The sequence below is a fragment of the Pandoraea soli genome, from assembly GCF_902459595.1.
Taxonomy (GTDB): Bacteria; Pseudomonadota; Gammaproteobacteria; order Burkholderiales; family Burkholderiaceae; genus Pandoraea; species Pandoraea cepalis.
Window position 1 is genome coordinate 1 of the sequence record NZ_CABPSG010000013.1, and the last position, 56,870, is coordinate 56,870.

Below are 56,870 nucleotides of genomic sequence, written 5' to 3' on the forward strand. Positions count from 1 at the left end.
CCCGCCGGCCCCGCCGCCGACTGCGCCGCCCAGCACCGCACCGGTGCTGCCGCCGAGCGCGCCACCCACGGCCGCGCCCGCCACGCCGCCCAGCGCACCGCCAACGGCATTGTTCATATCACTGGCCGACGCGGCCAGCGAGGTCGTTGCAACCACGGCGGCGATCGCCACCATTGGGAAAATTCGTTTAATCATAGGTCGTGAATAAGATGCGGATGAATGCGGACCCAGTATAAAGACACGCGACCGTGCCGCCGTCACCCCAATGTTTCATGTCTCGTAAGGCCAGTAACAAAATGTTTCAGTGCGTGCGTTGAAAGCGGTTAGCTTTTATGCGGCATCGCCGCCTGTGCGACGCCGCGACGGCACTTTCATCTCCGCCACGTAACGATACAACTGTGCCGCCGCCGGCGAGAGCGGCCGCGCCTTGCTGCGTATCATCCCCATGCGGCGCGTCACTACCGGATCGACCAGCGGCACGCTCGTGAGCAACGGATGCTCGCTTCCCGGCATTGCCATCGTGGGCACGGCCGCCACGCCGAGTCCTGCTTCTACCAGACCGAGCAAGGTGGTGACGTGCTGCGTCTCGCAGATGCTGGGTGGGCGCTGGGGCAGCGAGGTGAGCGCTTGATCGAGCAGCAGCCGGTTGCCCGAGACGCGGCCGACACTGATGTAGTCGTATTCGTAAAGCTCACGCCACGTCACCCGCTTTCTGCCCGCGAGTGCATGGTCGCGCCGGCAGGCCGCCACATAGCGCTCCTGCAACAGGAGCTTGAACTCGATGTTCGGCTCCTGGCTGCCGATGAAATTCAACCCGAAATCGGCGTCGCCATTCGCCACCGACGCGAGCACCTCGTTGGCACTGGCGTCGAGCACCGAGATGCGGATGCGCGGAAACGCCTGGTGGTAGCGTGAGATCACCTGCGGCATGAAGTAATACGCGGCTGACGGCACACAGGCAATGGTCACGTGTCCGAGGCTCGACGATGCCACATCGCGGATACCCAGCAGGGCGTTGTCCAGATCGTCCAGAATCCGCTCCGCGTCGCGGGCGAAAGCGCGTCCGACGGTTGTCAACGCCACGCGCCGCGTGCTGCGCTCGAAGAGCTTGACGCCGAGCGCATCCTCGAGCTTGTCGATACGGCGCGAGAGCGCGGGTTGCGAGAGATGGATCGACTCGGCCGCGCGGCGAAAGCTCGCCAGTTGCGCCACCGCGCGAAATGCCTGCAAATCGTTCAGATCGAAGTTGATCGCCATGACGTTAGGAGCAGAAAGTGGGTAGACGCCTCGAGGCACCCCGACACCCGGAGCACGCCGAGGCTTCGGAGCGGTCGCAGTGTAGCCCGTTACCGCTCGGACGGCGCATCAACATCCTACGATTGATTGCATATGTGCATCAATCCTTCCAAAACTTGCAATTCACAAGCCGGGAACTTCCGGCGCACCATTGGCAACTTCCAAAAAGCGCTCATGACGATTCAAACGTCCCTGGCAGAGGCGCATTCCGACGATACATTGGCGGCCCGATCTCCCGGGCTGCCGGCAACACGGAGACAGCGCATGTCACAGCGCCCCAACGACGCGGTTTCGCGTCGCCCCTCGAAAGCCGGCGCGATCCTGCGCGTAACGGCTGGCAATTTCCTCGAGCAGTTCGATTTCTTTCTGTTCGGCTTCTACGCCACTCAGATCTCGCACGTCTTCTTTCCGGCGGGCAGCGAGTTCGCTTCGCTCATGATGACCTTCGCCGTCTTTGGCGCGGGCTTCCTGATGCGACCGCTCGGCGCGATCGTGCTGGGCGCCTACATCGATAACGTCGGCCGCCGCAAAGGGCTGGTCACGACACTGGCGATCATGGCGAGCGGCACCGTGCTCATCGCGTTCGTGCCGGGGTACGCCACCATTGGTCTCGCGGCGCCGGTGCTCGTGCTGATCGGACGCTTGCTGCAAGGCTTCTCGGCCGGAGCCGAGTTGGGCGGCGTGTCCGTGTACCTCGCGGAAATTGCGACACCGGGCCGCAAGGGCTTCTACACGAGTTGGCAGTCGGCGAGCCAGCAGGTCGCCATCGTCGTCTCGGCGGCGCTCGGCTTCACGCTCTCGCTGACGCTCACGGCGCAACAGATCGCGGTGTGGGGCTGGCGTGTGCCGTTCCTGGTGGGCTGCATGATCGTGCCGATGATCTTCGCGTTGCGCCGCTCGCTCCAGGAGAGCGACGAATTCAAGCAGCGCAAGCGTCATCCGTCCTTGCGCGAAGTGTTCCGCTCGATGGTCGCCAACGCCGGCGTGGTGATCGGCGGCACGCTGCTCGTGGCGCTCACCACGACGGCGTTCTACCTGATTACCGTCTACGCGCCGACCTTCGGCAAGAGCGTGCTGCACCTCACGAGCGCCGATGCGTTGCTCGTCACGCTGTGCGTGGGCGTGTCGAACTTCATCTGGCTACCGATCGGCGGCACGCTGTCCGACCGCATTGGCCGCCGCCCCGTATTGCTGCTCTTCGCGGGACTGACGCTCGTGTCTGCCTATCCGGTGCTCACATTCCTTGTGCAGGCACCGAGCTTCACGCGCATGTTGATCTCGCTGCTGTGGCTGTCGTTCCTGTACGGCATGTACAACGGCGCGATGATTCCGGCGCTGACCGAAGTCATGCCGCCGGACGTGCGCGTGGCCGGCTTCTCGCTTGCATATAGCCTCGCGACGGCGCTTTTCGGCGGCTTCACGCCTGCGTTGTCGACGTATCTGATCCATGCCACGGGCGACAAGGCCGCGCCGGGCTACTGGATGAGTATCGCCGCGTTGTGCGCGATCTGCGCGACGCTGGCGCTCTACCGCCGCCGCCCTGGCGGGCAGGGGAGTCCCCGTACTGAACTCGCCGCAGGCTAAGCCACGCGGCAGGCGCGCCCCGTTCGCGGGCGCGCCCTGCAACGCTTCCCCAAAACGGGTGCCGACGCGCATCCATCCAAAAGCAAAATTCAGAGAGACACTGCCATGAAAACCATCGCCCTCCCGGCGCGCATGCGCGCGCCCCGACACCTGCTTGCCGCGCTCGGCGCGGGCATCGCCCTGACCACGCTGCTCGGCGCCACGTCGGCCAGCGCGGAAGACCTGCACGTGATGAACTCCGGCGGCTTCACGGCCGCGTACAAATTGCTGCTGCCCAAGTTCGAGGCATCGAGCGGCGATCATGTGGACACCGCGTGGGGGCCGTCGATGGGCAAGGCGCCCGAGGCGATCCCCAACCGTCTGGCGCGTGGCGAGTCAGCCGATGCCGTCATCATGGTCGGCTACGCCCTCGACGGCCTTATCAAGGCCGGCAAGGTGCGCGCGGATTCCCGCGTCGACCTGGCCGACTCGCGCATTGGCGTCGTCGTGAAAGCGGGCGACGTGGTGCCCGACGTCAGTACGCCCGAAAAGCTCAAGGCCGCGCTGCTTGCCGCGAAATCGGTCGCGTACTCCGACAGCGCCAGCGGTGTGTACGTCGAGCGCGAACTGTTCAAGAAGCTGGGCATCGTCGACCAGATGCGGGGCAAGAGCGTGATGGTGCAGAAGACGCCCGTGGCCGAGAAGGTCGCTGCCGGCGAGTATGCGCTGGGGCTGCAACAGGTCAGTGAGCTGCTGCCGGTCAAGGGGGCTGCGTTCGCGGGCAAGATTCCCGAGTCGCTGCAATCGGTCACGCGTTTCGCCGGTGGCGTGCCGGTGAATGCGCCGCATCCGGACGAGGCGAAGAAACTGCTGTCGTATCTGGCCGCGCCCGCGGTAGCGAAGGACGTCGAGTCCACCGGTCTCGATCCGCTGGCACATTGATGTGCCGGTCTTCATTGAAGAGATGAACTAACGTGTTGCCTGCGTCGGGGGAGATAAATTTCCCTCGGCATCCTTGGCGGGTTTGACCGACAATGACGCGTCAGACAACGGCGTTGCACAGGACGACGCCACCGCCAAGGAGACAGACATGGCCTCAGCGCCAGCTCAACCCTCTCAGCCGATGCAGGCTGCCGATTCGCGTGCCGGCCCCTCGGCCCCCCATGCCTCGCCCTTGAACGAGATCGTCGCGCTCGACGCGCTGGCGCTGTCCGACGCCATTCACACGCGCCGCGTGTCGTGTCGCGAGGTCATGCAGGCCTATCTCACGCACATTGCGCAGTACAACCCGGCGGTCAACGCCATCGTGTGCTTGCGCGATGCCGACGCCTTGCTTGCGCAGGCCGACGAGCGCGACCAGCAGTTGGCCAATGGCCAGTCTCTGGGGTGGATGCACGGCATGCCGCATGCCGTGAAGGATTTCGCTGCGTGCGCGGGATTTCCCACGCGCAAAGGCTCGCCATTGACGTCGGCGGCGCCCGAGACGCAGGACAGCATCGGCGTTGCGCGCATGCGCGCGGCCGGCGCGATCTTCATCGGCAAGACCAACGTCTCCGAGTTCGGACTGGGCTCGCATAGCTACAACCCCGTCTTTGGCACCACAGGCAATGCTTACGACACGACGCGCAGCGCAGGTGGCAGCAGCGGCGGGGCGGGCAGCGCGCTTGCGCTACGCATGCTGCCGGTCGCGGATGGCAGCGACATGATGGGGTCGCTGCGCAATCCGGCTGCGTTCGGCAACGTGTATGGCTTTCGGCCGTCGCAGGGCCGGGTGCCCTATGGTCCGGCGCCTGAGTTGTTCGTCCAGCAACTGAGCACCGAGGGGCCGATGGGGCGTTCTGTCGCCGACGTCGCCCAACTGCTCGCCACGCAAGCGGGCTACGACGCGCGCAGTCCGCTTTCCCTGGCGCAGGCGCATGGCGCGGTGCCGTTCGCGCGCGCGTTGCAACGCGACGTCAAGGGATTGAAGCTGGGCTGGCTGGGCGATTACGGTGGCCATCTGCCCATGGAAGACGGTGTGATGGCCCTTTGCGAGGCATCGCTGCGCGACTTCAAGGCGATGGGGTGCGAAGTGGAGGCTTGCGCGCCCGACTTTGCGCCGGAGCGGTTGTGGCAGACGTGGCTCACGTTGCGTCACTGGCTCGTGAGCGGCTCGCTGGGCGAGCTGTACGCCGACCCTGTGCGTCGGGAAAAGCTCAAGCCGGAGGCGCGATGGGAAGTCGAGGGGGGAAACGCGTTACGCGCGGCCGATGTGTATCGCGCGTCCGTTGATCGCAGCGAGTGGTATCGCTCGCTCGCGCGACTGTTCGAGCGTTACGACTTCCTGCTGCTGCCTTCGGCGCAGGTCTTCCCTTTCGACGCGCAAATGCACTGGCCGTCGTCCGTGGCGGGCAAGCCGATGGACACCTATCATCGGTGGATGGAAGTCGTGATCGGGCCGACGCTGGCCGGACTGCCGGCGATCAGTGTGCCGGTCGGGTTCGACGCGCGCGGGTTGCCGATGGGACTGCAAATCATCGGACCGGCGCAGGCCGATCTCGCGGTGTTGCAACTGGCGCATGCGCACGAGCAGCAAACGCGGTGGGTGCGTCGCCGGCTGCCGCCGATGCTTGCCGGTACCGCGAGGGGGGTGATCGGCGGGCAAGGGACGGACCCGTTCGGCTTACCTTGGGCGGGCGGCCCGTGCCTGCGCCCGTAGCGGGCGCAGCAATTCACCCAGCGCGTTGTGATCGATCTCGTGCATGAGGGCGAGCAGGCGACCGATGTCGCCCGGCGGAAAACCCTCGCGGGCGAACCAGCTCAGGTAATTGCCGGGCAGGTCGGCAATGAGCGTGCCCTTGTGTTTGCCGAACGGCATGGGCGTGGTGACGAGGCGCATCAGCGCGTCGGCATCGAAATCGAGCATAAGCGACAGGCGCGGATGGCGCGCGGGCACGAAGAGAGGCAAAGCGTTACGCTACCACATGCGTCCCACCGGGTCGGCCGGGGAGCGCGCCCAACTTTGGGAGTTCGTATGCATCAACGATTGGATGGCATCGCGGCATCGGGCGAGTTGCCCGACCCGGAAGGCGAAGCGCTCGATCCGTTGCGCACGTTCGTCGCGGGGCTTTCGCGACTGCTGGCGCGTCATCCGGACGAGACAACGCTGCTCGACGCCGGCGCGGGTCTACTGACGCCACTCGTCGCGCGTGACGACTGGTTGCCCGCCGCGTTCGCGGTGCCGCATCCCGAGCACTATCAGCAATATCTGTTGCATTGCGATCCGGCGCAGCGCTTTTCCATCGTGAGTTTCGTTTGGGGGCCGGGGCAGGTCACGCCAATTCACGATCACACCGTGTGGGGCCTGATCGGCATGTTGCGCGGGGCGGAGGATTCGCAGCCCTATCGGCTCGACGCGCAGGGCGTACCGGTCATGACGGGGCCGCCGGTGCGTCTGTCGCCGGGCGATGTGGAGGTGCTCTCGCCGCGGTTGGGGGACATTCACCGTGTGAGCAATGCTGACGCCGACCGGGTCTCGGTGAGCATTCACGTGTACGGCGCGAACATTGGCACGGTGCGTCGCAGCGTGTTCACCGACGCGGGCGAGCGCAAAAGCTTCATCTCTGGTTACGCCAATGCGCAATGGCCGAATCCGTAAAGAAAGGCGCCGCAACGCACCGACGGCCCACGCCACGCGTTCGGGCGCCTTCTGCCACAATAGCTGCCTGGTTGCGCAAATGCGCGAGCCCACCGCGCCGACACGCAAACCGAATCGACGTTTGACGAATTCAAGGAACCGCCGTGTCCTCTTTCTCGACCGATGCGTCGTCGCAGACGGCTGCGCCGACTGCCGTTGCTGAAGACCTCCCCTTCCCCGAACTGACCTATGCCGACGTGCGTGCCGCGCTGCTCGCCCGAGAGGAAATTGCGTTGCTCGACGTTCGCGAAGAAGATCCATTCGCGCAGGCGCACCCATTGTGGGCGGCGAACCTTCCGCTCTCGCGCGTGGAAATCGACGTCTGGGCGCGGATTCCGCGACGCGACACGCGCATCGTCGTCTATGGCGAACATGGCGGCGAGGATCTGGCGCCGCGCGCTGCAGGCGTGCTGCGCAAGCTCGGCTACACCGACGTCAATTGTCTCGCGGGCGGCCTCGACGGTTGGATCGCGGCTGGCGGAGAAGTCTTTCGCGACGTCAACGTGCCGAGCAAAGCCTTTGGCGAGTGGGTCGAAGGGTTGCGGCATACCCCGTCGCTGTCCGCCCAGGAAGTTCAGGCACTGCTCGATGCGCGCGCCGATGTGGTCGTCGTCGACGCGCGCCGTTTCGACGAATACCAGACCATGAACATTCCCGGCTCGACCAGCGTGCCTGGCGCCGAACTCGTGCTGCGCGTGCGCGAACTCGCCCCGAACCCGGCCACGCGTGTGATCGTCAATTGCGCCGGACGCACGCGCAGCATCATCGGCACGCAATCGCTCGTCAACGCTGGCCTGCCGAATCCGGTGGCGGCGCTGCGCAACGGCACCATCGGCTGGACGCTCGCCGGTCAGACACTCGAGCGCGGGGCCGATCGCCGGCCCCCGGCCGCGGTGAGCGACGCTACCCTGAACGCCGCGCGCGCTGGGGCCCGTGCCATCGCCGATCGTGCGGGCGTGCGCCGAATCGCGGTGGGCGACGTGCCCGCACTGAATGCGCCTGGGCGCACCGTCTATCGCTTCGACGTGCGTACGCCGGAAGACTACGCAGCCGGGCACTTGCCCGACTTTGCCAGTGCGCCGGGGGGGCAACTGGTGCAGGAGACCGATCATCATGCACCGGTGCGTGGCGCGTGGATCGTGCTCGCGGACGACAATGGCGTGCGTGCCGACATGACCGGTTCGTGGCTCGCCCAGATGGGCTGGACCGTCTACGTCGTCGAGCCGCATGGCGACGAGGCGCGCAGCGCCCAGGGCGGATGGCCGTTGCATACGCCGAGCGCGGCCGATGTCGAGACCGTCTCGCCGGCGGTGCTCGCGCGCTGGCTTGACGAGTCAGCGCCTGGCCAGATCGTGGTGCTCGACGTCACCTCGGGCGTCAACTACGTCAAACGTCACATTCCGGGGGCGTGGTTCGTCATTCGCGCGCGCCTGGCCGAGGCCTTGCGGGAGATTGGGCCTGCGCAGCGGTACGTGCTCACGTGCGGCTCCAGCTTGCTTGCGCGCTTTGCGGCGGCCGACTTGCGCCGACTGACCGATGCCGAGATCGTGGTGCTCGACGGTGGCACGCAGGCGTGGATCCAGGCTGGGCTGCCGCTCGAATCGGGCCCGACGCGACTGGCGAGCCCGCGCGACGATCGCTATCGTCGCCCGTACGAGGGCACGGACAACGCTGCCGAGGCGATGCAGGCGTACCTCGATTGGGAGTATGGGCTCGTCGACCAGTTGCATCGCGATGGAACGCACCATTTCCAGGTGGTGTGAGCGAGTCAGCGGGACGCCTGGTGGTGCAGGGCGGGGGGAGTGTTGCGTTGCCGTCAAGCGGGGGGCAGACGTGGCATACTCCCCACCTTCTGACGCCGCCGCCTGACGTCACGATGTGAACCTGGTTCACGTGCGTGCGGATGGGGGCCGAGGCCGACTCGCTTTCGAACCCATCATGCCATTGCAGCGCTTCATTGCCCGCCGACTGGGCGCTCTCACCGAACCGAGCACCCGCATTCCTTATGCCTGGGTGTACCACGAGCCTGACGTTTTCCTGCAGCGCACGTCATCGCTGAGCGTTGCCAAAAAATACCTGCATCGCCGCTTGCGTCTTGCGTTGAGCGGGCAGTCGAGCCGAGAGGTTCGTCGGGTGTCGCCGAGCGCGCGCGTGTTGTGGATCTATGGTGGCAAGGCATCGGTGGGTGATGCTGTGATGGATATGTCGGGCCGTGCGTTGTTGCGTGGGCGCGAGGGTCCGGTCGATTTGTTGATTGCGTCGGGCTTGAAGGGCGTGTTCGAGGGCGACGATATTTTCCGTCACGTGTACGACGATCCGGCGAGTTTGAATCCGGGCGATTACGACGTCGTTGTGTTGCAGGAGTTCAACTATCCGACGCTGCGGCTGAAGCGGAAATATTTCCCGTCGCTGCCGTTTGCGTGTTTGTTCCGGTTCTTTCACGGGCCGGACCGCAACCAGACCCAGTTCAGCTTTGCGGCGGTCAACGACGTCTTTTCATTGGGGATGGCGTCCGACGACTTGTTCGCGCGCGCCAAGCCTTACTTGCGGCAGGAAGCGGCGTTGCCGGAGTCGGTCGTGGGGCGAGTATTGCCTGGGGCGTTCCTGGTGTTGGCGATGGGGGGTGTCGAGCCGCGCCGGACGTATGCACATTGGCGAGAATTCCTTCAGGCGTACGACATTGCGTACCAGCCGGGGATGCCGGATGGCGTAGTGTTGCTGGGGTCGGGCAATGGTGTGGATGCGGCAAACGTGTTGATGGAGGCGAAATTTGTGCATCTGAAGCTGACATCCTTCGTGGGTCAGTTGACGTTGCGCGAAGCGAAGCGGGTGATTGCGAACGCGGCGTTATTCGTGGGTGCTGATGGTGGATTGATGCATGTGGCGCACACGACGTTGACGCCGAGCGTCACGTTATTTGCGAAGGCGGAGCCGCCGTATCTCAGGCTCACACCGGGATGTCAGTCGACGCCATTGCAGACCGATTCGGATGTGAGTGCGGTGGATGCAGGCGAGTTGGCGGAAACGGTGGTATCGACGCTGGCGAGCATGCCGACGAGGTGATGAATGGCGGGGGGGGGTGTTACGGGAAGAGACGGATCGGGGCCCCTTTCTGCAGCGAGTTGGGTTTATGTCTGAGAGGCGGAAAGGGGCCTCGGTCCGTCGTTGAAGCACTGTAGGGATACGAAGCAGGGATACGAAGCAGGGGGGAGCATCAGCGACCACAATCGGCGTCCGGCAGCACCGAGCGGGCCTCGATCAAAGCGCCGCGCTATAAATGGCAAATGCATCGGCTTGCGTCACTTCGCGTGGGTTATTCACGAGAAGTCGGGTTTGCAGCATCGCGTCGCTGGCCATACGGGCGATGTCGGATTGTTTCACGCCGACTTCGCGCAGTGTGCGGGGGATGGCGGTGTCGACGATCAGCGATTCGATGTGTCGGATGAGGGCATCGGTCTTGGCTTCGTCGCTGCCGGAGGCCTTGGCGGGCAGAATCACGTCGGCCAGTTCCGCGTAGAGTTGGCTGGCGGCGGGGGCATTGAAGCGCATGACGTGCGAGAGCACGAGCGCGTTCGAGAGGCCGTGTGCAACGTGAAAGATGCCACCGATCGGATAGGCCAGGGCGTGAACGGCGGCGACGGGCGAATTGGCGAACGCTTGTCCAGCGAACATCGCACCCACCAGCATGGCTTCGCGAGCGGCGCGATTGTTGCCGTCGTGACAGGCGCTCAGCAGATTGCGCGAGAGCAATTCCAGCGCTTTCACGGCGAGCGTGTCCGAGATCGGGTTTTTCAAATGGGCGGACGTATAAGCTTCGATCGCGTGCACCATCGCGTCGATCCCTGTCGCGGCCGTGGCCGCGCGGGGTAGACCTAGCGTGAGTTCCGCGTCCAGAATCGCAAGATCCGCAAAAAGCTGCGGCGAGACAACCCCCATCTTCGTCGTCTCGCCCGTCGTCACGATCGACACGGCCGTCACTTCCGAGCCCGTACCGGCCGTCGTCGGCATTTGCACCAGCGGCAGGCGCGTGCCCGTCACCTTCTTGATGCCATACATCTCCTTGAGCGATTGCGCGCCGGGCAGCAGCACCGCAAGCAGCTTCGCCACATCCATCGACGAGCCGCCGCCCAACCCCAGCACGATCTCCGCGTCGGCAGCGCGAGCGCGTTGGGCCGCTTCCAGCACCACATGCTCAGGCGGGTCGGCGATCACATCGTCGATCACCGACACCTGCCAATCATGCCTGGCGAGATCCGCCAGCGCCGGGGACAGCAAGCCGCTCTTGTGAAGAAAGCCGTCCGTCACCACACACAAACGCGTGCCCGTCGGATACTGCTCGCGCAGCAATGCCCCCAGACAACGCGCTGCGCCAAACTCCACAACGACGGTCGGAACCGTCTGGAAACGAAAAGCGTTCATGGCCGATTTCCTCGTGAGACCTTCACTACCCCATGCGCGACAAGCCTGCGGCGAACGATGCGAGCCCGAGCCTGCGTCTGTTACCCAGCCGTCACAATTGCAGGCACAGATACTTCATTTCGAGGTATTCCTCGATGCCATAACGTGACCCCTCGCGACCCACCCCCGATTGCTTGATGCCGCCGAACGGCGCCACCTCATTCGAGATCAGGCCGGTGTTCAGACCCACCATCCCGTACTCGAGTGCCTCCGCCGTGCGCCATGCCCGCGCGATATCGCGCGTGTACAAATAAGCCGCAAGTCCGAACTCCGTATCGTTCGCGAAGGCGACGGCATCCGCATCGTGCGTAAAACGGAACAACGGCGCGACCGGACCGAAGATTTCCTCACGCGCCACGCGCATTTGCGAAGTGGCGTCCGCAATCACCGTTGGCGTGTAATAAGTGCCGCCCAGCGCGTGCGCGGTGCCGCCCACCAACACGCGAGCGCCGCGCGACTTCGCGTCGTCCACCAGCGCCACGACCTTCTCGACCGCCTTGCCCTCGATCAGCGGGCCGACCACCACGCCGTCTTCCAGACCGTTGCCCACCTTCATGCCGGCAACGCGCTTGGCGAACTTCTCGGCGAAGGCGTCATAAATGCCGTCCTGAATATAGAAGCGATTCGCACACACACACGTCTGCCCGCCATTGCGGTACTTCGCCGCGATCGCGCCGTCAACGGCGGCGTCGAGGTCGGCATCGTCGAACACGATGAACGGCGCATTGCCCCCCAGCTCCAGCGACATGCGCTTGACCGTCGGCGCACACTGCGCCATCAGCAGTCGACCCACCGCCGTGGACCCCGTGAACGACAATTTGCGCACCCCCGGATGCGACGTCAACACCCCTCCCACCGCGCGTGCGTCGCCCGTTACCACCTGGAACACACCGCCCGGAATTCCGGCGCGGTGCGCCAGCTCGGCCAGGGCAAAGGCGGAGAGCGGCGTCAGTTCCGACGGCTTCACCACAATCGCGCAGCCCGCCGCCAACGCCGGGGCCACCTTCCGCGTAATCATCGCTGCCGGGAAATTCCACGGTGTGATCGCCGCGCACACGCCGACCGGTTGCTTGAGCGTGACCAGACGCTTGTCCGAGGCGGGCGTGGCGAGCACGTCGCCATCCACACGCTTGGCTTCTTCCGCAAACCACTCGATGAAACTCGCCGCATAGGCGATCTCGCCACGTGCCTCCGCCAGCGGCTTGCCCTGCTCGCGCGTCATCAGATACGCCAGGTCGTCCGTGTTGGCGACCATCAGATCGAACCAGCGGCGCAAGACCGCCGCGCGTTCCTTGCCAGTGCGCGCGGCCCACGGCTTTTGCGCAGCTTCCGCGGCCGCCACGGCGCGCGTCGTTTCCGCCGCGCCGAGTTCCGGCACCTTGGCCAGAACTTCACCCGTGGCCGGATCCAGCACATCGAGCGTCTTGCCGCTGTCGGACGCAATCCATTGGCCATCGACCCAGGCGAGTGTCTTGAAGAGAGAGGTGTCTTTAAGTTGCATGGCAGTTGGCCGGACTCGCCGGCATTTCCGGTTGGGAGAACAACGCACGGCAGTGTCTCGAATTGCCGCTTGCCGTTCCATCTATTGAACGATATTCTATGTATTGAACCTCATTCTACGTATCGAACGTTTTCCGTGCAACTCAGGGTTTTCCGAAGGCCGCATTCCCATCACTTGCCCGTACCCTACGGGCGGCGTAGCCCGCCCCGATCCATTTCGACCATTCTGAAGCCGATTTCCGATTCATGCCCAAGCGCAACCTCGACATCCCCGCCAACGCCAACGCCGCCGTCGATGCCCGCGATGGCGAACCGCTCAAGACCACCGCGCCCGCCGTCGTGCGCGCCGTACGCATCCTCGATGTGATTGCGGCGGCGGCCGAGCCAATTGCGCTGGCCGATCTGGCGAGGGAGACGAGCGTGCCCAAGAGCACCTTGCACGGCCTGTGCGACACGCTGGTCAAGCTGCGGCTCGTGAAGCGCCACGCCAATGGCGGCATGACGATGGGCTCGTACGTCATGGGATGGGCCAATGCGTTCCTGTCGCAGACCCACGTCACCGAAGAATTCCGCGCGGTCTGGGAGGCATCGTCGGCCTTCGCGCAGGAGACCGTCACGCTGTCCGTGCTCGATGGCACCGACGTGATCTATCTCGCCTGCCACAACGGCAATCGGCCGCTCGGCGTGACCTTCCGTACCGGCATGCGGCTACCCGCGCCCTACACGGCGACCGGCAAGGCCATGCTCTCGACACTGCCCGCCGACGAGGCCGCCGATCTGCTCACAGGGGCGTGGCCCGCGCCGCTCACGCGTGCGAGTGTGGGGACCTATGCGGCGCTGACCGAAGAGATGGCGCAAGTGCGTCGCGCGGGCTACTCGATCGACAACGGGCAAATGCGCGAAGGCATGATCTGCTTCGGTGCGCCCGTGTTCGATGCGAGCGGCGAACGCGCCGTCGCGGGACTCGCCGTCAGTTTCGTCACCAACGATATCGACCTGGCAACCGGGCAGCGCATCGGTCGGCAGATCCGCGAACTGGCCGATCAGTTGTCGCAGCGGCTGGGGGCGTCGGAGCGGCTGAGGGGGTGAGACGGCGCACGCGCACTGGACGTTGACCGCCGCGCCGCGTCGTTTGCAGACCGACGCCGGATGCATTTCCGGCAAGAGTGCGCCGACGGCCTCATTTGCCCTTCTGACTATTCCCAAATTTGACGACGGCGACAACCCAGGCTTGAGCGCGGATCTCGACGATTCGAGGCGAATTGATCACCCCCGAGGCGAAGCGCGGGCTGCCCGTCCCGGTTCGGGAGGGCGCGGCCTGGCATGCCGTCAGCGGCGTGCCATCGTCGTGTCAGGTGCGTGATGACTGGCCGACAGCGTGGCGTCGCCGTTCGATTGTTATCTTTGGCGGAACAGTCATGTTCGATTCTGCCGGCTATTCCCTTAGGGTTTTCACTGGCATCATCTGGCCTTGACCGATGTCCAGACAAGCCAGCGGAAGCGCGGGGAAGCGCGATCCGGGCGGTGCCATGGGGCGGACATCCATTCGGGAAGCACTACGCCATGTCCAATATCGCAATCGTCTATTACTCGCAAGGCGGCGCGACCGCCATGATCGCGCATTCCGTCGCCCAAGGGGTCAACGACGCCGGTGCGCATGCGCAATTGCTCAGCATCGAGCCGCATCAATTCATCGACGGGCAGTGGCACGACGAGGCCATGCTCATGCGTCTGGCCTCGGCGGACGCCATCATTTTCGGCGCGCCGGCCTTCAAGGGCGGCATCGCCGCACCGTTCAAGGCGTTTGCCGATGCGACGACCGGCATGTGGCGCCTGCTCGGCTGGCGCAACAAGGTAGCTGGCGGGTTTTCGTTCAGCTATCGTCCCGGCGACGACAAGCGCGACACGCTGGACTACTTCGCGGCGCTCGCCGCGCAGCAGGGCATGTTGTGGGCCGATGCCGACGAGGCCAAGATGGTGCCGCGCACGAGCGCGCCCTTGCAATCGCTCGCTAATTTTCCGGCCGTCACGGCACCCGGAGGGGACGTCGATGCCGCGTACGCGCTCGACCCGGTGGACGTGATCGCCGGCAAGCAATACGGTCGTCATGTCGCGGCGCTCGTCGCGCGGCTGGCCGGCGAGGTGCTCGAGTCACCCGCCGTGCTGGCGCGTCGCGCACGCGAAGCGGCCGAGCGCCGACTGTGATCGTGATCGGTCGCGTCTGAGCGCTGTCAACGCGTGCCAGACGGCCGCTCGAACTCAGTTGCTGGGCGCGCCGTCCGCCGGTTCGGCGTGGATTTGCAGCACGGCGTCGCGTTTGGCGAGCAAATGCTTTCGCAGGATGTCGCCGAGGCGTTTGCCGTCATGCTTTTCTAACGCGTCGATCATCTGCTCGTGCTCGGCAATGGCGCGATCCCATTTGTCCGCGTGGAAGTTCGAGCGAAAACGCAGCGCCATCAACCGACGGTTGATCGCGACATACGTCTGGCGCAACGCCCCGTTGCGCGCGGCTTCATTGATGCGATCGTGAATCGCCTGATTGCGTGCGTAATAGCCCGGCAAATCCTGCTGCGCGCGGCACGCGAGCATCGCATAATGCAGCGCCTTGATTTCGGCCAGCTCGACCGGCGTCATCCGTTCGGCGGCCAACTCGCCTGAAAACGCTTCGAGCGCGCTCATCAGCTCGAACATCTCCCGGATTTCCTTCTCCGTCATGCGGGCAACGCTTGCCCCGCGATTCGGCGCAATCTCGATCAGTCCCTCGGCGGCCAGCACTTTGAAGGCCTCGCGCAGCGGCGTGCGCGAGATGCCCAGTGTCTCGCACAACTCCCGTTCATTGAGTTTCACGCCCGGCGATAGCACGCCCTCGATGATGAGCTTGCGCAGGTGCTCGACGACCGTGTCGTGCAAGCGCAGGCGCTCCACTCGCGGAATGTCTGGGGCGGCAATCGTCGACGTGTTTTCCATGTTTTGCATTCAAAATCCGTAAATCTCTATGGTCATGATTGTAACGTATGGCGCGACGCGCTCGTATCTCTAGGGTAAACGACTGTATTAAAAGTACTTCCTGCCTCTTGCGAAAGTGGCACGCTCTGCTAAAGTATTTTGCATGCAAAATTCAAAATCGAATTTTCAAGAGGAGAAAGACGTTCATGCTGAAGCTTGATTTTCATCCCTCGGGCCGCCACTTCCTGCAAATTCCAGGCCCCAGCCCGGTGCCCGATCGCATTCTGCGCGCCATGAGTTACCCGACGATCGATCATCGCGGCCCGGAATTCGGCGCGCTCGGCCGCAAGGTGCTTGCCGACATCAAGAAGATCTTTAAAACCGAACAGCCGGTGGTGATCTACCCGGCGTCGGGCACCGGTGCGTGGGAGGCGGCACTGTCGAACACGCTCTCGCCGGGCGATGCGGTGCTGATGTTCGAGACGGGGCACTTCTCCACGCTGTGGAAGAAAATGGCGGAGAGCCTCGGACTGAAGCCCGAGTTCATCGGCCTGCCGGGGACCGACGGCTGGCGCCGCGGGGTGCAGCCCGACATGATCGAAGCGCGTCTGCGCGCCGACACCGGGCACGCCGTCAAAGCCGTGTGCGTGGTGCATAACGAAACCTCCACGGGCGTCACGTCCGACATCGCGGCCGTGCGCCGTGCCATCGACGCGGCCGGACATCCCGCGCTGTTGCTCGTCGACACGATCTCGGGTCTGGGCTCGGCCGATTACCGTCACGACGAATGGGGCGTGGACGTCACCGTCTCGGGCTCGCAAAAGGGACTGATGTTGCCGCCAGGCATCAGCTTCAACGCGGTCTCGGCCAAGGCGCTCGACGCCGGTCGTCACGCAAAACTGCCGCGCGCGTTCTGGGGCTGGCAGGACATCATCGAAGCGAACAAGAACGGCTACTGGCCGTACACGCCGAACACGAACCTGCTGTACGGCCTGTCCGAAGCGCTCGACATGATCTTCGAGGAAGGGCTGGACAACGTGTTCGCGCGCCACCATCGCCTGGCCGAGGCCACGCGCCGCTCGGTGCGCGCGTGGGGGCTGGAAATTCAGTGTCAGGACCCGTCGGTCTACAGCCCGGTGCTCACTGGCGTGGTCATGCCGCAAGGCGTGGACGCCGACGACGTGCGCAAATGCATCTACGAACGCTTCGATATGTCGCTGGGGCAGGCGCTCGGCAAGATTCGCGGCACGATGTTCCGCATCGGCCATCTGGGCGACTGCAACGACCTCACGCTGATGGCAACGCTTTCGGGCTGCGAAATGGGGCTGCGGATGTCCGGTGTGAAACTCGCCGGGTCGGGCGTGGTTGCCGCAATGGACTACCTGGCGCAAGCGCGGGACACGCCGTCGCTCAAGGTGGCCGCCTGAGGCGTCGTCGTCGCAGGGACTGGGAGATGGGGGGACCGCCAACGTCTGGGGGCGCCCCTGCAGTGAACGCTTGATCTGTCATTCAGACGGCACGGGGCCACACCATAGAAGGGCCCCGGCCGCCGCAACACCTTTTGCGCCGCTGGCATGTTGCCGGCGCGCTTCACAGGCTGTTTCAGGAGACATGCAATGAAGCTTTTCAGAGCGACCCGGGTCGTGCTGGTGATGCTATGCGTCATGTATTTCATCACCTATCTCGATCGCGTCAACGTCAGCACGGCCGCGGCCGGCTTCGGCAAGGAGTTCAATCTCAACAAGACTGAAATCGGTCTCGTCTTCTCGGCATTTGCCTACCCTTATCTGGTCTTTCAAATCATCGGTGGCTGGGTGAGCGATCGCTTCGGAGCGAAGCGTACGCTGCTCGTGTGCGGTGCGTTGTGGGCGGTCGCGACGATCCTCACCGGCATGGCGGGGGGGCTCGTCACGCTGTTACTGGCGCGCCTGCTGCTCGGCCTCGGCGAGGGCGCTACGTTTCCGGCCGCCACGTCGGCCATGTCGCGCTGGGTCGCCAAGGAGAAGCGCGGCTTTGCGCAGGGCATCACGCACGCGGCCTCGCGCATCGGTAACGCCGTGGCGCCCGCCGTCGTCGTGTTCATCATGGCCACGCATGGCTGGCGTGAATCGTTCTATCTGTGCGGGATCGTGAGCCTGGTGTGGGTCGCGGTGTGGGGGCTCACGTTTACCGAGCGCCCGCAGGATCATCCGCGCATCACGACCGAAGAACTCGCCCTGTTGCCGCCGGTGAAAGCCAAGCGCGCGTCGTTGCCGTGGGGGCCGCTCTTCAAGCGCATGATGCCGGTCACCATCGTGTACTTCTGCTACGGCTGGACGCTTTGGCTCTTCCTGTCGTGGATTCCCCAATACTTCCTGCACAGCTATGACCTCAATCTGAAGAAGTCGGCGCTGTTCGCCTCGAGCGTGTTCTTCGCCGGTGTGCTCGGCGATACGTTGGGCGGTATCGTGACCGACAAACTGTACGAGCGCACCGGCAGCCTGAAGCGCGCACGTAGCTGGATGGTGTCGATCTGCATGCTGCTCACGCTGCTCTCGCTCGTACCGATGTTGTTCACGCACCAGTTGTATGTGTCGGTGGCATGCCTGGCGTTCGGCTTCTTCTTCGCCGAGATGACGATCGGGCCGATGTGGTCGATTCCGATGGATATCGCGCCGGAACACTCGGGCACCGCCAGCGGCATGATGAACACCGGGTCGGCGTTGGCGGCGATTCTCTCGCCGGTGATCTCGGGGTATCTCATCGATCGCACGGGCAACTGGGAATTGCCGTTCGTCGGCAGCATGATGCTCATGGCCCTCGGTGTCGTGCTGGCCTTCCGGATGCAGCCCGAGAGCAAATTCTCCCTCGATGGCGATGCCGCCGCGGCGAGCAACACCCGTCAGGCCGTCTGACTTGCGCACAACCCCTGCCGGGCCGCCGTCATGCATGCCCGGCAGGATCGCCTCGCCCAGATTGGCCCTGGGTCCGTCCCGTCCAACACCCGCAACGTCATGAATTCCCAATCGAACTCTCGCGCGAACGCGCATCCGAATCTCGTCGGCCAGCCCGTGCCTCTGATGCCGATGCAGCGCGGCGGCGTCGCACTCACGCCGTTGCAGGACCGTCTGCGTCGCGAGCTGCGCGGCGACGTGTGCTTCGATCGCGCGAGCCGTGGCCGCTACGCGACCGACGCGTCGATCTATCAGATTTTCCCGATCGGCGTGGTGGTGCCGCGCGATCAGGATGACCTGATCCTCGCGCTGGATATTGCGCGTGACCTGCGCGTGCCGGTGCTCGCGCGCGGTGCGGGCACGAGCCAGTGCGGCCAGACCATCGGCGAGGCGCTCGTCATCGACAACAGCAAGTGGCTGGGCCGCGTGGTGGCGTTCGACGCCGTGGCGCGCACGGTCACCGTCGAGCCGGGCATCGTGCTCGATCACCTGAACGCGTGGCTCAAGCCGCACGGCCTGTGGTTCCCGGTGGACGTGTCGACGGCCGCGCAATGCACCCTCGGCGGCATGACGGGCAACAACTCGTGCGGCTCGCGCTCCCTCGAGTACGGCAACATGGTGCACAACGTGCTGAGCATCGATGCGGTGCTGGCCGACGGCGCGCAACTGCATTTTGGCGCGCTCCATACGCCGCCCACCGACGCCCGCACGCAGGCAATACTCGCGAGCGTGCACGCCATTGCCATGCGCGAGCGCGAGGAATTGCGCGAGCGCGTGCCGCGCGTGCTGCGGCGTGTCGCGGGCTACAACCTCGATCTGTTCGACTGCCTCAACCCGCGCGCCTATACGGACGACGGCGTCGCCAACCTGTCGCATCTGCTGGTCGGCTCGGAAGGCACGCTGGCGTACAGCCGCCAGATCACGCTCAAGCTCGTGCCGCTGCCGGTGCACAAGACGCTGGGCGTGGTGAACTTCCCCACGTTCTATCAGGCGATGGATCTCACACAGCACATCGTCAAGCTGGGGCCGGTGGCGGTGGAGCTGGTCGACCGCACGATGATCGACCTGGCGAGGGACAACCCCGCGTTCCGTCCCGTGATCGAGACGGCGCTCGTCGGCGATCCGCAAGCGATTCTGTTGGTGGAGTTCGCGGGAGACGACGCTGGCGCGCTGCGCGCCAGGCTCGACGATCTCGCCACGCTCATGGCGGATCTGGGGTTGCCGGGCGTCGTGGTGAAGATGCCCGACGCGGGGCCGCAGAAAGCGCTCTGGGAAGTGCGCAAAGCGGGTCTGAACATCATGATGAGCATGAAAGGCGACGGCAAGCCGGTGTCGTTCATCGAAGATTGCGCGGTGCCGCTGGAACATCTTGCCGAGTACACGCGGCGTCTGACCGAAGTGTTCCATCGCAACGGCACCGAGGGCACATGGTATGCGCATGCGAGCGTGGGCACGCTGCACGTGCGACCGATCCTGGACATGCGTCGTGACGGCGCCGTGAAGATGCGTGCCATCGCCGAGGAGGCGGCGGCGCTCGTGCGCGAATACAAGGGCGCCTATTCGGGCGAGCACGGCGACGGGCTGTGCCGCGGCGAGTGGGTGGCGTGGCAATACGGTCCGCGGCTGAACGCGGCGTTCGGCGAGATCAAGCAACTGTTCGATCCGGACAATCGCTTCAACCCGGACAAGATGGTTCGTCCACCGAAGATGGACACGCGCGAGTTGTTTCGCTTCGCACCGGGCTACGCCGCCCAACCGATCGCGCCCGCGCTCGACTGGACGGCATGGAACGTACAGCGCAACGCGCTGACCGGCGAGCAGACGGCGCCCGACACCGGCACCGATGCCACACACGGACTCGCGTCGGCCGTCGAGATGTGCAACAACAACGGGCACTGCCGCAAGTTCGACGCCGGCACGATGTGTCCGAGCTACCGTGTCACGCGCGACGAGCAGCACGTCACGCGCGGACGTGCGAATACATTGCGTCTGGCCGTGTCGGGGCAATTGGGCGAGGCGGGGCTCGCCAGCGACGACGTCAAGGCGGCGCTCGATCTGTGCGTGTCGTGCAAGGGCTGCAAGCGCGATTGCCCGACGGGCATCGACATGGCGCGCTTCAAGATCGAGGCGCGTCACGCGCGGGCCAAGCGTCACGGCGTGTCGCTGCGCGACAAGTTGATCGCCTATCTCCCGCGCTACGCCCCATGGGCCAGCCGCGTGGGCGGCCTGCTCGATGCGGCGCAGCGGCTGCCGGGCAGCAACGTGGCGAAGCGCTGGCTCGGCCTGGCGCCGGAGCGCTCGCTGCCGGCACTGAAGGCTTCGTTCCTGGACCATCAGGCGCCGCTGGCGGACTCGCCCGCGGCGGATTCGGCAGGGCAGCGTCAGGTGCTGCTGTTCGTCGACACATTCAACAACTACATGGAGCCGGAGAACGCGCGCGCGGCGAAGCGCGTGCTCGACGCCGCGGGATACACCGTTCACGTGAATCGGCGGGCGGGCGAGCGGCCGCTATGCTGCGGTCGAACGTTCCTCGCGGCGGGGCTCGTGGATGAGGCGAAGGCGGAGGCGCGGCGCCTGCTCGACGCGTTGATGCCGTTCGTCGAGCGCGGTGTGCCGATCGTGGGCTTGGAGCCGTCGTGCCTACTGTCGTTGCGCGACGAAGTGCTGGGCTACGGCTTTGGCGATGCGGCCCGCAAGTTGGCCGACAACGCGTTTCTCTTTGAGGAATTTCTGGTTCGTGAGAAGACGGCGGGCCGCTTCGACGTGGCCTGGCGCGCGCTGCCCGACGGTGTGGACGAAGCCCTGGTGCACGGGCACTGCCATCAGAAGGCGTTCGACGCGTTCTCGCCCGTCACGGCGGTGCTTGGATGGGTGCCGGGGCTGAAGGTATCATCGATCGAATCGTCATGCTGCGGCATGGCGGGCAGTTTCGGATACGAGGCCGAGCACTATGACACGTCGCGAGCGATGTCCGAATTGACGCTATTGCCGGCGGTCAGGCAGCGCGGCGAGAATGCCATTGTGGTTGCCGACGGCACCAGTTGCCGGCATCAGATCCACGATGGAGCGCACACGCAAGCGCTTCATGTGGCGTGTGTGCTGGACCGCGCGCTGCCTGCGTGAATGCCGATTTTTTGCAAACGCCCTTCAAAGGATTGTGATGCCCGATTCGGACAATACGGCTTCGGCCTCGTCGGCCTCGTCGAACGCTGCCTCCGGGCGTCTTGCGGTGCCGCCGGTCGCCCGTGTGGGCGATTCGCTTGCCCAGGTGGCAACGCCATCGTTGCTGCTCGATCTCGACGCCTTCGACGCGAACGTCGCGCGCATGGCGAGCGCGGCGGCCGCGCGCGGGGTGGCGGTGCGTCCGCATGCCAAGGCGCACAAGTGCGCCACGATTGCCCAGGCGCAGATGGCGGCGGGCGCGGTGGGCATCTGCTGTCAGAAGCTCACCGAGGCGATTCCGTTCGTCAACGCGGGCATCGGCAGCATCCACATCAGCAACGAGTTCGTTGGCGAAGCCCGTGTGGCGCTGGCGGTGGCGATGGCCGCGCGCGTGACGCTGTCCGTGTGCGTGGACGACGTGCGTCAGGTGGCGCCGCTCGGCAAGGCGGCACAGCGCGCCGGTGTGCGCATCGCGGTGTTGCCCGAGGTCGATGTGGGGCAGGGGCGTTGCGGTGTCGATTCGACGCAGGCCGTGGGCAACCTGATCGACGCGATCGATCATTACGAAGGGCTGCGCTTCGGCGGGTTGCAGGCGTATCACGGCAGTGCGCAGCATGTCGATGGCTGGGACGCGCGACGCGACACGGCGCGGCTTGCCGCCGATCGCGCGGCGGCTTATGTGCGCTTTCTGGAGGCGCGCGGCATCCCCTGTCCGGTGGTGACCGGCGGCGGAACCGGCACGGCCGAGTTCGACATCGAGAGCGGCGTGTACACGGAGATTCAGCCTGGCTCGTATGTGTTTCTCGACGGTCATTATGGCGCGCTGGAATGGCGCGACGACTGGCGCTTTCTTCACGGTCTCTTTCTCGCGTCGACGGTCATGAGCACGGCGCGCGCGGGCATCGTCGTTTGCGACGCGGGACTCAAGAGCGTGGCGACCGATTCCGGGTTGCCGCGCTTCTGGTCGTCGCAACAGGCGGGCCAGCCGCAGTACCGCACGGCGTCGGACGAACATGGCGTGCTCGAACTGGCGTCGCCCGACGAGGACGGTGCGCCCTGGCTCGGCGAGCCTATCCTGCTTGTGCCGGGGCATTGCGATCCGACAGTCAATCTCTACGACCGATACGTCGCGGTGCGACACGGACGAGTCGAAGGGCTGTGGCCCATCGAGGCGCGCGGACTGAGTCAGTGAGCGCGAGCGGCATGACCGATCGGGATGGACGCCAATACGTCGCGTTCGCGCCAAATATTTTGGGGCGGGGGCTTCCCAACCTTCGAAAACCGCGCTATAGTCTCACTTCTTCGCCGTACGGGGGTATAGCTCAGCTGGGAGAGCGCTTGCATGGCATGCAAGAGGTCAGCGGTTCGATCCCGCTTACCTCCACCAAAACGGAAGACTTTATGTCCCCTTCGTCTAGAGGCCTAGGACATCACCCTTTCACGGTGAGTACAGGGGTTCGAATCCCCTAGGGGACGCCAGATTTACCGGCGTGACTCTCGGAGCTTTCCGAAAGCACGACGCTCAATCGGTTGTCGACAAACGCGCTTGGCTTCATCGCCAAGCGCGTTTTGTTTTTCTGCGGCGGATTGCGCGTGCATCCACGGCATGCGATGCGGCAATCGCAGACGCGAACGCACGCAATGGCCGTCGCGCTTAACGCACCGGCGAACTCGCCATCTTCCCCACCACCGTTTTCCACGGGCGCACGCGCCACGACTTCACCAGTCCATGGGCTACGTAGGGATCGGCGTTCGCAAACGCTTCCGCCGCGGCCGGCGAGTCGCCTTCGAAGAGCAGGGCGGCCGTGTCGACGGGGGATTCCAGGGCGCCGGCCAAGAGCAGTTCGCCGCGCTCGGCCGCTTGCCATGCGAGCGCCAGATGCGCATCGCGGTACTGACCCCGCCGTTCGAGATAATCGTCGACGAGGTCGTAAGTGAGCAGGTAATGCATGGTCATGCCTCCGTTGAGTTCGCTGCCGTACCGCGTCATTATCCGTAAAACGCCGACGGCAGGGCAGAGGGCTACGCGTGACGCACCGCTACCCCGTAAGTGCTCACTATGCGTTGGTCCTGCTCCTTCGCGGAAAACGCTTCCCACATCAAGCCGTTGCAATCGGTACTGCTCGAGTATGCGGGGGCGTCGTCGTCCTCGAAGCCGACGTGTCGCAGTTCCCCGGCGCGTGACGGCGATTGATTGATCGAGAAGTTGAGCAGATCGGTACGCCACATGGCGTACGCGCCCGGCACGACAGCCGTTGGCGGCTGGCCGAGACGGACCGAATAGTCCTGAATGGATGCGTCGAGATCGCGCACGGCGAGTGCGATGTGAAAGCGTTTCATAGGGTCTCCTGACGGTGAGCATCGCGATGTATCGACGCGGGGCAGTGTGAGTGCCCGCTCGCGTGGCGAGCAGAGCGTCGGCGAAGCCCATCATAGAGCGCGTTGGAAGACCCAGCCAGACGAGCCGTAATCCCGGTATCCAACGTAATGGGATATGTCGCCGCTGCCGATAGAGCGCCCGACGAAAACGCCGAGAGGCGAGTGAGCGGGCGCTTACTGGGGGCGCTGGAAGTCGTTCTCGACCCACGCGCGGGCGCTGTGGCGCGAGAGCTTGAACGTGGGCGGCACCTTGACCGACGCGACGGTTTCGCCGAAACGGTCGACAGCGCTCAGCACAGCGTGGGGGTCGTAGTCGTCGGGCACGATGTCGAGCGTGACGTCGATGTCGCCGTCGGGGCCGTCGACGCTCACGCGCTTGTGCAACTGGGCGCGCAACTGCTGTTCGTGACGGCGCAGCACTTCGTCGGCCGTTTTCACCAGCGTGTGGAAAGCGCCAACATCGAGCGGCTTCGGATTCTTCTTGTCACGCCCCATGGTCCAGGGACCGACGAGCGCCGGCTCCGATTCGCCGTCCTTGTACATGGCGACCGCCCAGCCGTCGTCGTCCTCGTTCTTGACGACCTTGGCCGTCCATCCGTCGTCGCGCCAAAGGCGGGCGTCGTGGATGGCATCGCCGCTATCGGCGGAGTTCTCGGTCGAAAGAAGGTTGGCGGGGGTGGCAGTCACTGGCGGAGATCGGTGCTTGGGGATGGGCGGATGAGGGTGCGAGGCGCGTCGAAGCGCACGGCTGAAGGATGCGATTTTACCGCGTTCGGCCAAAGCGCGGACGCATTCGCTGCGCTGCGTAGGCAAACGCGTGATGCCAGCGTCAACCGCTCACTCGTTGGCGATCGCCAGCGCCACGAGCAGCAGCACTGGCAGCAACACGCACCAGAACCCCGTGCCGTGATACGCGAAGCCGCCGAAAACGGCCCCGACAGCGAACGCCGCCAAGGCGGGAATCATCTTGCGCAGACGCGCTCGCACGGCGTTGTCGTCGCTGCAATGACCGCTCGCCAACTCGACGATATCAATCACGATTTGCGTAGTGTTACCGGTCATGATCGTGGTCGGGGCCAGATCGGCGAGCACCAGGCGCCCGACGGCATTCTGGATCGCGAGGGCGGCCACGCCGAACATGCCCGACAGGATCGCCAGCGGCGCATCGGCCGAGACGATGGGTTGTGCCGCCATGCCCACGAGCATGAAGCCGAGCAGCAGCAACGTTTGCACCACGAGCAGCGGCCGCAGCGGCCGTCGTTCCGTTCGCGAGAAGCGCTGCACCACGAGTTTCACCAGCGCGACGACGATGACGAACACGGGCAGTGCCAACAGTTTGGCCAGTACGCCCACATGGGTGCTCGCGACCAACTGCACGCCGATCATCACGAAGTTGCCGGTCACGTGCGCGGTGAACAGTCCGAACAACGCGATGAAGCCCACGACGTCGATATAGCCCGCCACGAAGGCGAGTGACATGCCGATGACCGTGGGTTTGGCAAATTGGCTCACCCACGCGCGCGCAACGGTGGCGGCCTCGGTCGGCGTGGGGATGTGGCGGGGGGCACCCATGGCAGCTCCTCTGTCGACTTGCATGGCAGGTTTTGCGCATCCGGTTCGGCATGCGAGGCAAGCGCAGGCAGGCACGGTGTGCGAGTGAAGCATATCACCGCCGTATGCTGGCCGGCGGCACGGCGACACCGTGCGGCGCCGACCCCGCCGACGATCGCATTCCCGCTCCCGCGGGCCGTTCGGGGTGCCCGGCGAGAATGTTTCGGGGCTGATAGCATGTCTTGTCGCACGCTTCGAGTGCGCTCACCGTCATGCCAAACTTGGAGGAGCCTTCCGATGTCGATCTCTCTTTATCGCGCCACCGTTCCGGTCTATCTGCGTGGCCTGACCGTCACGGCCGACTACCTCCAGAAGGCGCGCGCGCATTGCGAAGCGAACGCGCTCGACCCCGCGACGATTCTCAAGGCGAAGCTAGCCCCCGACATGCTCGACTTCGTGGCGCAAGTGCAGCGCGTGAGCGACACGGCCAAGTTCGCCGTCGCGCGAATCACGGGCGTGGAGTCGCCGAAGTTCGACGACAACGAGACGACGTTCGACCAACTGCGCGATCGCATCGCGAACACCGAGGCGTTCATCGCCGGCATTCTCGAAGAGCGATTCGACGGGGCCGAGTCGCGACAGATCACCCTGAAGTTCAAGGACCATCAGACGACGATGGACGCCGTCGACTACGTGCTGAAGTTCGCATTGCCGAACTTCTATTTTCATGTGACGACCACGCACGACATTCTGCGCGCGCAAGGCGTGGCGGTCGGCAAGGCGGATTATCTCGGCCCGTACGAGACGCAGAAAATCTGACCGGTGCGTGCCGATTGGCAGCGCCGGCGGGAAACGCGCTGATGCGGGCTGACTGAGGCCGCCGCGTCAGCGCGTGGAGATGGCACGATGCGAGCGCCTCTCGTGCATCACGGAAGGGACGAGGGCAGGGAAGGCAGACGCGGCTCCATCATGGCGAGCACTGTGCGCGCCGCTTCGTCCGACGACGCCGGATTCTGGCCCGTGACCAGCCGGCCATCGCCGACCACATGCGATTGCCAGTTGTCGGCCTTCTCATACAACCCGCCCAGGCGTTTGAGTTCGTCTTCGACCAGGAACGGCACCACGTCGGTGAGACCGACGGCGGCCTCCTCCTCGTTGGTGAAGCCTGTGACGTGGCGCCCCCGTACGAGCGGCTCACCGTTCTCGCTGCGCACCTGACGCAGCACCCCCGGCGCATGGCAGACAAAGCCGATGGGCTTGCCGGCACGCTCGAAAGCTTCGATCAGACGGATGGAGTTCGGGTCTTGCGCGAGATCCCACAGCGGGCCATGGCCGCCGGGGTAAAAGACGGCGTCGTAGTCGGTGACCTTGACGTCGGCCAGCCGGAGGGTATTCGCCAGCGCCTGCTGCGCGACCGAGTCTTCACGGAAGCGTCGCGTCGCGTCGGTCTGGGCATCGGGCTCGTCGCTTTTCGGATCGAGCGGCGGTTGTCCGCCTGCGGGGGACGCCAGCGTGACCGCCAGTCCCTCGTCGATGAATACGTAGTACGGTGAGGCGAATTCTTCGAGCCAGAAACCGGTTTTCTTGCCCGTGTCGCCGAGGCGGTCGTGCGAGGTCAGCACCATCAGGATGTTCATGAATCGTCTCCTTGTCGAGTCGGCCATTCGGGCAATTCTACCCGTCATGGGGCGCGCTCGCCCGCGACAGGCTCGCGCGCGTCTCTTGTGAGCCAAATTCGCAGAAAGCGGTGATCGAATTCGATTTGCGGAGCATCGGACGTCCGCTATGCTTGTGCGGATGCGGGCACCGCCCGCCGCCATTCTGCCTACGCAAGACCCCACGACCCGGCGGCGACTGCCGTCCTCAGGAGCAAGACATGCAATTGATCGGAATGCTCGATTCCCCCTACGTGCGCCGCACGGCGATTTGCCTGAAGTTGCTGGGCCTACCGTATGCGCATCACGCGCTGTCCGTGTTTCGAACGTTTGACGAGTTTGCCGAGATCAATCCGGTCGTGAAGGCCCCGACGCTCGTGACCGACGACGGCACGGTGCTCATGGACTCGACGCTGATCCTGCAATACCTGGAGACGCTGGTCGATCCGGCGCAGCGGCTTGTGCCGAGCGATCCTGCCGAGCGTTTGCGCGCATTGCGCCTGACGGGCCTGGCCTTGGCGGCGTGCGAAAAGTCGGTGCAACTGGTGTATGAGCGCGAACTGCGGCCGAGCGAGAAGCGGCACGTCCCGTGGACCGATCGCGTGCGCAAACAGGTGCATGCAGCCTTTCACGCGCTGGAGGTTGAGCTGGCGCAAGTGCCGATCGAGGCGACGCCGGACCGGATCGGCGAGCACGGCGTGACGATTGCCGTGGCATGGCGGTTCCATCACCTGTTGGTGCCGGAACTCGATTTCACCGCCGAGTTTCCGGAAATCGCCAGCTTTTCCGCGCAGGCGGAAGCGCTGCCGGCGTTTCTCGAGACACCGCCGATCTGACGGACGCGGCGACGGCACACGCCCAGCGCCGGACGGCTCGCCGTCCGGCAGGCGGGGTCAGCTCTTGAGCCGGTAACCGGTCTTGAACATCCAGGCGACGATGCTCAGGAAGACGGCGAGGAAAACGAGCGTCATGCCCAGACTCACCCCGACGCTCACGTCCGCCAGCCCGTAGAAGCTCCAGCGAAAACCGCTGATGAGATACACAACCGGATTGAACAGCGTGACGGTGCGCCAGAACGGCGGCAGGATGTGCGTCGAGTAGAAGCTACCGCCGAGAAAGGTGAGCGGCGTGATGATGAGCAGCGGCACGAGTTGCAGTTTCTCGAAGCCGTCGGCCCAGATGCCGATGATGAAACCGAGCAGGCTGAACGTCACGGCCGTGAGCACCAGGAACAACACCATCCATATCGGATGTTCGATGCGCAGCGGCACGAACAGCGCGGCCGTGCCGAGCATGATCACCCCGAGCACGATCGACTTGGTGGCTGCCGCGCCCACGTAGGCGATCACGATCTCCATATACGACACCGGCGCGGAGAGGAGTTCGTAGATCGTGCCGGTGAAGCGCGGGAAATAGATGCCGAACGACGCGTTCGTGACGCTCTGCGTGAGCAGCGAGAGCATGATGAGGCCCGGCACGATGAACGCGCCGTAAGGCACGCCCTCGATTTCGGGAATGCGCGAGCCGATGGCCGCACCGAACACCACGAAGTACAGCGAGGTCGAGATGACCGGCGAGATGATGCTCTGCATCAGCGTGCGACGCGTGCGCGCCATCTCGAAGTTGTAGATCGCCCTGACGGCGTAGAAATTCATGGCGCGGCTCATCCTTCTTTCCTGTGCACGAGCGAGACGAAGATATCTTCGAGCGAGCTTTGCGTCGTATGCAGATCCTTCACCGAGATACCGGCGCGTTCCATGTCGCGCAGCAGGGTGGCGATGGACGTCTGCTCGATGTTGGCGTCGTAGGCGAAGACGAGTTCGGTGCCGTTGGCGCCGAGCGTGAGGCCGTAGGCAGCCAGCGCCTCGGGCACGGCGCTGAGCGGCTCGGTCAGTTGCAACGTGAGTTGCTTGCTGCCCATGTGCCGCATCAGCTCGGTCTTCTCCTGCACGAGCGTGATCTGCCCGCCGGTGATGATGCCCACGCGATCGGCCATCTCCTCGGCTTCTTCGATGTAGTGCGTGGTGAGGATCACGGTCACGCCGGTCTCGCGCAACGAGTTCACGAGGCGCCACATGTCGCGGCGCAACTCCACGTCGACGCCGGCGGTGGGCTCGTCGAGGAACAGCACGCGCGGCTCGTGCGAGAGCGCCTTGGCGATCAGCACGCGCCGCTTCATGCCGCCCGAGAGCTGCATGATGCGGCTGTCCTTCTTCTCCCACAGCGAGAGCGAGCGCAGCACCTTTTCGATGTGCGCCGGATTCGCGGGCTTGCCGAACAGGCCGCGCGAGAACGAGACAGTGGCCCACACCGACTCGAACGAGTCCGTGGTCAGCTCCTGCGGAACCAGCCCGATGGCCTCACGCGCGGCACGGTAGTCCGTGACGATATCGTGACCGTCGACAGTGACCGTGCCCGAGGTCGGACGCACGATGCCGCAAATGGTGCTGATGAGGGTCGTTTTGCCGGCGCCGTTCGGGCCGAGCAGGGCGAAGATCTCGCCGCGCTGGATTTCCAGATTGATGTTCTTGAGCGCCTGGAAACCCGTCGCGTACGTCTTCGACAGATTCTGGATTGAGATCACGGATGGCATGGCGGCGACGATAGCACAGGCGTGAAGAAGTTGTTGGGCACGCCGCGCGGGCGCAAAAAGGCGGGCAGCGGAGCCGTCGTCGGCGCCGATACCCGCCCACAGCAACGAAGCGAGCGGCCGGACAAGCGCCCGGCGCGCGCCGATACCTCAGCCCTTCGGCATTTCCTTCGGCACGATCACCATCCAGTTCATGCCGAAGCGATCCTTGATCATGCCGAACGTCTTCGCGAAGAAGGTCTCGCCGAGCGGCATGTTGACCTCGCCGCCGTCGGCGAGCGCGTGGAAGGCCTTCTCGGCCGCGGCCACTTCGGCGAAGTCGACCGACAGCGAGAAGCCGTCGAACTTGGGCTTGCCGCTCACCATGCCGTCCGAGGCCATCACCATCGAATCGCCGAGGGTGAATTCGCCATGCATGATCTTGTTCTCGCTCCCGGGCGGCAGCATCCCCGACGGACACGGCTCCGGGCTCTCGCCGTAGCGCATGAGCATGCCGCGCTTCGCGCCCAGCACTTTCTCGTAGAACGCAATGGCTTCTTCGCAACGACCTTCGAAAAACAAATAGGAATGGACTTGCATGGAACGCTCCTCTCGATTCGGAAAAGGGGGGGGCGTGGCGACGCCCCGGCAGACAAGGATTACGGTGCGAACGTCATGGGTACCGACGCGTGCTCGTGCACCACGCGCCAGCGGCCTTGCGTCTTGCGATAGCCCACGGTCGCGCGCACGGTGGCGCCGTGCATCTGTCCGTCGGGGCCGGTGTTGCGAACCACATTCACACTGTGGCTGAACGCCAGATCGCCGGCGTGCACGAGATGCCACTGCGTGACTTCGAAATGAATTGGCCCGACCGTGTGGCCGAACCAACCCTCGAGCAGACGGCGATACGCCTCGGTGCCGAGATGCTCGGTGGGCGGCATCACGTCGAACACGACGACGTCAGGGTCGTAATGCTCGAGCAGTGTGCCGACCGACTTGCTGCGCACGGCGTCGAGCCATGCCGAATGAATCGCCCGAATGGCGGCTTCGTCGCCGTGTGCGGGATACGTCTCAACCATAGTGCCTCCTGATGTAAAGCGAGTGACTTCTGGTGGGGGACGGCAACGGCGACGAGACTCCCCTGCCGCCCGGTACATCGAGACATGATGCACCGCAACTTGTCTTTGTGGACAGTGTACACAAACAATAGCAGACATAATGGACACTGTCCACAAGGGGTTGTAATGACTGAACAGGTAACAACGGCCGGCCCGGCGCGCACGACATATCGACATGGCGACCTGCGCCGGGCGTTGCTGGAGGCCGGGATTGCGCTGGCACGCGAGGGCGGGCCGGATGCGGTCGTCTTGCGCGAGGCAACGCGCCGCGTCGGGGTCGTGCCGAATGCGGCGTATCGGCACTTCGCGAACCGTCAGGCTTTGCTCGACGCCGTGCGCTCGGCGGCCCTGGCCGAGTTGGCGGTGGCCATCGAACATGAGTTGGCGGCGTGCGAGACGTCGGCGCTCGATAGGGTTGCACGCGCCCGCTCTGGGCTGCGTGCTGTCGGCATCGGTTATCTGCACTTCGCTCGCGCGCATCCGGGGCTGTTTCGAACGGCCTTTTCTCCGTCGGAGAATGTGCGTTCGGCGGCCGATCCGGCCAAGGCGGGGGCGAGCGGTCTCAACCCGTTCGAACTGCTGGGGGCGGCGCTCGACGGTATGGTCGCGGCCAAGCTCATCGACGCGGCACAGCGACCCGGCGCGGAGTATCTGGCCTGGGCGGCCGTGCATGGGTTGTCGGTGCTGGTCATCGACGGTCCGCTGCGCAATCTGCCCGACGATCAGGTCGACGGGTTGGGGCAGCGCCTCGTCGTGATGGTCGAGCGGGGATTATCGGAAGGGGGGCGCGTCAGTGAGGCGTAGACAGTCGCGATGGTCGTCGCGTGGGGCGTTTGTCCGCCGACTTCAACGGATGGCAACGCAACATTAAATCTCCGTCAGACGCGGCGTCAGCAAGTCGGCGAGCCAGTTCATGAACGCCTGGGCGCGCCGGGGCAGGTGACGGCGGTTCGCATACAGCAAGGTGACCGCCAGCGGCTCCGCTTGATACTCCGGGAGTACGGCTTGCAGCGTGCCGTCGGACAACAGCCCCCGCACACCACTCTCGGGCGCCTGAATCAGCCCAAGTCCGGCGAGGCACGCCGCTTGATAGGCGTCGGCATTGTTCACGGTCAGTACTCCCTCCATTGGCCACTGCGCATAGCGTTCACCGTCGAAGTATTCCCAGCCCACGGGGCGAGCGCCCAACGTCGTCGCGTAATGGATCAGTCGATGCGAGCGCAGGTCGTCGAGCGAACGCGGTATGCCGTAGCGGGCGAGATACGCCGGGCTCGCGACGTTGATCTGCCGCATGTGGCCGAGCGGTCGCGCGATCAGCGTTGAATCGGCGACGGCGCCCACGCGCAGCACGCAGTCGAACCCTTCGCGCACGAGATCGACACGCCGGTCGGTGCTCGACAGTTCCAGGCGCAGGGCCGGATGTTGCGCCAAGAAGGCGGGCAGTTGCGGAATGACGGTCGTACGCGCGAGCGTGGCAGGCAAATCGACGCGCAGACGGCCGGTCAGCGCTTCGTCGCGCGCGACGAACATCGTCTCCCACTCTTCCATGTCGGCGAGCAAATCCTGGCATCGCTCAAGGCACGCTTGGCCATCTTGCGTGAGTTGCACGCGTCGTGTGGTCCGATGCAGCAGGCGCGTGCCCAGCTTGGCCTCCAATTGCTTGATGGCGTTGGACACGCTGGCGCGAGGCAGGCCAAGACTGTCGGCGGCCTGCGTGAAGCTGCCGGTCTGCGTAACACGCACGAAGATGCGCATGGCGTCGAGCTGATGCATGGTGAGCGACGGTCGATCCAATCGTTGATTGTTATGTAAATTTGATCAGTGTAATCAATCCTGGCGGGTTTATTGGTGAAATTCGTTGCAATAACCTGTTGAACATACCGCCGCACCTCAACCTGCCGTCTGTCACCGACATTGAACGGCGCGGGTGTCGATGGGGTTCAACAGGGCGTTGCCAACCGGCAAGGCCCAACGCCTTCAGGAGAAATACCATGACTCGCAGAATCGTTCTCATCACCGGTGGCAGCCGCGGCCTGGGCCGCGCGTCGGCGCTGGCAGCGGCACGTCGCGGAATCGACGTCATCCTCACCTATCGCAGCCAGCGCGCGGAAGCCGACGCGGTGGTGGCTGAGATCGTCGCGTTGGGTGCGAATGCCGTGGCATTGCCGCTCGACGTGTCGGATGCCTCGCAGTTCGGCCCATTCGCCGCAAAGATCAGGCGTGTGCTGGGCGATGTCTGGCAGCGCGATACGTTCGATTTCCTTGTCAACAACGCCGGAACGGGCTTGCACGCGCCATTCGTCGAGACGACCGAGGCGCAGTTCGACGAACTCGTACAGCTGCACCTGAAGGGGCCGTATTTCCTCACGCAGACGTTGCTGCCGCTGATCGCGAACGGCGGACGCATCCTGAACGTCTCGAGCGGTCTGGCGCGATTCTCGCTGCCGGGGGCGTCGGCCTACGCGATGATGAAGGGCGGTATCGAGGTGTTTTCGCGCTACCTGGCGAAGGAGTTGGGCGCGCGCGGTATCCGGGCCAATACGGTGGCGCCGGGCGCCATCGCGACGGACTTCAACGGCGGCACGGTGCGTGACAATCAGGGCGTCAATCAGATGGTGGCCGCGAACACGGCACTGGGCCGCGTGGGAGAGGCCGACGACATCGGCGGCATGGTGGCGGCGCTGCTGGCCGACGAGACCGGCTGGATCAATGCCCAGCGGATCGAGGCGTCGGGCGGGATGTTCGTCTGACGGTCGACGGCCTCATGGGAGCCTCAGTGAGGGATCCGTGAGACATCAGTGAGCGGGACGGCGTGAGCGCATCGAACCGGACCAGGCCACGGCGCCGACGATGCACACACCGCCCGCGGCCATCTTGAGCGTGGGCGAGGTGCCGAAGAGGACCCATGCGAAGGCGATGGCGTAGACCGGTTCTAGGGCGATGACCACCGCCGCCCGGCTGGCCTTGACGGTGCGCAGCGCGTGGATGAACAGTGTGTAGGCGAGGGCGGTGCACACGACGCCGAGGCATGCGAGCCAGCCCCATTGCACCGCGGGGAGCGACAGCGCCTCGCGCCATGCAAACGGGCCGAGCACGAGCAGGATGCCGAAGCATTGCCACCAGCTGGCCTGCAGCGGCAAGACTTGCGCGCCCAGCACGCGATTGGACAGGGCGATGACGGCGTAGATGGCGCCGGAGAGCACCCCCCACGCGAGGCCGACCGTTGCCCCGGCGCGCCAGTCGAACGCCGGGGTGACGAGCGCCAGACCGACGCACACGAGTGCGATGACGCCCGCGTCGCCCAAGGTGGGGCGCTCGCGACGCAATGGCCATTCGAGCAGGATCACGAACGCCGGGAAGCAGGCGAAGCCGAGCGTGCCGACGGCCACGCCGCCCGCTTTGATCGCCAGGAAGAACGCGAGCCAATGTGCGGCGAGGAGCCCGCCAGCGAGGATGAGTCGCAACGCCGAGGCGGGCGAGAGCCCGCGCCACGGCGCGCCGCCCGCGACCCGCGCGGCACTGCGCATGCCCGCCAGACCTGCGAGGGCAATGACGCTCAGCGCAAGCCACGAAAAGAGGCCGCGACCGAAGACGATCATCGCGCTGCTCGCGGCAATGTGCTCGCCGAACAGCGCCGAAGCGCCGAACAACATGGCCGCGACATGCAAGGCGATCTGCTGGCCGGCCCCGCCGTGCGGGGGCGGGCCAGCGTCGGACGTCGCGAACGTAGCGGGGGACGCGGCCTCAGGCATCGCCGGAGCGGTCCGGCACCGGGACGGCCGTGGTGTACAAGACCTGCTTGAGCGCGAAACTGGAGCGGATGTTGCGGATGCCGGGGATGCGGGAGAGCCGATCGGTGATGAGCGTCTCGTAGGCACTCATGTCGCTGACCATGACGCGCAGGAGGTAATCGGCGTCGCCCGACATCAGGTAGCACTCCATGACGTTGGGCAATGCGGTGACGGCCGTTTCGAAGGCATCCAGACCGTCGCGATTCTGGTTTTCGAGCGTGACGTGGATGAAAACGTTGATGTGCAACCCGAGCCGGGACGGATCGAGCAGCGTGACGCGCTGGCGAATGTAGCCCGCCGCTTCGAGCGCTTTCACGCGCGCCAGGCAAGGCGACGGCGAGAGGTTCACGCGCGAGGCGAGTTCTACGTTGGTGAGGCGGGCGTCGGCTTGCAGCTCCCGCAAAATCTTCAGATCAATGGCGTCGAGGTCCATACCACATTGCACGCGCGCCCCGGATGAGGGTCGGCGGTCCAGTCGATTAGCCGCTCGGTCGGCGACAGTGCCGCAATACTAGCCTATTTGACACGGTTTCCGATGCGCCGGTCAGACCACCGCCCCGAAACCACCGCCGCCGCAACTGTCCGGCAGCGTCGTTTGCCAACATTCCCTTTCTGTAAGGGATGGAAATGTTGTATTTCCGTGTTGTCCCGCGACGCCGATCTTCAACACTTGTTGACGATACGTGAACGTTTGTTAATATTCCTATCTTTGAATGAGAATGCTAACGATTCTCATTAAATAAATATTTTAAACCGTCACTCGGGATTTCCAGCATGACCTTCGCTTACCACCACGGCGCCTCGAGGGAGGCTGGCCGCACCGCTACGGGCAACGTCGTCGTTCCCCGTAGCCGTCTGGCGCCGCTCGCGCTGGCCGCACTCCTGGCCTTTGCCGCCGCACCGGCCATCGCCCGGCCGATGGCGGCCACGTCCACGGATGGAACGACAACCGACGCCGACGCCCAAGCCACGCTCCAGGCCACAACGGTGACCGGCTCGGCCCTGCGTGAAACGCCGCAGAACCTCAAGCAGCCGGTGCAATCCGGCGCGCTTGGCTCGCGTAGCCAGCTCGATACGCCGTTCTCGACAACGGTGGTCAGCCAGGAGCAGCTCGAACAACGCCAACCCGCGAAGCTTGGGGACGTATTCGCGACCGACGCCTCCGTGACCGACGGCAGCAACGCCTTCGACGCCTGGGCCGGTTACATCTATGTGCGCGGCATGCCGATCGACTGGCAATCCGGCTTCAAGCTCGACGGGATGCCCGTGATGACCTACGGCGTGACGATGCCGTACGAGCAGTTCGACCGCGTGGAACTGCTCAAGGGGTTGTCCGGTTTCATGTACGGCTTCGTTGCCCCGGGCGGTGTCGTCAACTATGTGACGAAGAAGCCGACGGACGAGCGCATCGCCAGCGTCGATGTCGGTTTTCATTCAGACGGCATCTGGCGCGAGCACGTCGATCTCGGGGGGCGTGCCGGGCCGAACGACATGTTCGGCGCGCGGCTGAATTACACGCACGAGGAAGGCCGCACCTATTCGGACGGCAATCTGAATCGCGACACGGTGTCGCTCGCGCTCGACGCACGTTTGACGCCCGACCTGACGTGGAACTTCGGGGCGATGTACCAGGATCGCCGGGCGACGGGCACCACGCCCTCGCTCTCGACGGCGTTCTTCCAGGGCCATCAGTTGCCGGGGCCGATCAATGTGTCGAACGCGAATCTTCAGACGCAGGCCACGCATCTGAACACCATCACGCAGTTCTACACGACCGGCCTGCAATATCAGTTGAACCCGGACTGGAAGGTGTCGGCCAACTTCGCCTACAACAAGTCGACGCGCGACCGTAACGAAGCCACGCTCTATTTGCTCAACGGCGCCGGCGACTTCCGTGGCCTGAACGATCTGGGCGACGAAATCAATACGTTCCACGCGTGGCAGGTGGCGGCCGAGGGCAAAGTTCGTACGGGGCCGCTCGCGCATCAGCTCACGTTCGGCTACGCCTCGCAGTATCAGACGAACGACTACGCGTATCTGTACAGCCCGGTCACCGCGAACGCGTATGTTCCCTTCTCGACTTACTCGGGCAATCTGTACCAGGGGGCGTCGTATCAGTTCTTTGGCGACGGCTCGACGCTCCAGGCGCAACGCGCCAGCGCCATTGAGCAGCGCTCGGTCTTCGCCTCCGACACGGTACAGATCACGGATCGACTGTCGGTGCTCGGTGGCGCGCGCTTCACGAACTACAATCAGACGAACGCGCAAGGGATCTCGACCTACTCGACGAACGGTGTGTTCACGCCGACGCTCGCCGTCATGTACAAGCTCGCGCCGAACACGACGGCGTACGCCAGCTATGTGGAAGCGCTGGAGGCTGGCGAAGTGGTGGGGGCGGCCTACGCCAACGCGGGCGCCGTGCTCAACCCGTTCAAGAGCCGTCAGTACGAGGTTGGCGTGAAGACGGAGCAGGCCACGTGGAGCACGACGGCGGCGCTCTTCCGCATTGAGCGGGGTGCGGTGTACACGAACAGCGCCAACGCGCGCGTCTCGGACGGCCAGTCGATCTACCAGGGGATCGAGTTGGCGGGGGCGGTGAAGCTGGGGCCACGGTGGACGCTCGGCGCCAGTGCCATGGCGCTCGATAGCTGGTACGCCCGTACGAACGGTTTCGACGGCAACCGGGTGGGCGGTGCGCCGCGCTTCGTGCTCTCGGGCAACGTCGAGTACAAGGTGCCTTACGTGCCGGGTCTCTCGGTCGGGGGCGACATTCGCTACAACGGTCGCACGGCGCTCAATCCGCAGAACTCGCTGACCGTCTCGGGCTATACGTTGATCAACCTCGGCGCGACCTACCGCACGCGCGTCGCGGGCAAGGACGTGACGCTTCGCGCGGCGGTGAGCAACCTGACCAACCGCAAGTATTGGGAATATCAGTACGACAACTACATCAAGCCGGCCGACCCGCGCATGGTCAGCCTGAACGCGAAGATCGACTTCTGAGCGACGTCGGACACCTGGAGAGATTTGGCCATTCATGGAACAGCGGCTCGCGAGATCCGCTGTTCTTCTTCTTGGGCGCCGAACATGGCAGGGGATGCGGTGGCGTCCCGGCTATGGACTTCATTGAAAAAATCCATCGGTCGATCCGATAAAACGGCTTGACTATCTATCTACTGGTAGATAAAGTTCGTTTCATGAATCGCACAAACACATCGCCAACGACGCCGACCGTCAAGGAACAACTGCTCGAGCATGCGCAGCGGTTCCTGATGACGCGGGGCTACAACGGTTTCAGCTATCGGGATCTCGCTGAGCAGGTCGGGGTCAAGACGTCGAGCATCCACTATTACTTCCCGGCCAAGGAAGATCTCGTCCTCGAAGCCATCAAGGCTTACGACGCGTTGATCAACGAAGGGCTGGCGGGCATCGACGAGGCACTGCCGCCTGCGCAGAAGCTGGGGTTGTATGCGCAAGGATTCGGGCGCATCGCGGCCGACGGCCATCGGATCTGTCTGTGCGGCATGCTGGCGGCCGACATCGAAACGCTGCCGGAGACGGTTCGCGAAGCGGTGCAGCGATTCTTCGCGTATCACGAAGCATGGTTGGCACGTGTGCTGGCCCAGGGCGTGGCAGACGGTTCGCTCACGCTGACGTCGTCGCCCGATGGCACTGCGCGTGCGCTGTTTGCCGGGTTTCAGGGGAGCGTGATGGCTTCCCGTTTGTTCCGGGCGCCGTCGCGCCTGGAGGATGTGGTGGCGTCGGTGTGCGGCGTCGCTTGAGTTGACGCCGGCTCGCACGAGCCGGCCAGCGGATGTCAGAGGGGTCGTCCGGCCGGAAGGCAACGCCGTGAAGGTGTGTCGGGCCGGGACGATCGAAGTTTGGAAGTGAAATTCTCTACTCACCAGGAGTTCGTTATGTCGATCGAAAAAGTGCTGTACACCGCCCATGCCACCGCTACCGGAGGCCGTGATGGCCGTGCCGTGTCGTCCGACGGCGTGCTTGACGTCAAGCTGGTTGTACCCAAGGAAATGGGCGGCGCGGGCGTTGGCGGCACGAATCCGGAACAACTGTTTGCCGCCGGTTACTCGGCCTGCTTCCTGGGCGCGCTGAAGTTCGTGGCGGGCAAGGAAAAGATTGCGCTGCCCGCCGACACGAAGATCGACGGAAGCGTCGGGATCGGCCAGATCCCGACCGGCTTCGGCATTCAGGCGGAACTGAAGATCAGCGTGCCGGGCGTGGATCGCGCGACGGTCGAGGCGCTGGTGCAGAAGGCGCACATCGTGTGCCCCTACTCGAACGCCACGCGTGGCAACATCGACGTGACGCTGACGGTGGTCTGAGTTCGGCGCGTTCCCGGTCTCACGCGTAGGCGCGACGTCGGAGAACCCCGCGGGATAAGACAAGGGCAGCCCTCGGACTGCCCTTGTTGTTTTGCGGCCCGGCGCCCGGCCCGGTCACTTCGTTTTGACTTCGACCTTGATGCCGTCGGGCAGCACGGTGATGGCGCCCGGCTCGACATCGCGTCCGCCATAACGCAATTGCTCGGGTTTGAATGTGTAGATCGGATACTGATTGAGCACTTGCTGGGCGAGAGAGCCGCCAATGGCCGTCAATTGTTGGTCGTATGCCGGGGGCATGCCGTTCACATCCACACGCTCGACGTTCGGGTTGTCGAGCAACACGGCGCGTTTGACCGGGTCGTATTTCAGCGCGCTCGACAGACTCAGCACGCCCGCGAGCGGCTGGCCCTGCAGCAAGACGTTCTGCAAGTGCGCGTCGATCTGCGTCATGACGCGATTGGCCTGCGGATTGAAGCCGATTTTCGGATGCGTCAGTTCGACGGACAGTAGTTGGCCGTAGTTGAGCGTGGTCGGGAAGCGTTTGCCGACGGCCGCCTCGATGTCCTGACGCGTCATCGTGTACTCGCCGGTCCAGATGTTGTACGCGGCATTGGCCGGGCGCATGAGCGGGGCGAGCGCAAGGCCGAGGATCCCCGCCGCCGTCAGGCGCAGTGCGTCGCGGCGCGAGGTCACGGACCTGTACGAGGTGTCGGTGGTGTCGGTGGTGTCGGTGAGGGGGAGGCGGCGAGGCGCGCGGTAAGCGTTCATGTTACGAAGGTCCGAGGGACGGGCACGGCGCGGCCATGCCTGAATCGTCGATGATGATGTGACCCGGACGACGCAGAATCGTTCTGCGTGCGGCGTTGGCCCGTGAGAACCGTGTCAATCCGTGCCCACGCGCGTTCGTCTTCGTGCAACGGCGCGACCGGCTCGCCGGTTCGATCCAGTTCAATAATGCGGCGGGACTTCGTGACGTGGATTGCCATCGTTCCCCCCTTGTCCCTGCGACTGCATCTGCTGGTACAGCGCCTTGAGCTGCTTTTGCAGCAAATCGAGCTGCTGCTCCTGACGCGTGACGATGTCGTTGAGGGTTTCGAGCAAATCCTCCTGAAACGCCGCCTTGACTTCGAGTTCGACGACGCGTGCTTCCAACGATTCCATGAGCTTCTCCGGTAGACGCGGCATTGTAGGCCACGCGACGACTTCGCCATTCGATGCTGCCAGCGAAATGACGCATCCGATTCGCGCCGGGCATAATCGCACGATGAAAACCTTCCTGCTTTATGTCGTCACGGCGGTGGCGGAGATCGTCGGCTGCTATTTGCCCTGGCTGTGGCTCAAGCAAGATCGCAGCGCATGGCTGCTCGTGCCGGGGGCGATATCGCTCGTGCTTTTCGCGTGGCTGCTGACGCTGCATCCGTCGGCGGCCGGTCGTGTTTATGCGGCGTACGGCGGCGTTTATATCAGCGTGGCGATTGTGTGGCTATGGCTCGTGGATGGAATGCGCCCGACGCCGTGGGACATGGCCGGCGTGGCCGTTGCGTTAGCGGGCATGAGCCTGATCGCTTTCCAGCCGCGCTAGTTGCTTCAGTCGCTTCAGTCGCGACTGCCGCCACCGCTCATCTCGCCGGCGCCGGACGGCAGCCCATCGAGCACTCGCCGTTCGTTCATGGTGCCGGCGTAGTGATTGCGCTTTTCTTCGTACATCAGCAGATCGGCCCGCTGGGTCGTGGCTTCGAGCCGCTCGCCTGCCTCGCACGTCGCCATCCCCATCGAGAAGGAGAGCGCCGTGCCAGGGTAGAACGAGTTGTTCAGCTCCACGAGTTGGCGAATGCTCTCGATCAGCGCCGCGCCACTCGTCGCATCGGTGGAGGGTAGCAGCAATGCGAATTCGTCGCCGCCGATGCGCGCCGCGATCTGCGGGGCGGTGACCGCTTTGCTCAACACCTCGCCCGCACGGCGCAGCAGCGCGTCGCCTGCGGCGTGCCCCAACTGATCGTTCACGGTCTTCAGGCCGTTCAGGTCGGCGACGATCACCGTCACCGGATAGGGCCCCTTGCGCTCCAGCCGGTTGAGTTCGTCGACATAGAACGAGCGGTTGCGCAGCTTGGTCAGCACGTCGTGCTTGCCGAGGAATTCGAGATACGACTCGGCCTTCTTGCGGGCGGTGATGTCGGTGAGTGCCACGAGCACCAGGTCCCAGCGCGCCTCGTGACCGGGCAGCACCGCGAACTGCAGGTGAACGTTGATCTCGTTGCCATCGAGCGCGTAGTTGACGACTTCGCGCTGCTGGAACAGCTTGTTCTCCCACAGGTCGACCAACTGCTCGCGGAAATTGTGTCGCATGTCGTCGCGGAACACTTCGGGCAGTCGGGCGAGCAGCGAGGCCTTGTCGGGGGCGACGAACATCGCCAGCGTGTGGCGATTCACGTCGAGCACGTGGATCTCGGTCATGCACCGTTCCACGAATTCGGGGTGAACGTCGGTAAACGTGCGGAAGTCCGTGATGCCGCGCGCGCGGGCGTCGTCGAGCAACAACTTGATGGCGCTGAAATCCTCCACCCATAGCGAGACTGGCGAGTATTCGAACAGCCCGCGTGCGTATTGCTCGCCCATCGTCACGCGCTCACGGGCGTGTTCGAGTTCGGTCACGTTTTCCAGCGAGATCAACACGCGTTCCAGCGTGGCTTCGTGCCCGGGCAGGACCGAGCCGTTCAGGAGCACATCGAGACGCCGGCCATCGAGTGTGTAGTTGACCGTCTTGCTCGTGAAGTGTGTACGGCCGTCCCACAACTGGCAAAGCTCTTCGATGTGGGTCTTGAGCATGTCGTCGCGGAAGATGCGCGGCAGGCCGGCCACGAGCGCGTCGAGCGATGGGGCGTTGAACATCGACAGCGTTCGTCGATTGACCTTGATGACGCGAATGCGTCGCGAGCAAGCGGCGACGTGTGCCGGGTCGAGCTTGAAGTGGGCGCGCAGGTCGGTGATCCCTTGTGCGCGCCATTCGTCGAACAATTGCTTCACACCGCTGAAGTCCTCGAGCCAGAGCGAAACGGGCGCGAGGTCGAACATCAGGGCGTCATCGTTGGCGGCGCTGGCCCCAAGCGCATCGCGCGGCAGGGAGGTCGGCTGGGAAGGTACGACGGGCGTGGCGTCCGGCATGAGGCACCTGGGGTCTGCTAAGTCGAGTCAGCCCGCCATTCTACGGGCAAATGCGCGCCATGCCACCGAGAGTCGGATTAGCGCAACGGCGCACCGGTATCGCGTTTGACTTCTCGCAGCGACAGCATCGATTCGATGGACGAGACGCCGGGCAGGGCGCGCAGCACGTCGCGCGTGAACATGCCGTAATCGTCGAGATCCGTGGCAACCACCTCGAGCAGGTAATCGGCGCTGCCGGAGATGTTGTGGCACGACACAATGCGCTCGATGGCCTGGACTTCGCGCTCGAACTGCTCGGACAGCGCACGGTCATGAACGGCGAAGCGCACATGCACGAATGCCGTCACGCCAAGCCCCAGCGCGCGGTGCGAAAGTTCTGCCCGATAGCCGGTGATATAGCCCTCGGCTTCGAGCCGTTTCAGACGTCGCGCACAGGGTGTTTCGGACAGCGACACACGTTCGGCAAGCCGAGCGTTGGAAATGCGGCCATCGCGCTGGACGATGGCGAGAATCGCCCGATCGATGGCGTCGAGTTCGTTCATGATGAGTATCCCGCTACGAAAGCTACTGCAAAGCTGGCATTCCACCACGATCTGCAGTTTCCGGAAAGTGTTGCCCTCATCCTTCCGGATTAGGTTGATTGTTGCGGGCGTGACCTCTGATATGGCGAGATTCCAACGTGAAATGCGCTTGCGAGGTGAAATGATCTAAATTATTAGCGAGGTATGAGTGAAAAACGCCGTGTATCGCTCGTGGAATAGCGAGATCATGAGGTTCGTTTCCGCCATTGCGGCCGTCAGGGGAAAATCATGGTTTCGCTGCAGTTGCTCACCGTCTTCGTCGGTGCGTTGATCGTCGTCTACGCGTTGCCGGGCCCGGATATGGCGCTCGTCATGCAGACGAGCATGACGCGAGGGGTGCGGCACGGATTGGCGACGGCGGCCGGCTTGGCACTGGCGCGTGCCGGGCACGTAACGCTCTCGGCCTGCGGCGTGGCGGCGCTGTTGCGTTCGGCGCCGTGGCTCTTCGAGACGGTGCGCATCGCGGGCGCGATCTATCTGGCGTGGGTGGCGATCCAGATCTGGCGTTCTCCGGCGTTCGGCATCGAGACCACGGCCGCGCCGACCGACGCTGCACCGCCGCTCGCGCATTCCGTGCGGCGCGGTGTGCTCTCCAGCGTGCTCAATCCGAAGGCGCTGCTGTTCTGTTCGGTGCTGCTGCCCCAGTTTGTCCGCGCCGAAGCCGGGCCAGTGTGGTCGCAGGTGCTCGAACTGGGGGTACTGCTGCTGGTCGTGGGCGCGATCTTTGACGTGACGCTCGCCTTCGGTGCCGCCCGCATCGCCCGCTGGCTGCGCACCCGCCCGCTGGCACAAAAAGTCCAACGCTGGTCGTTCGGCGCGGCGCTCATGGCGTTCGCCGTGCGCCTGTCGCTGGATTGAAACGCCGGGCCAACGTCCTCCGCTGCCCTCCTTTCCTCTCGACGCACTAACTTGGTGCGTTTCGCTGCGGCACGGCAAATGAAGGTGCGACACAACGTCGCACCTCTTGAAATCTAAGAACCTTCCCGAATTGCTGCATTGCACAGCGTTTACCGCCAAACAGGTGCCGATCTGCTTTGAAAACGTCGCGCGCGTATGCGTGAGGGCTGCGCGACACATTGTCGCGCCGGTGTGTGTGCGATGTGCGGCCTAATTAAACTTCGGCATAATGCCGCACCGTGATGGAAGTAAAAGACAAGAAGTCGGGCAGTGACTTGAGGTCTTCGGGGCGGCAACGTGCTCCGGTTCCCGTCTTTTCGATGACACAGTCGTCGTAGTTCGGCCGGTGCAATATCGGCGCGGCGACTGCTCCCGTCTCACCTTAACCCTTGCCAACCTCCTGCGACCCTGCATCAGGCCGGTAAGCCCGTGTTGCGCCGTTCGTTGGCCAACTCAACCCTGTCGTGTGACATGAAGAAACACAGAAACCCGCGATTGCTAAGGCTCCTCGCCCTGTGCTCGCCGCTGCTTTTGGCTGGCTGCGACATGGCCGTTCTCAACCCCAAGGGGCAGATCGGAGAAGAGACCAAATCCCTGATTCTCACGGCCACCTGGCTGATGCTGATCGTCGTGATTCCGGTCATCTTGATGACGCTGTGGTTTGCGTGGAAGTATCGCGCGAGCAACAAGGCGGCCCGCTATGAACCGAACTGGTCGCACTCCACGGCCATCGAGATCGTGGTCTGGCTCGTGCCGATCATCATCATTGCGATCCTCGCGCGCATCACCTGGGTCTCCACCCACGAACTCGATCCTTACAAGCCGCTGCAAAGCGATGTGAAGCCGATCACGGTCGAAGTGGTGTCGATGAACTACAAGTGGTTGTTCATCTACCCGGAGCAAGGGATTGCGTCGATCAACGAGTTGGCCGTTCCGGTCGATACCCCCGTGAATTTCAAGATCACGTCGGAATCGATCATGAACTCGTTCTTCATTCCGCAATTGGGTAGCCAGGTCTACTCGATGGCCGGTATGCAGACGAAGCTGCACTTGATCGCCAACCACGTCGGCGCGTACGACGGCATTTCGGCGAACTACAGCGGCGGCGGTTTCTCGGGCATGCGTTTCAAGACGCTGGCGATGACCGACAACGACTTCGAGCAATGGGTGACGAAGGTGCGCGAGTCGAAGAAGGTGCTCGACAAGGACGCCTACGCCTCGCTCGTGCCGATGAGCGATAACACGCCGGTCACGTACTACAGCTCGGTCGACGCGAACCTGTTCCAGTCGATCGTGCACGCCCCGATGGCATCCGGCATGGCCCAGCAGCAGGAAGGCCATGAGAACCACGGTGCCATGGACATGAAGGGCATGGACAAGACGATGGACATGAAGGGTGCGGCCAACGACGCAGCGACGGCACCGGCCGCCGCTGCGATGACCATGGCCATGGACAATGCCGGCGCGCATGCGATGCACGCCGGTGCGTCTGCGCACGCGCACAAGGAGTAAACAACAATGTCAACGCTGTTTGGCAAACTGACTCTCGAAGCCATCCCGTACCACGAGCCGATCATCGTCGGCGCGGTCGGCATGATGGTGCTGGGGGGGCTGGGCATCCTTGGGTTGCTCACCTACTTCGGCAAGTGGAAGTACCTGTGGAACGAGTGGATCACGTCGGTCGATCACAAGAGGATCGGCATCATGTATGTGCTCGTGGCGCTCGTCATGCTGCTGCGCGGCTTTGCCGACGCCATGATGATGCGTACGCAGCTCATGCTCGCGCACAACTCGCCGGGCATTCTCCCGCCGGAGCACTACGACCAGATCTTCACCGCCCACGGCGTGATCATGATCTTCTTCGTGGCGATGCCGTTCATGACGGGTCTCGTCAACCTCGTGGTGCCGCTGCAGATCGGCGCCCGCGACGTGGCATTCCCGTTCCTGAACACGCTCTCGTTCTGGCTGTTCGTGGCGGGCGCGGCGCTGGTGAACCTGTCGCTGGGCGTGGGTGAATTCGCGCGCACCGGCTGGCTGGCGTACCCGCCGCTCTCGGGCATCCAATACAGTCCGGGCGTGGGGGTGGATTACTACATCTGGGCCTTGCAGATCTCGGGTCTGGGCACGTTGCTCACGGGTGTGAACTTCGTCGTCACGATCCTGAAGATGCGCGCGCCGGGTATGAACCTGATGAAGATGCCGGTCTTCACGTGGACCTCGCTGTGCACGATGGTGCTGGTGTGTGCCGCGTTCCCGGTGCTGACGGTGACGCTGGCGCTGCTCTCGCTCGACCGCTACCTCGACTTCCATTTCTTTACGAATGAGTTGGGCGGCAACCCGATGATGTACATCAACCTGATCTGGATCTGGGGTCACCCGGAGGTGTACATCCTGATTCTGCCGGCGTTCGGTATGTTCTCGGAGATCATCTCGACGTTCTCGGGCAAGAAGCTGTTCGGCTACAAGTCGATGGTGTATGCCACGGCCGCGATCATGGTGATGTCGTTCCTCGTGTGGGCGCACCACTTCTTCACGATGGGCTCGGGTGCCAACGTGAACGCGTTCTTCGGTATCGCGACGATGATCATCTCGATCCCGACGGGCGTGAAGATCTTCAACTGGCTGTTCACGATGTACCGCGGTCGCGTGCAAATGACCGTGCCGGTGCTGTGGACGCTGGGTTTCATCGTCACGTTCGTGATCGGTGGCATGACGGGCGTGCTGCTGGCGGTGCCGGGCGCCGACTTCGTGCTGCACAACTCGCTGTTCCTGATTGCTCACTTCCACAACGTGATCATCGGTGGCGTGCTGTTCGGTTACATCGCCGGGATGAACTACTGGTTCCCGAAGGCCTTCGGCTTCAAGCTCGACGAGCGTCTGGGCAAGGCAAGCTTCTGGTGCTGGCTGATCGGCTTCTACCTCGCGTTCATGCCGCTGTATGTGCTGGGCCTGATGGGCATGACCCGTCGCCTGAACCACTACGAAAACGCTGCGTGGCAGCCGTGGCTGATCGCCGCGTGGGTGGGGGCACTGTTCATTGCCGCGGGTATCGGTTTCCAGGTGCTGCAACTGGTCGTCTCGATCAAGAACCGCAAGGCGCTCGCCGACACGACGGGCGATCCCTGGAATGGCCGTACGCTGGAGTGGATGACGTCGTCGCCGCCGCAGTTCTACAACTTTGCCGAAGAGCCGCGCGTGCATGACATCGACGAGCTGGCCTATCGCAAGGCGCATGGCATCAAGGGCGACCTGAAGACGAGCTACACGCCGATTCACATGCCGAAGAACACCGGTGCCGGCTTCATCATCAGTGCGTTCTCGCTGGTGTTCGGTTTCGCGGCCATCTGGCACATCTGGTGGCTGGCCATCGTGGGCTTCGTCGGCATGATCGTGACGTTCATCTGCCGCAGCAACGACGATTCGATCGACTACTACGTGCAGTCGCCGGAAGTGGTGGCCATTGAAACGGCTCACCATCAGGCACTGGCCGCAGCAGCAAAGGCTTAATCATGACGAGCGAAGTTCTCAAACACTCTGGCGCGCATGCCGATGCGCATGCGCACGACCACGCGCACCACGACACCGGTGGCAACACGATCTTCGGTTTCTGGGTATACCTGATGACCGACCTGGTGCTGTTCGCCGGCCTGTTCGCCACCTTTGCGGTGTTGCGTGACTCGTCTGCGGGCGGCCCGACGGGCAAGGAATTGTTCGACCTGAAGTTCGTGCTGGTCGAAACGTTCATCCTGTTGTTCTCGTCGATCACCTATGGCTTTGCCATGGTGGGTCTGCACAACGGCAAGAAGAGCACGGTGCTGGGCTGGCTGGCGGTGACCTGGCTGTTGGGTGCCGGGTTTATCGCGATGGAACTGTATGAGTTCCACCACCTGATTCTGGAAGGTGCAGGCCCGAACCGCAGCGGTTTCCTGTCGTCGTTCTTCGCCCTGGTGGGCACCCACGGTCTGCACGTGGCCTCGGGCCTGCTGTGGATGGCCGTGCTGATGTTCCAGATCGGCAAGAAGGGTCTGAACTCGACCACCACCACGCGCCTGCAATGCCTGTCGCTGTTCTGGCACTTCTTGGACGTGGTCTGGATCGGCGTGTTCACGGTCGTGTACCTGATGGGAGCGATGTAAATGAGCAATACGAAATCGGTGCAATCGCATGGCCACGACGCTGGCCACAATGCGGCCGGTGGTAGCCACGGCAGCGTGAAGTCGTACCTGATCGGCTTCGTGCTCGCAGTGATCCTCACGGTCGTACCGTTCAAGCTGGTGATGGATGGCACGATGCCGCCGTCGACGGTGCTGCCGCTGATTCTCGGCGCGGCCCTCGTGCAGATCATCGTCCACCTGATGTACTTCCTGCACATGGACCGCTCGTCGGAACAGCGCTGGAACGTGATGGCCTTCGCGTTCACGATCCTGATCGTGTCCATCGTGCTGGTCGGCTCGCTGTGGATCATGCACAACGCCAACACACTGATGATGCCGGGGATGTAAGGCTTCTTCAGAACTTGTCCGCGTTTCTTCGGGCAAGTGAGAGAAAGGCGGCGCCGGGTTCGGCGCCGCCTTTTTCTTTTCTGGGCGCTGGCAGGCGTGGGATTTCTTGTGTCGAGGTATGCAAAAAAGGCAGTTCGAATCATCGAACTGCCTTTCTTGCTCACGCCTCTCCGATCCGTCGACACCGCCCGTCTATCCACCCCCCCCACGCACCCGCTAGCCCCCATACCCGCGACGCTTGCCGGTACCCTGACTGCGCTCCACTTTAAAGTCGCTCCGTCAGGGCACCGGCAAGCGTCGCTCACGCATCCTGTCATTCCAGTCGCCCGAGTCGTCCCCTCGGTGCCGTCGCATCCTTTGCGCTTACGGATCGAGGAGGGGAGCCGCAAGCGTGGTTCGCGCATTCTCTCTTACCGCTCACCTTGGTTGTCCGTTCGGTGTTGCCGCGTCGCTTGCGTTGACGGACCGATGCGGGGGGGAGGGCGGCAGGCGTGGTTCGCGAATTCGGCGTGTGACGCGGGAGGTTGCTGAAAACTAAGACTATGCATCCGTAAACGAACATAATCTAAAGTTGTTTAGGAACAGCCGTTAAGCGTAACTTCAGCCACCCCAGGAGAATTGAGCACTGCACTTCCACTGCACCGAAAATGTGGGGGCGAACTCCACGAGCCTCCGCCGACGCGCACGTCAAGGATGCCCTTGGCGCGAGGAGTGCGATGCCGCCAGAACACTTACCTCAGGCGACGCCTGATGCCTGCTTCGGTGTCTTCACGGCTCGCATCGCGGTCGTAGCTTTCGGCTAGATCCATTAGAAGCTTGGAAGAAACGAACGGATGCGAGACCTGAATCAGTTGTCCCCACTTCCGATACTTTTCTGCCAGCGCGCGTTCCTGCTCGCCACCTTCGCCGCGCCAGTGAGCTCCGCGGGAATTGTAAACTCCGGTGCATGCCCCTTTCATTAGGGGCTCTGATTGGATGTCCTCCATCACGTCCCGCACCGGTTCACACGGCCACACGCCATCATCACCGACCGGCGCGAACGAAAGCAGCTTGCCGATGCAGATGTCGGCAATTTCAGAGCGGCCCAACTGAGCGCAGGACTGTCGAACGGTAGAGATCCACTTTGCTAGACGATCCCCGGCAAGTTCGTCGAGGTCGTTGTGGCCGGGAATGCGTTGGATGGCTTCCAGCAGTTTGTAGCCACGCTCGGCCATGTCCGCGATGCGCTCGGATGGGACCTGAAATTCGGCGGGATCCGTCCCGCCGTCGTTGCGTTTGTAGGCCCAAGATATCGCCTGGACGAAAAATTCGGGATGAGTCTCGATATACCGTTCAAGGTTCGGGATTCCGTACTGGCCCTGACGATCCCAGGGGCGTGCTAGGACATCGAGGTAGGCAAATTCCAAGCCAGCCTTCTCATCGAGAGTTAGTGCCGGACTGCTGTCGAGGTGCTTGAAAGCCTCTTCAACATAGTAATGCTCGAGCCTGTACTCACCGGGCCGATCCTTGCCCCCCTGTGCCGTCGCCGATAGCAGGCGGAAAAGAACTTGGGCATCGAGTTTGGCCGGATGAAACTGAATACACGAGAACGCCGCACGGGGCCGCTCTGCCTTCAATAATCTCTCGACTGCTTCGTTGTTTTCGGCGTCCGCGTCGCGAATCCAGTCTGGTGTGACCTCGCTCCAATACTTGGTCTGGTTTGCCTCGCTGAGGGTATCGACCAGCTTCCAAGTGCTTCTGCAGAACGGTGCGAGCACAAATAGCTGTATGACGTCCTCTGCGGCGAGGTCGGCTGCGACGCTCTTGAGGACAGCTCCGCGTTTGTCGTCATCGATCAGAGCTCGCAGGGCGCCGCTAACGAAATTCTTGTGCGCGTGAAGTTCCTCCTTTCCAGCGAGGATCGGCGCGAGCGCGAGGCGCAGCACTTCCATAAGTTCGTGCTCGGACAACACGGCGCTGGCCACGAGTCCGCCGATCACCCACGTAGCGTTCCCGCGTTCGGCAAGCTGCAATATCCCGGCGAGGCCGCGCTGCGCAACGATCTCGCGCAACGCGGCGATCCTCAGGCGAGTGACGCGTTCCTCGCGCTTGTGGAAGTCGATTTTCTCGATGTCCTCGATCTCGTCGGCGGACTCCTCAACCCATCCGTTGCGGAACAACCAAGCGTGCTTATTGAGGAGGTCGCTCGGTTCGAGTGCCGCATAGGCCGCCATGCCTGCGGTCGCCACGCGAGTTGTTTGTCCACCCTTTCTCGTTCGAAGGGCCGCGCGTCGAGACAGAGTGGAAACGCGGATTTTTTCGCGCATAACCGCTTTATCGGCATCGCTAGCGCTATTTTTTGCCCAGCCTTCAACCAACGTCCAGACGCGATTTTGGTCGGCCTCGGTCAGGCCGTGCAGACGCTCAATCAGATCGCATAACATTCCAAGCGAATGATTCGGCCAGGTCAACGCCATCTCGACCATCTCTCGCATGAATTCGATGGTAGGTCCCCAAGTGGGAAGCGGTTCGCCGAATCCATACCCGTCGGGGCGCCAGCGCGGCTTGTGGCTATAGTCGCCGACTTGATGATGGGTGCCGAACTGTGCGACGCAGATCCTCCATGCCACGGTTGGAAATCTCTCGGCGAGTTTCTTCATCAGGGCCACTCGCTGCTCGCGGTTGGCCGCGGTTTGGGGCATCCAAGCGCGGAAGATAGACAGCAATGAATTGATCGGCTTGTTGACCCAGTTGTCGTCTATTTCTACCTGCGCGAGCCGAGCGAGGATCGAGGCCGCGCGCGGCAACGTTTTGAAGTTCCAGGAAAGACCCTCCAACGCCCAAAGCAACCCGGTTCGGCTCGGACTGCGCCCGAACACGCTAGGGTCTACGGGACGCAGGAGCCCGAGAACAGCGGGTTTCTCGGCTTTGAGGTCTCGTTCCAGGATCGAGAGGAATTCATCGGGAGCGGCTTCCGCATAGGTAGGAAGGTCGCGATCGTTCGCCTCTAGAATCCGCGTGCTCAATGGTGTCGGAAGCAATTCGCGCACGACGTGTATTGCCTCAATTTCGGTATCGATGCCGAGGCGGCTCTTGAACAGTTGCTCGCCGTGGACGGCCAATAAGACCAGCGTTTCCGAAATGCCTTCGCGGAAGGTACTGGAAAACTCACGCGTCTTTCCATGAATCGCAGCCGTCCAGCGCTGACCCTCGTCGAGATCGAGCGCTGGATCGTCTTCACCGAGTACCATGCGTGCTACCGCGAAGTAGCGATTCAGGTCGGCCTGCGTTATTGCGCCAGCGATAGCGTAAAGCAAGTCAATCTTCGAGATCACGCCCCTATAAGTGCCGACCGACCAGATCGGTGCGTCGTTCAATTGAGCAAGGCTTTGGCAATCTTTCTCAAGATCGTCATACGGACGGTCTCCGGCCAAAAGCGAAAGTCCGATCCTATCGGTTTCATTTTGGCTATTCCATGCACCCACAAAAAGGAACGGCGCGAGGCTGGCCGCCGTCTGACGGTCCATCGCCCATTCCGGCGATCGCACCGCCGGGACCGACGAAAGCTGACGGCGTAAGACGGTGAGCGATCGGCCCGACGCACTCGCAAGCCGCGCGATGTCGTCACGATTCTTGCCCATCTCTCCAAGTGCCTTATCGAAGGTCTCGAAGCTGGCCGGTTCCAAAACGATGTCTGGACTAGCAGTCACGGCGTTGCGAGGGTAGATGACAATCGAGTGCATAGAATTCGCATAGGGAGCGAGTTCGCGCTCGACTTCGCGCGAAAACACGACCGGAATGAACGTCTGCGCCCCTGCCATCAGGCGCGGCAATACATTTGGCTTATCGAACACCAAAACGCGGTCGCGATATGACGCCAGATCGTTACCACCACGCTCGCTAAGCAACTGGGCAAGGAAGGCAAGCGCCTCGTCAGTAGAGTCAGCCGCAATCAAAATCGGCCCCTCTGACGGTTTGGAGAGGCGAGCGAGCAAGGCCCGTTTGGTCGACTGGATGGCAGAGTCAAACAGAGCACCACTCAACGGCGGGGTACAGATGCCGGCCCAGTCTGCCCAGCACTTGTCGAGTGAACGCACGTGCTCCGCAGGGATGTGCGTCTCGTTCGCGAACCACGCTTGCGCAGGCAGCGACTGCTCCAACCATTGCTCAAGGTCACTCGCATCGTAAGCGCGAACGTCCTTCCAAAGTCCTTTCGCCTTCTTGGTGGCAACCCAGGAGGCCTTCCCGGCCCACCGGCGCGGCGTAACGAATATGAACGTCGTTTCCGCGCGCTCCTCACTTCCAAGGGGCCTCACGCTCTTTTCGAAGTCGCCTTCTGCCTTCGCCTTAGGGTCCTCGTTGGTTCCAAACTCCCAGCCGGAACGCCCGGCAGGAACCCAAGGCGTTCCTTCGTTTGCCTCTAGGAACCCATCCCATCCCGGACGTTCAGCGTCGTCGTTACCGGGAAAGTCCACTTTCGTGAGCGCACTGCCGGTCGAGTGCACCAGTGTGCGCAAGAACACCGCAAGGCGGCTGCGCGCCAAGATGTTATGCGAGACCCAATCTTCGATATCGTTGGCCTTGATTCTCAAGAAGGGCGGCACATAGGCCTTGATGTCGGCGGGCGCGTCTTTCCGTTTGGCCTGTGCCGCATCGTACTGCGCTTGCATCTCCATGAGGTCCTTGAGCGGATAGTTAAACGCCTTCTCCAGGCGTGCGGCCATCTCGGCGGACAAAGCGGCGTTGCCATTGAGCAAATTCGACAGGGCTGGGCGGCCTACCCCCATAAGTTGCGCGGCTTTGGTGACGGACATCCCCTGTGGAATGATCTCGGCCCTGATGCGCGTTCCAGGATGGGGGATATCGTTAGGCAGAGCCATAAAATCCTCGATTAACGTGAGCTGACCAACTGTGACTGAGCGATTGCCTGAGTGTATTGTATTGTGTAGCGCTACAGGATACAATCCAGTCGTAGTCGTCAAAGAGCTCCGTGGAGGCTCTATCGAGGTGTGAAAAAGTGGTCAACGCCGGGGGCGGGTGTTACCAGACCAAGACGGCCCTTGAGTGCCGAGGCCTAGGAGACTGCAATTGCCGGGGTGGGACGCAGAAGGGGGCTAAACAAAAGGCCCGCCGTTTGGCGAGCCTTCTGAATGGGTTGGGGAACAGAAAATGCAGCGGGACACCGCCCAGACCCACACTCCTGACCCCTTGATAATCTTGCCGTCAAAAACAGCGCGACGGGCTTGGCGTAAGTATGACGTACTATAGGCGCGCGAAGTTCCTCGGTCAACAAAAACGCGTCGTGATGTCCCGAAAACTTGGCCGCGAAAACGCCAGCATTGAAAAAGTGTACGCCAAAAAACCGCGTACGCAAGACGAACGAGCCGCAGGTGCAATGAAAAACGATCCGAAACTGGCGCAGTATCCGCTCACGCGCGAACAGGCGGTCTTCGCGAGCGTCTGGTACAACATGACGTATGCGTATTCTCTCGACTCGCACCGCGTGCGCGTCATGCACGCGGTCAACATCCTTGAGGAGCTGATGCGGCTGACGGCGTACCCACATGCGAACGGTGAGGACCGCTGGATGGTGGGGCGCGAGGCGATCAAGATCCTGGTCTCCGAGGCAGCGCTCAAGCGCCCCGCGCTCAGCGTCCCGACGGCGACGATCTGCACATTGTTAGGCAAATCTTTTGGTGTGAAATACGATAAGGCGTCGCTGGACAAGGGGCGGTCGCTCCTTGAGTCGCATCTGCGCGAGTACCAGGCCACGCTGCATCGCTACTACGTCGGCGAGATCATTCAGGGTATTCACGACGCCGTGTTGTCACCGGACGCCCGGCCCGAGTTTGAGCGCTTCAACGAGATCCGGTCGCTTACGGGGAGCCTCATCAGCTACCTGATCGCGCGGGGCCAGAGCATTGAGGGGCTGTTCCAACTGTACAGCCATGTCCTCGTTCCATTTAGGCGGCAAACGAAACCATATAATTTTGCACAGCGCTTCGACCTACTCAAGAAGCTGATTACGTCGGAGCAGCGTTCCTGGGAGGTGTGGTTTGCCGTGGACGGCATCACTGACCCGAAGTCGTTTCCCGCTAGCATCGGCGGGATCACGTTCGCCCAAGCCACCCCAGCCGAGGTCGCCGCGCTTGATGGCGGCATGAAGGAGCAGGGGTATCGCCTCTTTGTTACCACTGTGGAGGGTGCGCTCGACGCGCGCACCGCGGGCCAGCGAGTCCACGAACGTATCAACCGCGTGCTCGATCTGGTCCGTTTCGAGTACGACCGGGCGAACATTGCCGTGTCTGAGTTGTTCGCGGTTCGAAAGACGAGCGATAACAACTGGCGCATACTGCCGATCCCGAAGGTAGTGCCGAATCCACAGTCATCGGTGAGCCCCGAGCAGCTTGACGCGTTTGCTAGGAATGTCAGTGTGCTGGTCAGCGGTGATCGCTTCTCTCAGGAAGGCCGTGACCGGGTGCTCGCTGCATTCCGGCTGTATCGGATGGGTGCTGATACAACCAGTTTCGAGAACAAGCTCGTTAACTGGTGGACTGGTCTCGAATTCCTCGCCAAAGGTATGGGCGGGTCAAACTCGATCGCCGACGCAGTCGAGGGGAGCGTTACGCCGGTCCTCATGGGCGTGTCCGTGATAAATCACCTAAACGCGTATCGCGAGGTGCTGCTCGAACAGTCGGTTGAACTCGTCGATTCCGCTACCGGCCGACCAATTGTGCTCAAAGAGCTGGATTTCGCCCAACTCTACGATGTCCTCGGTCAAGCGGCCCATCGCCAGACGATTAGCGCTAAGTTGCAGGCGCTACCGCTTACTCAGATGCGTCTTGACCAGTTCCTGAACTATTTGGCCTCGCCTCAAGACATGAACAAGTTCCTCGAACGTTGTGAGGAAGGGCTGCGCTGGCATTTGCAACGGATCTGGCGAGCCCGCTGCGACATCGTCCACAGCGGCGGCCGCATGGTAAACATCGCGCTGCTGTGTGCCAACCTCGAGGCGTATCTGAAGTCGGTGCTCACCGCGCTGCTTGCGGCTTTTGGGCGTATCCCGACCCTCGCGAGTCCGCAGGAGTTTTTCATCCGGGCCGAGCATAGCTACGCGAGTGCGCGCGAGGGCCTGCGTGGCAATGATGTCGGTTTGCTCAAAGCGTTTCTGAGGGAATTGAAGCCTCAGTGATGCAGCCTGTCATTGGCCGATGCCTGATGTTGACAGTTTAGGGATACGCGTTTCTGTTGGCTGCTTGCGGAGCCGCATTCTGTTTCACCACCCACCTCGGTCGCCCGACGGGTGTCGTCGCATCGTGTGCATTGACGTATCGGGTTGGGGGCCGCCCGCGGTGCGACTTAACAGGCATTGGAGTGCCGCGGGCGGCCCCCAACCCGATTCACCGCCGGCGTTGGAAGCGACCGGGCGCATCAAGACCTATCGAACGCAACACGGAACTACAACGCGCAAGGGCACGAGGCGCGAAAAAGCGCACGAAGGCCTATCCGTGCGACGCCGCCTTGTCATCCGGCGGCGTATCCGACGTCGGCGCGGCAAGGATCACCCCGGGCCGCACCGGCAGATCCGGACGAATCCCCAGCAGCGGCAACGCCTGCGACGCGATCTCCGCAAACGCGGGTCCCGCCGCCTGACCGCCAAAGTGCTGCGACGCCTTGGGCTCATCCACCGATACCGCAATCACCAGGCGCGGTGCCGACAACGGCGCAATCCCCACGAACGACGCCCGATACTTCGAGTGATCGTATCCGTGCGCGCCCGCCTTGTAGGCCGTGCCGGTTTTTCCCCCAATGCTGTAGCCGGCCACCTGCGCCGTCGTCGCTGTCCCGCCCGTATCGACCACGCCCGCCAGCATCTGGCGCATCTCCGCCGCCGTGTGCGCGTCGATCACCCGCACGCCCTCCGGCTGCACCGGTGTATCCGGCTTGATGATGGAGATGGGCACGAGTACGCCATCGTTGGCAAAGATCGTGTACGCACGCGCCAACTGGAACAGCGACGCCGAGACCCCGTAACCGTACGCCATCGTCGCCTGCTCGATCCGCCGCCACGATTTGTACGGACGCAAACGCCCCGAGACCGCCCCCGGGAACCCCAGCTTCGGCTGCTGACCCAGTCCGATCTCGGTGAACATGTCCCACATTTCCTCCGCCCGCAACATCGTCGACACCTTGGTCATGCCGATGTTGCTCGACTTCTGAATGACACCCGCCGCCGTCAACACGCCGTTCGCACTGTCGTCGCTGATGGTCGCGCCTTCGAAGACATATCGCCCAGGCCCCGTGTCGATGAGCGTGGTCGGCGTGAGCCGATGCAGGTCCAACGCCAGCGCCATGGTGAACGGCTTGAGAATCGAGCCCGGTTCGAAGACATCCGTGAACACGCGGTTGCGCAACTGCTCGCCCGTCAAATGCGCTCGGTCGTTCGGGTTATAGGTCGGCAAGTTGGCCAGCGCCAGCACCTGGCCGGACTTGGCATCGATGACGACCGCCATCGCCGCTTTCGCCCCCGTGCGTTCCAGCGCATTCTTCAACGCCTCGTAGGCGATGTACTGCACACGCGTATCCAGCGTAAGACGGATGTCCTTGCCGTCTCGCGGCGGGCTGGAGTCGTCGAGGTCCTGAATGGTCCGGCCGATGCGGTCCTTGATGACGCGTCGCACGCCCGCCTTGCCCTCGAGCAAGGGCTCCTCGCCCAGCTCCATGCCTTCCTGGCCCTTGTCTTCGACATTGGTGAAGCCCACCACATGCGCCGCGACTTCGCCTTCGGGGTAGAAGCGCTTGTATTCGC

Annotated in this window: 49 protein-coding genes, 2 tRNA genes and 1 pseudogene (1 of these 52 running past the window's edge); 28 read left to right on the top strand and 24 right to left on the bottom strand. The window is 63.5% G+C overall.

The window, feature by feature from the left end; all coding sequences use genetic code 11:
• Positions 1–195 (bottom strand): annotated as a pseudogene (locus PSO31014_RS18720) (hypothetical protein); the annotation flags it as partial.
• 135 nt (positions 196–330) lie between these two features.
• Positions 331–1,257 (bottom strand): LysR family transcriptional regulator, encoded by a 927-nt coding sequence (locus PSO31014_RS18725; RefSeq protein WP_150552996.1) that lies wholly within the window; start codon positions 1,255–1,257, stop codon positions 331–333.
• Between the two features lie 303 nt (positions 1,258–1,560).
• On the opposite strand from PSO31014_RS18725, the gene tcuC reads away from it, so the two are divergent.
• The 3 genes from tcuC to PSO31014_RS18740 all read left to right on the top strand — a co-directional run bounded on the left by tcuC (position 1,561) and on the right by PSO31014_RS18740 (position 5,557).
• Positions 1,561–2,880, top strand: a complete 1,320-nt coding sequence (tcuC, locus tag PSO31014_RS18730; RefSeq protein WP_150552997.1) for an MFS transporter — start codon at positions 1,561–1,563, stop codon at positions 2,878–2,880.
• Positions 2,881–3,012: 132 nt separating this feature from the next.
• Positions 3,013–3,801 carry a substrate-binding domain-containing protein gene (locus PSO31014_RS18735; RefSeq protein WP_425494893.1) on the top strand — a complete coding sequence of 263 codons (789 nt, stop codon included), beginning with the start codon at positions 3,013–3,015 and terminating at the stop codon, positions 3,799–3,801.
• A 181-nt stretch (positions 3,802–3,982) separates the two neighbouring features.
• On the top strand, positions 3,983–5,557 hold the full coding sequence (locus PSO31014_RS18740; RefSeq protein ID WP_246176825.1) for an amidase: 1,575 nt from the start codon (positions 3,983–3,985) through the stop codon (positions 5,555–5,557).
• On the opposite strand, the gene PSO31014_RS18745 is transcribed toward PSO31014_RS18740, so the two are convergent.
• Positions 5,522–5,764: a DUF3820 family protein gene (locus PSO31014_RS18745; RefSeq protein WP_150553051.1), complete on the bottom strand. Its 243-nt coding sequence runs from the start codon at positions 5,762–5,764 to the stop codon at positions 5,522–5,524. The genes PSO31014_RS18740 and PSO31014_RS18745 overlap by 36 nt on opposite strands.
• Before the next feature lie 108 nt (positions 5,765–5,872).
• On the opposite strand from PSO31014_RS18745, the gene PSO31014_RS18750 reads away from it, so the two are divergent.
• The 3 genes from PSO31014_RS18750 (at position 5,873) to PSO31014_RS18760 (ending at position 9,598) form a co-directional block, all read left to right on the top strand.
• Positions 5,873–6,496, top strand: coding sequence for a cysteine dioxygenase family protein (locus PSO31014_RS18750; RefSeq protein ID WP_150552999.1), 624 nt, complete (start codon positions 5,873–5,875; stop codon positions 6,494–6,496).
• 221 nt (positions 6,497–6,717) lie between these two features.
• Positions 6,718–8,298: a rhodanese-related sulfurtransferase gene (locus PSO31014_RS18755; protein WP_246176831.1), complete on the top strand. Its 1,581-nt coding sequence runs from the start codon at positions 6,718–6,720 to the stop codon at positions 8,296–8,298.
• 175 nt (positions 8,299–8,473) lie between these two features.
• Positions 8,474–9,598 (top strand): glycosyltransferase family 9 protein, encoded by a 1,125-nt coding sequence (locus PSO31014_RS18760; RefSeq protein ID WP_150553001.1) that lies wholly within the window; start codon positions 8,474–8,476, stop codon positions 9,596–9,598.
• A gap of 195 nt (positions 9,599–9,793) precedes the next feature.
• Here the strand turns inward: PSO31014_RS18760 and PSO31014_RS18765 are convergent, their stop codons facing one another.
• Together PSO31014_RS18765 and PSO31014_RS18770 are read right to left on the bottom strand one after the other, a co-directional pair.
• On the bottom strand, positions 9,794–10,954 hold the full coding sequence (locus tag PSO31014_RS18765) for an iron-containing alcohol dehydrogenase (RefSeq protein ID WP_150553002.1): 1,161 nt from the start codon (positions 10,952–10,954) through the stop codon (positions 9,794–9,796).
• A gap of 91 nt (positions 10,955–11,045) precedes the next feature.
• Positions 11,046–12,494, bottom strand: coding sequence for an NAD-dependent succinate-semialdehyde dehydrogenase (locus PSO31014_RS18770; RefSeq protein ID WP_150553003.1), 1,449 nt, complete (start codon positions 12,492–12,494; stop codon positions 11,046–11,048).
• A 245-nt stretch (positions 12,495–12,739) separates the two neighbouring features.
• Between PSO31014_RS18770 and PSO31014_RS18775 the strand changes: the two genes are divergently transcribed.
• Together PSO31014_RS18775 and PSO31014_RS18780 are read left to right on the top strand one after the other, a co-directional pair.
• On the top strand, positions 12,740–13,582 hold the full coding sequence (locus PSO31014_RS18775; RefSeq protein WP_150553004.1) for an IclR family transcriptional regulator: 843 nt from the start codon (positions 12,740–12,742) through the stop codon (positions 13,580–13,582).
• A 474-nt stretch (positions 13,583–14,056) separates the two neighbouring features.
• Positions 14,057–14,698: a flavodoxin family protein gene (locus PSO31014_RS18780; protein ID WP_174976583.1), complete on the top strand. Its 642-nt coding sequence runs from the start codon at positions 14,057–14,059 to the stop codon at positions 14,696–14,698.
• A gap of 54 nt (positions 14,699–14,752) precedes the next feature.
• Here the strand turns inward: PSO31014_RS18780 and PSO31014_RS18785 are convergent, their stop codons facing one another.
• A complete protein-coding gene (locus PSO31014_RS18785; protein WP_150553006.1) occupies positions 14,753–15,469 on the bottom strand; it encodes a GntR family transcriptional regulator in 717 nt (238 codons plus the stop codon).
• A gap of 176 nt (positions 15,470–15,645) precedes the next feature.
• On the opposite strand from PSO31014_RS18785, the gene PSO31014_RS18790 reads away from it, so the two are divergent.
• The 6 genes from PSO31014_RS18790 (at position 15,646) to PSO31014_RS18815 (ending at position 23,013) form a co-directional block, all read left to right on the top strand.
• Positions 15,646–16,866, top strand: coding sequence for a pyridoxal-phosphate-dependent aminotransferase family protein (locus PSO31014_RS18790; RefSeq protein WP_150553007.1), 1,221 nt, complete (start codon positions 15,646–15,648; stop codon positions 16,864–16,866).
• A 189-nt stretch (positions 16,867–17,055) separates the two neighbouring features.
• Complete coding sequence (locus PSO31014_RS18795) at positions 17,056–18,333, top strand: MFS transporter (protein ID WP_017235234.1); 1,278 nt, start codon at positions 17,056–17,058, stop codon at positions 18,331–18,333.
• Positions 18,334–18,498: 165 nt separating this feature from the next.
• On the top strand, positions 18,499–21,495 hold the full coding sequence (locus PSO31014_RS18800; protein ID WP_246176833.1) for an FAD-binding and (Fe-S)-binding domain-containing protein: 2,997 nt from the start codon (positions 18,499–18,501) through the stop codon (positions 21,493–21,495).
• A gap of 37 nt (positions 21,496–21,532) precedes the next feature.
• Entirely contained in the window at positions 21,533–22,726 is a 1,194-nt protein-coding gene (locus PSO31014_RS18805) for a DSD1 family PLP-dependent enzyme (protein WP_425494891.1), read from the top strand.
• Positions 22,727–22,845: 119 nt separating this feature from the next.
• Positions 22,846–22,921, top strand: a tRNA-Ala gene (locus PSO31014_RS18810).
• A 16-nt stretch (positions 22,922–22,937) separates the two neighbouring features.
• A tRNA-Glu gene (locus PSO31014_RS18815) sits at positions 22,938–23,013 on the top strand.
• A gap of 175 nt (positions 23,014–23,188) precedes the next feature.
• Here the strand turns inward: PSO31014_RS18815 and PSO31014_RS18820 are convergent.
• The 4 genes from PSO31014_RS18820 to PSO31014_RS18835 form a co-directional block, all read right to left on the bottom strand.
• A complete protein-coding gene (locus PSO31014_RS18820) occupies positions 23,189–23,485 on the bottom strand; it encodes a YciI-like protein (RefSeq protein ID WP_130026614.1) in 297 nt (98 codons plus the stop codon).
• A gap of 71 nt (positions 23,486–23,556) precedes the next feature.
• Positions 23,557–23,874 carry a VOC family protein gene (locus tag PSO31014_RS18825; protein WP_150553009.1) on the bottom strand — a complete coding sequence of 106 codons (318 nt, stop codon included), beginning with the start codon at positions 23,872–23,874 and terminating at the stop codon, positions 23,557–23,559.
• A 213-nt stretch (positions 23,875–24,087) separates the two neighbouring features.
• Positions 24,088–24,600 carry a hypothetical protein gene (locus PSO31014_RS18830; RefSeq protein ID WP_150553010.1) on the bottom strand — a complete coding sequence of 171 codons (513 nt, stop codon included), beginning with the start codon at positions 24,598–24,600 and terminating at the stop codon, positions 24,088–24,090.
• Between the two features lie 150 nt (positions 24,601–24,750).
• Positions 24,751–25,485: a YoaK family protein gene (locus PSO31014_RS18835; protein ID WP_150553011.1), complete on the bottom strand. Its 735-nt coding sequence runs from the start codon at positions 25,483–25,485 to the stop codon at positions 24,751–24,753.
• Positions 25,486–25,761: 276 nt separating this feature from the next.
• Between PSO31014_RS18835 and PSO31014_RS18840 the strand changes: the two genes are divergently transcribed.
• The gene (locus tag PSO31014_RS18840) at positions 25,762–26,283 is read left to right on the top strand and encodes a DUF1993 domain-containing protein (RefSeq protein WP_150553012.1); all 522 of its coding nucleotides are present in this window, start codon (positions 25,762–25,764) and stop codon (positions 26,281–26,283) included.
• Positions 26,284–26,390: 107 nt separating this feature from the next.
• Here PSO31014_RS18840 and PSO31014_RS18845 read toward each other — a convergent pair whose 3' ends face one another.
• Entirely contained in the window at positions 26,391–27,101 is a 711-nt protein-coding gene (locus PSO31014_RS18845; protein WP_150553013.1) for a type 1 glutamine amidotransferase domain-containing protein, read from the bottom strand.
• Between the two features lie 239 nt (positions 27,102–27,340).
• Between PSO31014_RS18845 and PSO31014_RS18850 the strand changes: the two genes are divergently transcribed.
• On the top strand, positions 27,341–27,955 hold the full coding sequence (locus PSO31014_RS18850; protein WP_150553014.1) for a glutathione S-transferase: 615 nt from the start codon (positions 27,341–27,343) through the stop codon (positions 27,953–27,955).
• 57 nt (positions 27,956–28,012) lie between these two features.
• Here PSO31014_RS18850 and PSO31014_RS18855 read toward each other — a convergent pair whose 3' ends face one another.
• The 4 genes from PSO31014_RS18855 to PSO31014_RS18870 all read right to left on the bottom strand — a co-directional run bounded on the left by PSO31014_RS18855 (position 28,013) and on the right by PSO31014_RS18870 (position 30,767).
• Positions 28,013–28,774 carry an ABC transporter permease gene (locus tag PSO31014_RS18855; protein WP_026132215.1) on the bottom strand — a complete coding sequence of 254 codons (762 nt, stop codon included), beginning with the start codon at positions 28,772–28,774 and terminating at the stop codon, positions 28,013–28,015.
• Between the two features lie 8 nt (positions 28,775–28,782).
• Entirely contained in the window at positions 28,783–29,712 is a 930-nt protein-coding gene (locus PSO31014_RS18860) for an ABC transporter ATP-binding protein (RefSeq protein ID WP_174976584.1), read from the bottom strand.
• A 147-nt stretch (positions 29,713–29,859) separates the two neighbouring features.
• A complete protein-coding gene (locus PSO31014_RS18865) occupies positions 29,860–30,288 on the bottom strand; it encodes a VOC family protein (protein WP_150553016.1) in 429 nt (142 codons plus the stop codon).
• Between the two features lie 59 nt (positions 30,289–30,347).
• Positions 30,348–30,767, bottom strand: a complete 420-nt coding sequence (locus tag PSO31014_RS18870; RefSeq protein WP_150553017.1) for a YybH family protein — start codon at positions 30,765–30,767, stop codon at positions 30,348–30,350.
• A gap of 165 nt (positions 30,768–30,932) precedes the next feature.
• Between PSO31014_RS18870 and PSO31014_RS18875 the strand changes: the two genes are divergently transcribed.
• The gene (locus tag PSO31014_RS18875; RefSeq protein WP_150553018.1) at positions 30,933–31,610 is read left to right on the top strand and encodes a TetR/AcrR family transcriptional regulator; all 678 of its coding nucleotides are present in this window, start codon (positions 30,933–30,935) and stop codon (positions 31,608–31,610) included.
• A gap of 63 nt (positions 31,611–31,673) precedes the next feature.
• On the opposite strand, the gene PSO31014_RS18880 is transcribed toward PSO31014_RS18875, so the two are convergent.
• Positions 31,674–32,579, bottom strand: a complete 906-nt coding sequence (locus tag PSO31014_RS18880) for a LysR family transcriptional regulator (RefSeq protein ID WP_150553019.1) — start codon at positions 32,577–32,579, stop codon at positions 31,674–31,676.
• A 218-nt stretch (positions 32,580–32,797) separates the two neighbouring features.
• On the opposite strand from PSO31014_RS18880, the gene PSO31014_RS18885 reads away from it, so the two are divergent.
• Positions 32,798–33,556, top strand: coding sequence for an SDR family NAD(P)-dependent oxidoreductase (locus tag PSO31014_RS18885; RefSeq protein WP_150553020.1), 759 nt, complete (start codon positions 32,798–32,800; stop codon positions 33,554–33,556).
• A gap of 45 nt (positions 33,557–33,601) precedes the next feature.
• Here the strand turns inward: PSO31014_RS18885 and PSO31014_RS18890 are convergent, their stop codons facing one another.
• Positions 33,602–34,558 (bottom strand): DMT family transporter, encoded by a 957-nt coding sequence (locus PSO31014_RS18890; protein ID WP_150553021.1) that lies wholly within the window; start codon positions 34,556–34,558, stop codon positions 33,602–33,604.
• A complete protein-coding gene (locus tag PSO31014_RS18895; protein WP_017234283.1) occupies positions 34,551–35,030 on the bottom strand; it encodes an Lrp/AsnC family transcriptional regulator in 480 nt (159 codons plus the stop codon). The genes PSO31014_RS18890 and PSO31014_RS18895 overlap by 8 nt, the downstream gene beginning before the upstream one ends.
• A gap of 341 nt (positions 35,031–35,371) precedes the next feature.
• Here PSO31014_RS18895 and PSO31014_RS18900 point away from each other — a divergent pair, with 341 nt between their 5' ends.
• From PSO31014_RS18900 to PSO31014_RS18910, 3 genes are all read left to right on the top strand, one after another.
• Positions 35,372–37,600: a TonB-dependent siderophore receptor gene (locus tag PSO31014_RS18900; RefSeq protein WP_150553022.1), complete on the top strand. Its 2,229-nt coding sequence runs from the start codon at positions 35,372–35,374 to the stop codon at positions 37,598–37,600.
• Positions 37,601–37,794: 194 nt separating this feature from the next.
• Positions 37,795–38,379, top strand: a complete 585-nt coding sequence (locus tag PSO31014_RS18905) for a TetR/AcrR family transcriptional regulator (protein WP_150553023.1) — start codon at positions 37,795–37,797, stop codon at positions 38,377–38,379.
• 135 nt (positions 38,380–38,514) lie between these two features.
• On the top strand, positions 38,515–38,940 hold the full coding sequence (locus tag PSO31014_RS18910; RefSeq protein WP_017234280.1) for an organic hydroperoxide resistance protein: 426 nt from the start codon (positions 38,515–38,517) through the stop codon (positions 38,938–38,940).
• A 114-nt stretch (positions 38,941–39,054) separates the two neighbouring features.
• Here the strand turns inward: PSO31014_RS18910 and PSO31014_RS18915 are convergent, their stop codons facing one another.
• A complete protein-coding gene (locus PSO31014_RS18915; protein WP_150553053.1) occupies positions 39,055–39,633 on the bottom strand; it encodes a DUF1439 domain-containing protein in 579 nt (192 codons plus the stop codon).
• Between the two features lie 255 nt (positions 39,634–39,888).
• Positions 39,889–40,101, bottom strand: a complete 213-nt coding sequence (locus tag PSO31014_RS18920; RefSeq protein WP_425494892.1) for a SlyX family protein — start codon at positions 40,099–40,101, stop codon at positions 39,889–39,891.
• A gap of 103 nt (positions 40,102–40,204) precedes the next feature.
• On the opposite strand from PSO31014_RS18920, the gene PSO31014_RS18925 reads away from it, so the two are divergent.
• Positions 40,205–40,522 (top strand): YnfA family protein, encoded by a 318-nt coding sequence (locus tag PSO31014_RS18925; RefSeq protein WP_150553055.1) that lies wholly within the window; start codon positions 40,205–40,207, stop codon positions 40,520–40,522.
• A gap of 14 nt (positions 40,523–40,536) precedes the next feature.
• Here PSO31014_RS18925 and PSO31014_RS18930 read toward each other — a convergent pair whose 3' ends face one another.
• Both PSO31014_RS18930 and PSO31014_RS18935 read right to left on the bottom strand, forming a co-directional pair.
• Positions 40,537–42,102, bottom strand: a complete 1,566-nt coding sequence (locus tag PSO31014_RS18930; protein ID WP_150553024.1) for a sensor domain-containing diguanylate cyclase — start codon at positions 42,100–42,102, stop codon at positions 40,537–40,539.
• A gap of 77 nt (positions 42,103–42,179) precedes the next feature.
• Positions 42,180–42,644: an Lrp/AsnC family transcriptional regulator gene (locus PSO31014_RS18935; protein ID WP_150553025.1), complete on the bottom strand. Its 465-nt coding sequence runs from the start codon at positions 42,642–42,644 to the stop codon at positions 42,180–42,182.
• Between the two features lie 267 nt (positions 42,645–42,911).
• Between PSO31014_RS18935 and PSO31014_RS18940 the strand changes: the two genes are divergently transcribed.
• From PSO31014_RS18940 to PSO31014_RS18960, 5 genes are all read left to right on the top strand, one after another.
• On the top strand, positions 42,912–43,541 hold the full coding sequence (locus PSO31014_RS18940) for a LysE family translocator (RefSeq protein WP_150553026.1): 630 nt from the start codon (positions 42,912–42,914) through the stop codon (positions 43,539–43,541).
• A 510-nt stretch (positions 43,542–44,051) separates the two neighbouring features.
• The gene (cyoA, locus tag PSO31014_RS18945; protein ID WP_150553027.1) at positions 44,052–45,092 is read left to right on the top strand and encodes a ubiquinol oxidase subunit II; all 1,041 of its coding nucleotides are present in this window, start codon (positions 44,052–44,054) and stop codon (positions 45,090–45,092) included.
• Positions 45,093–45,107: 15 nt separating this feature from the next.
• Positions 45,108–47,087, top strand: a complete 1,980-nt coding sequence (gene cyoB / locus PSO31014_RS18950; RefSeq protein ID WP_150553056.1) for a cytochrome o ubiquinol oxidase subunit I — start codon at positions 45,108–45,110, stop codon at positions 47,085–47,087.
• Positions 47,088–47,089: 2 nt separating this feature from the next.
• Entirely contained in the window at positions 47,090–47,716 is a 627-nt protein-coding gene (locus PSO31014_RS18955) for a cytochrome o ubiquinol oxidase subunit III (RefSeq protein ID WP_017234270.1), read from the top strand.
• Entirely contained in the window at positions 47,717–48,082 is a 366-nt protein-coding gene (locus PSO31014_RS18960; RefSeq protein ID WP_150553028.1) for a cytochrome o ubiquinol oxidase subunit IV, read from the top strand. It abuts the gene before it with no gap.
• A 731-nt stretch (positions 48,083–48,813) separates the two neighbouring features.
• On the opposite strand, the gene PSO31014_RS18965 is transcribed toward PSO31014_RS18960, so the two are convergent.
• The gene (locus PSO31014_RS18965; protein WP_150553029.1) at positions 48,814–52,941 is read right to left on the bottom strand and encodes a HigA family addiction module antitoxin; all 4,128 of its coding nucleotides are present in this window, start codon (positions 52,939–52,941) and stop codon (positions 48,814–48,816) included.
• A 374-nt stretch (positions 52,942–53,315) separates the two neighbouring features.
• Here PSO31014_RS18965 and PSO31014_RS18970 point away from each other — a divergent pair, with 374 nt between their 5' ends.
• Positions 53,316–55,253 carry a hypothetical protein gene (locus PSO31014_RS18970; protein ID WP_150553030.1) on the top strand — a complete coding sequence of 646 codons (1,938 nt, stop codon included), beginning with the start codon at positions 53,316–53,318 and terminating at the stop codon, positions 55,251–55,253.
• 310 nt (positions 55,254–55,563) lie between these two features.
• Here PSO31014_RS18970 and PSO31014_RS18975 read toward each other — a convergent pair whose 3' ends face one another.
• Positions 55,564–56,870, bottom strand: the 3' portion of a protein-coding gene (locus PSO31014_RS18975) for a peptidoglycan D,D-transpeptidase FtsI family protein (protein ID WP_150553031.1). The gene runs 481 nt beyond the window's last position; the window shows 1,307 of its 1,788 coding nt (coding positions 482–1,788); its start codon lies beyond the right edge, outside the window; its stop codon occupies positions 55,564–55,566.

Bases quoted from the DNA above. Each gene is read 5' to 3' on its own strand.
- PSO31014_RS18725 (WP_150552996.1), bottom strand. From the start codon at position 1,257: ATGGCGATCAACTTCGATCTGAACGATTTGCAGGCATTTCGCGCGGTG.
- tcuC (WP_150552997.1), top strand. From the start codon at position 1,561: ATGTCACAGCGCCCCAACGACGCGGTTTCGCGTCGCCCCTCGAAAGCC.
- PSO31014_RS18735 (WP_425494893.1), top strand. From the start codon at position 3,013: ATGCGCGCGCCCCGACACCTGCTTGCCGCGCTCGGCGCGGGCATCGCC.
- PSO31014_RS18740 (WP_246176825.1), top strand. From the start codon at position 3,983: ATGCAGGCTGCCGATTCGCGTGCCGGCCCCTCGGCCCCCCATGCCTCG.
- PSO31014_RS18745 (WP_150553051.1), bottom strand. From the start codon at position 5,764: ATGCTCGATTTCGATGCCGACGCGCTGATGCGCCTCGTCACCACGCCC.
- PSO31014_RS18750 (WP_150552999.1), top strand. From the start codon at position 5,873: ATGCATCAACGATTGGATGGCATCGCGGCATCGGGCGAGTTGCCCGAC.
- PSO31014_RS18760 (WP_150553001.1), top strand. From the start codon at position 8,474: ATGCCATTGCAGCGCTTCATTGCCCGCCGACTGGGCGCTCTCACCGAA.
- PSO31014_RS18765 (WP_150553002.1), bottom strand. From the start codon at position 10,954: ATGAACGCTTTTCGTTTCCAGACGGTTCCGACCGTCGTTGTGGAGTTT.
- PSO31014_RS18770 (WP_150553003.1), bottom strand. From the start codon at position 12,494: ATGCAACTTAAAGACACCTCTCTCTTCAAGACACTCGCCTGGGTCGAT.
- PSO31014_RS18775 (WP_150553004.1), top strand. From the start codon at position 12,740: ATGCCCAAGCGCAACCTCGACATCCCCGCCAACGCCAACGCCGCCGTC.
- PSO31014_RS18780 (WP_174976583.1), top strand. From the start codon at position 14,057: ATGTCCAATATCGCAATCGTCTATTACTCGCAAGGCGGCGCGACCGCC.
- PSO31014_RS18785 (WP_150553006.1), bottom strand. From the start codon at position 15,469: ATGCAAAACATGGAAAACACGTCGACGATTGCCGCCCCAGACATTCCG.
- PSO31014_RS18790 (WP_150553007.1), top strand. From the start codon at position 15,646: ATGCTGAAGCTTGATTTTCATCCCTCGGGCCGCCACTTCCTGCAAATT.
- PSO31014_RS18795 (WP_017235234.1), top strand. From the start codon at position 17,056: ATGAAGCTTTTCAGAGCGACCCGGGTCGTGCTGGTGATGCTATGCGTC.
- PSO31014_RS18800 (WP_246176833.1), top strand. From the start codon at position 18,499: ATGCCGATGCAGCGCGGCGGCGTCGCACTCACGCCGTTGCAGGACCGT.
- PSO31014_RS18805 (WP_425494891.1), top strand. From the start codon at position 21,533: ATGCCCGATTCGGACAATACGGCTTCGGCCTCGTCGGCCTCGTCGAAC.
- PSO31014_RS18820 (WP_130026614.1), bottom strand. From the start codon at position 23,485: ATGCATTACCTGCTCACTTACGACCTCGTCGACGATTATCTCGAACGG.
- PSO31014_RS18825 (WP_150553009.1), bottom strand. From the start codon at position 23,874: ATGAAACGCTTTCACATCGCACTCGCCGTGCGCGATCTCGACGCATCC.
- PSO31014_RS18835 (WP_150553011.1), bottom strand. From the start codon at position 25,485: ATGGGTGCCCCCCGCCACATCCCCACGCCGACCGAGGCCGCCACCGTT.
- PSO31014_RS18840 (WP_150553012.1), top strand. From the start codon at position 25,762: ATGTCGATCTCTCTTTATCGCGCCACCGTTCCGGTCTATCTGCGTGGC.
- PSO31014_RS18845 (WP_150553013.1), bottom strand. From the start codon at position 27,101: ATGAACATCCTGATGGTGCTGACCTCGCACGACCGCCTCGGCGACACG.
- PSO31014_RS18850 (WP_150553014.1), top strand. From the start codon at position 27,341: ATGCAATTGATCGGAATGCTCGATTCCCCCTACGTGCGCCGCACGGCG.
- PSO31014_RS18855 (WP_026132215.1), bottom strand. From the start codon at position 28,774: ATGAATTTCTACGCCGTCAGGGCGATCTACAACTTCGAGATGGCGCGC.
- PSO31014_RS18860 (WP_174976584.1), bottom strand. From the start codon at position 29,712: ATGCCATCCGTGATCTCAATCCAGAATCTGTCGAAGACGTACGCGACG.
- PSO31014_RS18865 (WP_150553016.1), bottom strand. From the start codon at position 30,288: ATGCAAGTCCATTCCTATTTGTTTTTCGAAGGTCGTTGCGAAGAAGCC.
- PSO31014_RS18870 (WP_150553017.1), bottom strand. From the start codon at position 30,767: ATGGTTGAGACGTATCCCGCACACGGCGACGAAGCCGCCATTCGGGCG.
- PSO31014_RS18875 (WP_150553018.1), top strand. From the start codon at position 30,933: ATGACTGAACAGGTAACAACGGCCGGCCCGGCGCGCACGACATATCGA.
- PSO31014_RS18880 (WP_150553019.1), bottom strand. From the start codon at position 32,579: ATGCATCAGCTCGACGCCATGCGCATCTTCGTGCGTGTTACGCAGACC.
- PSO31014_RS18885 (WP_150553020.1), top strand. From the start codon at position 32,798: ATGACTCGCAGAATCGTTCTCATCACCGGTGGCAGCCGCGGCCTGGGC.
- PSO31014_RS18890 (WP_150553021.1), bottom strand. From the start codon at position 34,558: ATGCCTGAGGCCGCGTCCCCCGCTACGTTCGCGACGTCCGACGCTGGC.
- PSO31014_RS18895 (WP_017234283.1), bottom strand. From the start codon at position 35,030: ATGGACCTCGACGCCATTGATCTGAAGATTTTGCGGGAGCTGCAAGCC.
- PSO31014_RS18900 (WP_150553022.1), top strand. From the start codon at position 35,372: ATGACCTTCGCTTACCACCACGGCGCCTCGAGGGAGGCTGGCCGCACC.
- PSO31014_RS18905 (WP_150553023.1), top strand. From the start codon at position 37,795: ATGAATCGCACAAACACATCGCCAACGACGCCGACCGTCAAGGAACAA.
- PSO31014_RS18910 (WP_017234280.1), top strand. From the start codon at position 38,515: ATGTCGATCGAAAAAGTGCTGTACACCGCCCATGCCACCGCTACCGGA.
- PSO31014_RS18920 (WP_425494892.1), bottom strand. From the start codon at position 40,101: ATGGAATCGTTGGAAGCACGCGTCGTCGAACTCGAAGTCAAGGCGGCG.
- PSO31014_RS18925 (WP_150553055.1), top strand. From the start codon at position 40,205: ATGAAAACCTTCCTGCTTTATGTCGTCACGGCGGTGGCGGAGATCGTC.
- PSO31014_RS18930 (WP_150553024.1), bottom strand. From the start codon at position 42,102: ATGCCGGACGCCACGCCCGTCGTACCTTCCCAGCCGACCTCCCTGCCG.
- PSO31014_RS18935 (WP_150553025.1), bottom strand. From the start codon at position 42,644: ATGAACGAACTCGACGCCATCGATCGGGCGATTCTCGCCATCGTCCAG.
- PSO31014_RS18940 (WP_150553026.1), top strand. From the start codon at position 42,912: ATGGTTTCGCTGCAGTTGCTCACCGTCTTCGTCGGTGCGTTGATCGTC.
- cyoA (WP_150553027.1), top strand. From the start codon at position 44,052: ATGAAGAAACACAGAAACCCGCGATTGCTAAGGCTCCTCGCCCTGTGC.
- PSO31014_RS18955 (WP_017234270.1), top strand. From the start codon at position 47,090: ATGACGAGCGAAGTTCTCAAACACTCTGGCGCGCATGCCGATGCGCAT.
- PSO31014_RS18960 (WP_150553028.1), top strand. From the start codon at position 47,717: ATGAGCAATACGAAATCGGTGCAATCGCATGGCCACGACGCTGGCCAC.
- PSO31014_RS18965 (WP_150553029.1), bottom strand. From the start codon at position 52,941: ATGGCTCTGCCTAACGATATCCCCCATCCTGGAACGCGCATCAGGGCC.
- PSO31014_RS18970 (WP_150553030.1), top strand. From the start codon at position 53,316: ATGACGTACTATAGGCGCGCGAAGTTCCTCGGTCAACAAAAACGCGTC.